The 50,917-nt window shown below is 38.5% G+C and carries 45 protein-coding genes and 1 tRNA gene; 32 read left to right on the top strand and 14 right to left on the bottom strand.

Annotated features, from left to right (window positions below):
* Window positions 1-125: 125 nt before the first annotated feature.
* Window positions 126-464, top strand: a complete 339-nt coding sequence (gene secG, locus ABMQ40_RS13250; RefSeq protein WP_370900375.1) for a preprotein translocase subunit SecG — start codon at window positions 126-128, stop codon at window positions 462-464.
* Window positions 465-519: 55 nt separating this feature from the next.
* Here the strand turns inward: secG and ABMQ40_RS13245 are convergent, their stop codons facing one another.
* Window positions 520-1,362: a glycosyltransferase family 2 protein gene (locus ABMQ40_RS13245; protein ID WP_370900373.1), complete on the bottom strand. Its 843-nt coding sequence runs from the start codon at window positions 1,360-1,362 to the stop codon at window positions 520-522.
* A gap of 1 nt (window position 1,363) precedes the next feature.
* Window positions 1,364-1,975, bottom strand: a complete 612-nt coding sequence (gene recR / locus ABMQ40_RS13240; protein WP_370900367.1) for a recombination mediator RecR — start codon at window positions 1,973-1,975, stop codon at window positions 1,364-1,366.
* A gap of 121 nt (window positions 1,976-2,096) precedes the next feature.
* On the opposite strand from recR, the gene ABMQ40_RS13235 reads away from it, so the two are divergent.
* From ABMQ40_RS13235 to ABMQ40_RS13215, 5 genes are all read left to right on the top strand, one after another.
* Window positions 2,097-2,702 (top strand): LURP-one-related/scramblase family protein, encoded by a 606-nt coding sequence (locus tag ABMQ40_RS13235; protein ID WP_370900365.1) that lies wholly within the window; start codon window positions 2,097-2,099, stop codon window positions 2,700-2,702.
* A 16-nt stretch (window positions 2,703-2,718) separates the two neighbouring features.
* Window positions 2,719-3,210, top strand: coding sequence for a hypothetical protein (locus tag ABMQ40_RS13230; RefSeq protein WP_370900363.1), 492 nt, complete (start codon window positions 2,719-2,721; stop codon window positions 3,208-3,210).
* Window positions 3,211-3,338: 128 nt separating this feature from the next.
* Window positions 3,339-4,781, top strand: a complete 1,443-nt coding sequence (locus tag ABMQ40_RS13225) for an aminoacyl-histidine dipeptidase (RefSeq protein WP_370900361.1) — start codon at window positions 3,339-3,341, stop codon at window positions 4,779-4,781.
* A gap of 66 nt (window positions 4,782-4,847) precedes the next feature.
* Window positions 4,848-5,429: an LOG family protein gene (locus ABMQ40_RS13220; RefSeq protein WP_370900359.1), complete on the top strand. Its 582-nt coding sequence runs from the start codon at window positions 4,848-4,850 to the stop codon at window positions 5,427-5,429.
* 32 nt (window positions 5,430-5,461) lie between these two features.
* Entirely contained in the window at window positions 5,462-7,627 is a 2,166-nt protein-coding gene (locus tag ABMQ40_RS13215; RefSeq protein WP_370900357.1) for a prolyl oligopeptidase family serine peptidase, read from the top strand.
* A gap of 63 nt (window positions 7,628-7,690) precedes the next feature.
* Here the strand turns inward: ABMQ40_RS13215 and ABMQ40_RS13210 are convergent, their stop codons facing one another.
* Together ABMQ40_RS13210 and ABMQ40_RS13205 are read right to left on the bottom strand one after the other, a co-directional pair.
* Window positions 7,691-8,020: a 2Fe-2S iron-sulfur cluster-binding family protein gene (locus ABMQ40_RS13210; protein ID WP_370900355.1), complete on the bottom strand. Its 330-nt coding sequence runs from the start codon at window positions 8,018-8,020 to the stop codon at window positions 7,691-7,693.
* Between the two features lie 12 nt (window positions 8,021-8,032).
* Entirely contained in the window at window positions 8,033-9,088 is a 1,056-nt protein-coding gene (locus ABMQ40_RS13205) for an NAD(P)/FAD-dependent oxidoreductase (protein WP_370900353.1), read from the bottom strand.
* Between the two features lie 156 nt (window positions 9,089-9,244).
* Between ABMQ40_RS13205 and ABMQ40_RS13200 the strand changes: the two genes are divergently transcribed.
* Window positions 9,245-10,015, top strand: coding sequence for a DUF3108 domain-containing protein (locus ABMQ40_RS13200; protein WP_370900351.1), 771 nt, complete (start codon window positions 9,245-9,247; stop codon window positions 10,013-10,015).
* A gap of 56 nt (window positions 10,016-10,071) precedes the next feature.
* Here the strand turns inward: ABMQ40_RS13200 and ABMQ40_RS13195 are convergent, their stop codons facing one another.
* Complete coding sequence (locus ABMQ40_RS13195) at window positions 10,072-11,082, bottom strand: phenylalanine--tRNA ligase subunit alpha (protein WP_370900349.1); 1,011 nt, start codon at window positions 11,080-11,082, stop codon at window positions 10,072-10,074.
* Between the two features lie 120 nt (window positions 11,083-11,202).
* Window positions 11,203-11,862, bottom strand: coding sequence for a YceI family protein (locus ABMQ40_RS13190; RefSeq protein WP_370900347.1), 660 nt, complete (start codon window positions 11,860-11,862; stop codon window positions 11,203-11,205).
* Between the two features lie 79 nt (window positions 11,863-11,941).
* Here ABMQ40_RS13190 and ABMQ40_RS13185 point away from each other — a divergent pair, with 79 nt between their 5' ends.
* Window positions 11,942-12,880, top strand: coding sequence for a sulfate/molybdate ABC transporter ATP-binding protein (locus tag ABMQ40_RS13185; RefSeq protein WP_370900371.1), 939 nt, complete (start codon window positions 11,942-11,944; stop codon window positions 12,878-12,880).
* A gap of 280 nt (window positions 12,881-13,160) precedes the next feature.
* Here ABMQ40_RS13185 and ABMQ40_RS13180 read toward each other — a convergent pair whose 3' ends face one another.
* On the bottom strand, window positions 13,161-13,505 hold the full coding sequence (locus ABMQ40_RS13180) for a zinc ribbon domain-containing protein YjdM (protein ID WP_370900345.1): 345 nt from the start codon (window positions 13,503-13,505) through the stop codon (window positions 13,161-13,163).
* Between the two features lie 141 nt (window positions 13,506-13,646).
* Here ABMQ40_RS13180 and ABMQ40_RS13175 point away from each other — a divergent pair, with 141 nt between their 5' ends.
* From ABMQ40_RS13175 to ABMQ40_RS13090, 18 genes are all read left to right on the top strand, one after another.
* Window positions 13,647-14,852 (top strand): RsmB/NOP family class I SAM-dependent RNA methyltransferase, encoded by a 1,206-nt coding sequence (locus ABMQ40_RS13175; RefSeq protein WP_370900343.1) that lies wholly within the window; start codon window positions 13,647-13,649, stop codon window positions 14,850-14,852.
* A 175-nt stretch (window positions 14,853-15,027) separates the two neighbouring features.
* Window positions 15,028-16,692 carry a GLPGLI family protein gene (locus ABMQ40_RS13170; RefSeq protein WP_370900341.1) on the top strand — a complete coding sequence of 555 codons (1,665 nt, stop codon included), beginning with the start codon at window positions 15,028-15,030 and terminating at the stop codon, window positions 16,690-16,692.
* A gap of 313 nt (window positions 16,693-17,005) precedes the next feature.
* A complete protein-coding gene (asnB, locus tag ABMQ40_RS13165) occupies window positions 17,006-18,685 on the top strand; it encodes an asparagine synthase B (protein WP_370900339.1) in 1,680 nt (559 codons plus the stop codon).
* 138 nt (window positions 18,686-18,823) lie between these two features.
* Complete coding sequence (locus ABMQ40_RS13160; RefSeq protein ID WP_370900337.1) at window positions 18,824-19,636, top strand: hypothetical protein; 813 nt, start codon at window positions 18,824-18,826, stop codon at window positions 19,634-19,636.
* A 167-nt stretch (window positions 19,637-19,803) separates the two neighbouring features.
* Window positions 19,804-21,207 (top strand): MFS transporter, encoded by a 1,404-nt coding sequence (locus tag ABMQ40_RS13155; RefSeq protein WP_370900335.1) that lies wholly within the window; start codon window positions 19,804-19,806, stop codon window positions 21,205-21,207.
* Between the two features lie 108 nt (window positions 21,208-21,315).
* Complete coding sequence (locus ABMQ40_RS13150) at window positions 21,316-22,191, top strand: pirin family protein (protein ID WP_370900333.1); 876 nt, start codon at window positions 21,316-21,318, stop codon at window positions 22,189-22,191.
* A 116-nt stretch (window positions 22,192-22,307) separates the two neighbouring features.
* The gene (locus ABMQ40_RS13145) at window positions 22,308-22,619 is read left to right on the top strand and encodes a GNAT family N-acetyltransferase (RefSeq protein ID WP_370900331.1); all 312 of its coding nucleotides are present in this window, start codon (window positions 22,308-22,310) and stop codon (window positions 22,617-22,619) included.
* 59 nt (window positions 22,620-22,678) lie between these two features.
* The gene (locus ABMQ40_RS13140) at window positions 22,679-23,578 is read left to right on the top strand and encodes a pirin family protein (RefSeq protein ID WP_370900329.1); all 900 of its coding nucleotides are present in this window, start codon (window positions 22,679-22,681) and stop codon (window positions 23,576-23,578) included.
* A gap of 27 nt (window positions 23,579-23,605) precedes the next feature.
* Window positions 23,606-24,142 carry an NADPH-dependent FMN reductase gene (locus ABMQ40_RS13135; protein WP_370900327.1) on the top strand — a complete coding sequence of 179 codons (537 nt, stop codon included), beginning with the start codon at window positions 23,606-23,608 and terminating at the stop codon, window positions 24,140-24,142.
* Complete coding sequence (locus ABMQ40_RS13130) at window positions 24,139-24,717, top strand: TMEM175 family protein (protein WP_370900325.1); 579 nt, start codon at window positions 24,139-24,141, stop codon at window positions 24,715-24,717. The genes ABMQ40_RS13135 and ABMQ40_RS13130 overlap by 4 nt, the downstream gene beginning before the upstream one ends.
* A 1-nt stretch (window position 24,718) precedes the next feature.
* Window positions 24,719-24,937 carry a (4Fe-4S)-binding protein gene (locus ABMQ40_RS13125; protein WP_370900323.1) on the top strand — a complete coding sequence of 73 codons (219 nt, stop codon included), beginning with the start codon at window positions 24,719-24,721 and terminating at the stop codon, window positions 24,935-24,937.
* A complete protein-coding gene (locus ABMQ40_RS13120; RefSeq protein WP_370900321.1) occupies window positions 24,937-25,335 on the top strand; it encodes an OsmC family protein in 399 nt (132 codons plus the stop codon). Before ABMQ40_RS13125 ends, ABMQ40_RS13120 begins: the two co-directional genes overlap by 1 nt.
* 1 nt (window position 25,336) lies before the next feature.
* Window positions 25,337-25,621, top strand: a complete 285-nt coding sequence (locus tag ABMQ40_RS13115; RefSeq protein ID WP_370900319.1) for a GNAT family N-acetyltransferase — start codon at window positions 25,337-25,339, stop codon at window positions 25,619-25,621.
* Between the two features lie 104 nt (window positions 25,622-25,725).
* Window positions 25,726-27,165, top strand: coding sequence for a sodium:solute symporter (locus ABMQ40_RS13110; protein ID WP_370900317.1), 1,440 nt, complete (start codon window positions 25,726-25,728; stop codon window positions 27,163-27,165).
* Between the two features lie 24 nt (window positions 27,166-27,189).
* A complete protein-coding gene (locus ABMQ40_RS13105) occupies window positions 27,190-27,705 on the top strand; it encodes a hypothetical protein (protein ID WP_370900315.1) in 516 nt (171 codons plus the stop codon).
* A gap of 76 nt (window positions 27,706-27,781) precedes the next feature.
* Window positions 27,782-28,666 carry a transketolase gene (locus tag ABMQ40_RS13100; RefSeq protein WP_370900369.1) on the top strand — a complete coding sequence of 295 codons (885 nt, stop codon included), beginning with the start codon at window positions 27,782-27,784 and terminating at the stop codon, window positions 28,664-28,666.
* Window positions 28,667-28,693: 27 nt separating this feature from the next.
* The gene (locus tag ABMQ40_RS13095) at window positions 28,694-29,818 is read left to right on the top strand and encodes a hypothetical protein (protein WP_370900313.1); all 1,125 of its coding nucleotides are present in this window, start codon (window positions 28,694-28,696) and stop codon (window positions 29,816-29,818) included.
* Window positions 29,819-29,827: 9 nt separating this feature from the next.
* Window positions 29,828-30,775, top strand: a complete 948-nt coding sequence (locus ABMQ40_RS13090) for a transketolase family protein (RefSeq protein ID WP_370900311.1) — start codon at window positions 29,828-29,830, stop codon at window positions 30,773-30,775.
* Window positions 30,776-30,839: 64 nt separating this feature from the next.
* On the opposite strand, the gene ABMQ40_RS13085 is transcribed toward ABMQ40_RS13090, so the two are convergent.
* The 3 genes from ABMQ40_RS13085 to ABMQ40_RS13075 form a co-directional block, all read right to left on the bottom strand.
* Entirely contained in the window at window positions 30,840-31,220 is a 381-nt protein-coding gene (locus ABMQ40_RS13085; RefSeq protein WP_370900309.1) for a hypothetical protein, read from the bottom strand.
* Between the two features lie 67 nt (window positions 31,221-31,287).
* A complete protein-coding gene (locus ABMQ40_RS13080; RefSeq protein WP_027379287.1) occupies window positions 31,288-31,758 on the bottom strand; it encodes an Lrp/AsnC family transcriptional regulator in 471 nt (156 codons plus the stop codon).
* Between the two features lie 134 nt (window positions 31,759-31,892).
* Entirely contained in the window at window positions 31,893-36,692 is a 4,800-nt protein-coding gene (locus ABMQ40_RS13075) for a translocation/assembly module TamB domain-containing protein (protein WP_370900307.1), read from the bottom strand.
* Window positions 36,693-36,696: 4 nt separating this feature from the next.
* On the opposite strand from ABMQ40_RS13075, the gene tsaD reads away from it, so the two are divergent.
* Both tsaD and ABMQ40_RS13065 read left to right on the top strand, forming a co-directional pair.
* Window positions 36,697-37,713, top strand: a complete 1,017-nt coding sequence (tsaD, locus tag ABMQ40_RS13070; protein WP_370900305.1) for a tRNA (adenosine(37)-N6)-threonylcarbamoyltransferase complex transferase subunit TsaD — start codon at window positions 36,697-36,699, stop codon at window positions 37,711-37,713.
* A gap of 76 nt (window positions 37,714-37,789) precedes the next feature.
* Complete coding sequence (locus tag ABMQ40_RS13065) at window positions 37,790-38,500, top strand: RsmE family RNA methyltransferase (protein ID WP_370900303.1); 711 nt, start codon at window positions 37,790-37,792, stop codon at window positions 38,498-38,500.
* An 89-nt stretch (window positions 38,501-38,589) separates the two neighbouring features.
* Here ABMQ40_RS13065 and ABMQ40_RS13060 read toward each other — a convergent pair whose 3' ends face one another.
* Window positions 38,590-39,252, bottom strand: coding sequence for a TrmH family RNA methyltransferase (locus ABMQ40_RS13060; protein WP_370900301.1), 663 nt, complete (start codon window positions 39,250-39,252; stop codon window positions 38,590-38,592).
* Between the two features lie 813 nt (window positions 39,253-40,065).
* Here ABMQ40_RS13060 and ABMQ40_RS13055 point away from each other — a divergent pair.
* Genes ABMQ40_RS13055 through ABMQ40_RS13045 form a run of 3 tightly spaced genes read left to right on the top strand, consistent with a single transcriptional unit; the run spans window position 40,066 to window position 45,435 of the window.
* The gene (locus ABMQ40_RS13055; RefSeq protein WP_370900299.1) at window positions 40,066-40,386 is read left to right on the top strand and encodes a helix-turn-helix domain-containing protein; all 321 of its coding nucleotides are present in this window, start codon (window positions 40,066-40,068) and stop codon (window positions 40,384-40,386) included.
* Window positions 40,387-40,388: 2 nt separating this feature from the next.
* Complete coding sequence (locus tag ABMQ40_RS13050) at window positions 40,389-43,001, top strand: Eco57I restriction-modification methylase domain-containing protein (protein ID WP_370900297.1); 2,613 nt, start codon at window positions 40,389-40,391, stop codon at window positions 42,999-43,001.
* Window positions 42,994-45,435, top strand: coding sequence for an Eco57I restriction-modification methylase domain-containing protein (locus tag ABMQ40_RS13045; protein ID WP_370900295.1), 2,442 nt, complete (start codon window positions 42,994-42,996; stop codon window positions 45,433-45,435). Before ABMQ40_RS13050 ends, ABMQ40_RS13045 begins: the two co-directional genes overlap by 8 nt.
* Here ABMQ40_RS13045 and ABMQ40_RS13040 read toward each other — a convergent pair.
* The 3 genes from ABMQ40_RS13040 to ABMQ40_RS13030 all read right to left on the bottom strand — a co-directional run bounded on the left by ABMQ40_RS13040 (window position 45,414) and on the right by ABMQ40_RS13030 (window position 48,105).
* Window positions 45,414-46,646, bottom strand: a complete 1,233-nt coding sequence (locus ABMQ40_RS13040) for a phospholipase D-like domain-containing protein (RefSeq protein ID WP_370900293.1) — start codon at window positions 46,644-46,646, stop codon at window positions 45,414-45,416. The genes ABMQ40_RS13045 and ABMQ40_RS13040 overlap by 22 nt on opposite strands.
* 298 nt (window positions 46,647-46,944) lie before the next feature.
* Window positions 46,945-47,031: transfer RNA gene (locus ABMQ40_RS13035), tRNA-Ser, on the bottom strand.
* A gap of 57 nt (window positions 47,032-47,088) precedes the next feature.
* Complete coding sequence (locus tag ABMQ40_RS13030) at window positions 47,089-48,105, bottom strand: asparaginase (RefSeq protein WP_370900291.1); 1,017 nt, start codon at window positions 48,103-48,105, stop codon at window positions 47,089-47,091.
* A 274-nt stretch (window positions 48,106-48,379) separates the two neighbouring features.
* Between ABMQ40_RS13030 and ABMQ40_RS13025 the strand changes: the two genes are divergently transcribed.
* Entirely contained in the window at window positions 48,380-50,515 is a 2,136-nt protein-coding gene (locus ABMQ40_RS13025) for a hypothetical protein (RefSeq protein ID WP_370900289.1), read from the top strand.
* Window positions 50,516-50,917 lie beyond the last annotated feature (402 nt).

Genomic DNA, 50,917 nt, shown 5'->3' with positions numbered 1-50,917 from the left:
TTTTTGTAAAATATAAAAAAGGCTATCTTACTTTTGAGACAGCCTCTTTTTATTTTTGCTTCAATCTTTTTTTGTCATTCGGTAAAAAAAGATTAAATTTGCCCATTCAAAAGATATCAGAATTAATGGATACTATATTTACACTATTGATGGTTCTTATTATGATCGCCAGCGTATTACTGGTAATCATCATTATGGCTCAAAATCCAAAAGGAGGAGGTCTTTCCAGCACTTTCGGAGGTACATCATCTGCACAATTTGGGGTACAGAGAACCAATGATTTCATGGAAAAGGCAACCTGGACTTTAGGCGGAACGATCATCGTACTTATCCTTTTAAGCGTGGTATTGACCGGTAAGCCTACACAGACGCTACCTCAGCAACAACCGGCCAAGAAAGAAGCACCGGCACAATCTGCACCTGCTTCCCAGTCTGCACCGGCACAGGCCCCTGCAACAAAATAGAATAGATAACAGATCATATAAAACCAAAAAGCAACTCAAAATTGAGTTGCTTTTATTATTTTTTCAGTCTTATCCTTTCAATATGGTGGCGAAGCTTCAGCCCTGCCTTTAAAAACGAATATTGCAACGGCTTTGTCTTTTTATAATATTTATCGATAAAAATATGCATCGCCCCGTAAAACCGGTCAAGATAAACCTCATCCTTAATGGTACTTTCTCCTTTATGATGAAGAATTGAGGCTTCACCGTAATAATAGTTTCTGTAGCCGTTTCTCAACAGGGTATAGCACAGGTCTATATCCTCGCCATACATGAAATAGGTTTCATCCAGGCCGCCTACCTTATCATAAACCTCTTTTTTAATAAGGAGAAAAGCGCCGGTCACCACCTCTACTTCAGCATTTTCATTTTCATCAATATCATTCCTGTAATATGATTTTGAATTGTTTTTTCTGAAATTGGTAAATAATTTTTCAAAAGAATTGAACATATCAGGAACCGAGCGCTTACTTTCCGGTAAAAAATTACCCCTGGCATCGTGCATTCTCACTCCGAGGCATCCAAAATTGGCCTTTGAGCCGGCAAAACTTAAAATATCCCTGAGATAAAACCCTTCCAATTCCGTGTCGGGATTCAAAATCAGGAGATATTCTCCGCTGGCAGTTCTTATAGCTTTATTATTAGCCTTGGAAAAGCCCTCATTGCTCCCCGAAGCTATAAAATGAAAGTGAGGAAATTCAGACATCAAGCTTTTCCATGAAGGATCCGTGGAAGCATTATCAATAACGATCACCTCATACTCTAAGCCAGCAACATACCGTTGAATGGATAAAAGACATCTTCTAAGCAGTTCGGTAACGTTATAATTGACAATGATGATTGACAGCCTGATATCCATTCTAATCCCTTTCGTTATATGGCAACCTGTTGATAATGGATCTTCCCAAAGAGATCTCATCTGCATATTCGAGCTCATCCCCTACTGAAATCCCTCTTGCGATACTGGAAAAGCTTACATTGAATTCTTTAAATTTCTTATAGATATAATACGCTGTAGTATCTCCTTCCATGGTCGCGCTTAAGGCAAAAATAAACTCCTTCACCCTTCCTTCATTCAGCTTCCGCTCAATGCTGGGGATATTGAGCTGGCCCGGCCCTACTCCTTCCATCGGGGAAATTTTTCCGCCCAAAATAAGATATTTTCCTGTGTATTTACCCGTATTTTCAATAGCTATCACATCACGGACGTCTTCAACAATGCATACCAGCTCATCATTCCTTTTGGAATTGCTGCATATCTCACAGATATCAAAATCAGAGAAGTTGTGGCATTCTTTACAGTATTTTATTTCATTGACGAGACTGATCAGTGAATTCCCAAGACTCATCGCCCGGGAATTAGGTTGTTTCAATAAATGCAATGCCAGACGCAAAGCTGTCTTCCTTCCAATTCCGGGTAATCCGGAAATCTCATCCACCGCCTTTGCCAAAACTTTACTAGGGTAATCCATAATTACAAAAATAAGACAAAAAATAATTTATTCATGAAGTCTTAATTTTTTAAATCCTTTATTTTCTGAAAAAACATTTATCTTTGAAAATTAAAATATTAACTGGAAAAAATAAACTAGAATGGTACTTAACAATCTAAATTATCCATTAGATTTCAAATTTAAAATTACAACCTTATCCAGCGATTTCAACATTACGGACAGAAATGGCAATTACGTGGCCTATGTTCGTCAGAAAATGTTCAAATTAAAAGAAGATGTCATCGTTTTTAATGATGAAAGCAAATCAAAGGAGCTGTTCAGAATCCAGGCCAACAAGTGGATTGATTTCAATGCTTCATATTCACTAAATGACCTGATCAACAATAAAAACTTCGGAAGACTGACCAGGAAAGGCATGCGTTCTTTCTGGAAAGCCACTTACAATATTTTAGACTCGAATGACCAGCCAAAATTCATCATTACCGAAGATAACGGATGGGTAAAATTCTTCGACGGAATGGTGGGAGAGCTTCCTATCATCGGAATGTTCACAGGATACTTCCTGAACCCTTCCTACACGGTAAAGGGAATGGATGGAAAAGAATATTTTAAACTGAAAAAAATGCCTTCGTTCTTCGGAAGAAGATTTCAGCTTGACAGATTAATTGATATTGACGACGAAGACGAAAGCCTGGTTGTTCTGTCATTACTGATGATGGTACTTCTCGAAAGAGCGAGGGGATAAAAATAAATTCACGACAATGAAATATCTGATCATTTTCTTCTCAGCGTTCTTGCTGACCGCCTGTAAAAAAGATAAAGAAGCTGCTCAAAGCCCTGCTGCGGCAGATTCCCTGAAGATTACGAAAGACACTGTAAAAGCTAAAGTCCTTTCAGAAAAAATTCTGATTGAAACATTCCCTTTCCCAAAAGAAATCAAAGAATGCTCATGCTATTTTGCCCAAAATAAGGCTGATTTTGAGGCTGAGAAATATATCTATGCAGATGATGCCGGAAAAACCGCCTACATGAAACTGGACGGCAAAAGACAGGTCATGAATCTTATATCCTCAAGCGATATGGAAGTGGATGAAGAGCTGAGCAAGGAAATCGAAAGCGACGGTTATAAGATCTCTGTAAAAGGTAAAAAAATAAAAGGAGAAGAAGCCTTATTGTTTGAAGGTACAATGACTATAGAAAAGCCGGACGGCACTTCCATAACAACCCGTATTTACGGAGAATGCGGCTGTTAAAATGACAAAATGGGAAAAAATAACGGCGAAGGCCGACCTTCTTAATTTTCCAATTTACCGTATAAAAAGACTGCTCCTGTAATTCCGGGAGCATTTTTATTTTGTAATTTTGGGAAAAATAAAATTTCATGGAATTATTTAATATAGAACCGCAAATCATCTGGAAAAATTTCTCCAGACTGAATGCAGTTCCCAGACCATCGAAAAAAGAAGGAAAAGTAATCGCCTTCATCAAGGAATTCGGAGAAAATCTGGGCCTGGAAACCACAGTAGATGAAGTGGGTAATGTTATCATTAAAAAACCGGCCACTCCCGGAATGGAGAACCGCAAATCGGTGATCCTGCAATCACATCTCGATATGGTTTGCCAGAAGAACAATGATATCAATTTTGATTTTGACAATGAAGGGATCAAAATGGAGATTGACGGAGACTGGGTAAAGGCAAAAGGAACAACTTTAGGAGCTGACAACGGGCTGGGAGTAGCTACAATCATGTCAATTCTCGAAAGTTCGGATATTCCGCATCCGGCTTTGGAAGCCCTTTTCACTATAGATGAAGAAACAGGTATGACCGGAGCACTGGGTTTAAAGCCAGGGGCATTGACCGGCGATATCCTGCTGAACCTTGATACGGAAGAAGATGACGAAATCGATATAGGCTGTGCAGGAGGAATTGACGTTACCATCACCCAGAACTACGGATTGGAAGCCTCAAAAGGCCAGATCATAAGAATAGAGGTAAAAGGTCTTCAGGGGGGCCATTCGGGAATGGATATCCACAAAGGTTTGGGGAACTCAAATGTTATCCTCGGAAGATTGCTTTATTCGGGTCTTGAAAAAGAAAATATTCAGCTGATCTCTATTGATGGGGGCGGACTGCGAAATGCCATTCCGAGAGAGGCGATCGCTCTGGTATCGGTAAGAAATGCACACGAATTTATTGAAGAAGCTACAAGACTTAAAAAAGAGATCCTGGAAGAGTTTGCCAGCCTTGAGCCAAGCCTTCAGATTAACATCGAAAACTCTACGACCTCTGAAAAGGCGGTATCCGAAGAGGATACCAAAAAGATCATCCTGGTTTTGAAATCCCTTTATAATGGAGTTTACAGAATGAGCCCGGATGTAAAAGATCTTGTGGAAACCTCAAATAATGTAGCAAGGGTAGAGCTAAAAGCCGGGGAATTAAAGATCCTGAACCTCTCCCGTTCATCGGTGGAGTCTACAAAGTATGCCGTAGCGGAACAATTAAGATCTGTTGCTGAGCTGGCAGGCATGAATGTAGAGTTCAGCGGCTCTTATCCGGGATGGAAGCCGAAACCAGGATCAGAAATCGTTCAGCTGATGGAGAAGATCTATACGGAGAAATTCAATGAAAAGCCTCATGTCGTAGCCTGTCACGCAGGTCTTGAATGCGGAATTATCGGGGCCAATTATCCTGAAATGGAAATGGTGAGCTTCGGCCCGACGATCAGAGGAGCGCACTCTCCGGATGAAAAGGCCAATATCCCGTCTACGCAGAAATTCTGGGGTTACCTCAAAGACATATTGAAAAACATTCCACAAAAATAAATCACAAAAAACTCAATATCCAAAATCACAATGATTTTGGATATTTAATTTTAAAAACGATCAATTATGAAAAGTGTAGCAGTATTCTGCGGCTCCAGTTCCGGTTCGGATAACATTTTCACGGAACAGGCGGTTGCGCTCGGGCAAACTTTAGCAAGACAGGAAATTCAGTTAATTTATGGTGGTGCCGATGTTGGCCTGATGGGAGCTATCGCAGATGCCACACTGGATACCGGAGGAAAAGTGACAGGAGTGCTTCCCCGCTTCTTACGGTCCAAGGAAATAGCCCATAAAAAGCTTACAGAACTTATTTTGGTAGAAACCATGCATGAAAGAAAGATGAAAATGGATGAGCTTTGTGACGGGGTCATAGTGCTTCCCGGCGGTTATGGTACTCTGGAGGAATTTTTTGAGATGATTACCTGGGCTCAGCTTGGTCTTCATAAAAAACCTGTCGCCGTTCTGAATATCAACGGATTCTATGATGATCTGATCAGGTTGGTCCAGACCATGGTTGACAAAGGATTTCTAAAAAAGGCCAATCAGGACATACTTTTAATAAGCAGCAGTATAGATGATCTTCTTCAAAAGATGAAAAATTATCAGCCTCCGCTTGTAGGAAAATGGATTTCCAAAGAAGAAGTTTAATACCTTTGCAATACGTCACAAATATATGATTTATGAAAAATACATTTATACAATACGGCCTTGTATTCGCCGCTCTCCTCTCCGGCCAGTGGGTTCCGGCGCAGTATAACTACCCGGAAACTCCTGAAAAGGCCGTTATGGATGACTACTTCGGAACGAAGATCACTGATAATTACCGTTGGCTTGAAGATCTTAAGAATCCTGAAGTACAGGCGTGGTTCAAGGCCCAGTCTGATTTCAGCCATGATGTCATCAATAAGATCCCCCATCGTGAAGATCTTTTCAAGCGTATGAAGCAGGTACAGGAAATGGTTGGAGATACCTATGGTGATGCCATACAAAGAGGCAACCTGTATTTTTATAAAAAAACAAAAAAAGAAGAGAAGCTTTCCAAACTTTACTCCAGGAACATGGATTCGGGAAAGGAAACACTGATCTTTGATCCGGAAACATATAAGAAAGGAACGCAGCTCACCAATTTTACGGTTGATCAAAAAGGGCAAAAAGCAGCTCTTTTATTTTCCAAAGCAGGAGGAGAGATCTGTGAGCTCAGAATTCTGGACCTCACAACAAAGAAACTGCTTGATGATGTCATCAGCCCTCTTTGGAGCGAATTCAATTTTGAATTCACACCGGACAGCCAGGCTATCATTTACACAAAAATGAGTACAGCGGATCCGGACAGTGACCAGCTGCTCAAAGAGATGAAGGCAATGCTTCATCAGATCGGCACACCTGCGGATAAAGATCACATATTAGCCTCCAGGGAACAGTATCCCGAGCTGGGTATACTGACCGAACAGTTTCCGGAAGTGTATTTATCTGACGACTACCGATACATATTTTTAGGTATAGGATCCGTAAAGTCAGAAAGACCCGTATTTTATGCTCCGCTCAGCGCTATCCATGATAAAAAAATCAAATGGAAGCAGATCGTAAAACCGTCGGATGATATCACCCAGGTTATTATCCATGGTGACAAGCTTTTTTTCCTTACTCATAAGGGTGCACCGAACTATAAAATAGGAGTGACGGATGTATTAAATCCTGATTTTGAAAATGCAAAAATTGTAGTTCCTGAAAGCAATGACGTCATCACCGCTATTCACAGTTCCAAAAATTACCTGTTCTATTCGCTGAGTAACGGCATTACCCAGGATAAATACCAGATTGATGCCGGAACATTGGACATTAAAAAAGTGCCTTTGCCTGCTGGTGTCAACACCTCTAGCCCTCTGAACCCTCATGAAAACGATAATCTTCAATGCTATAACAACAATTGGCTCAGCCCGAATACAATTTACGATTACAATCCGGCAAACGGCGCTGTAACCAAAAATAAATATTTTAACACCGCTAAGGGCTATCCGGACTATGAAAAGCTGTATGATGTAAAGGAAATCGAAATAAAAAGCCATGACGGCACAATGGTCCCTCTATCCATCATTCATCCTAAGAACATCAGAATGGATGGCAGTACACCCGCCTATATTACAGGATACGGAGGCTATGGTATATCCTATACTCCCCGTTTTTCCAACAGGCTGTCTGTATTGCTTGAACAAGGTGTAGTAATTGCCATTGCCCATGTAAGAGGCGGCGGGGAAAAGGGTGAAAATTGGCACAAGGCAGGAATGAAATCTACAAAACCAAATACCTGGAAAGATTTCATAGCCTGTGCGGAATATCTGGTCGCCCAAAAATATACCTCCCCATCAAAACTTATTGGAAATGGGGTAAGTATGGGTGGAGTTCTTATAGGAAGAGCCATTACCGAACGGCCGGACCTGTTTGCAGTTGCAATCGCTGAAGTAGGAATGACCAACGCCTTACGTTCAGAGATCACGGCCAACGGACCTAATCAGATCCCGGAAATCGGAACACTGCAAAATAAAGAGGACGTCAGGTATCTGATAGAAATGGATGCCCAGAGCAAAGTAAAAAAAGGGGTAAAATATCCGGCGGTAATTGTACGTACCGGGATGAATGATTCAAGAATTGTCCCTTGGGAACCGGCCAAATTTGCTGCGGTATTACAAAATGATTCCGCATCAGGGAAACCGGTTTTGCTGTATGTAAATTATGAAAACGGGCATTTTACCAGCGACCTTGATGTTGTTTTCCGGGAGTACGCCGATATCTACGCTTTTGCCTTATGGCAGGCAGGTCATCCGAAATTTCAGCCTGTGAAAAACTGATAAATATAAAAAATAAACCGCCCGAAATCTTCCGGGCGGCTTGTATTTTCAATTGACTTGTTTTTAAGGATAGGGAGCAATTTCCACTTCAAGCCCTTCCATATATGTTGCAATATGCAGCTGGCATCCCAGTCTGCTGTTTTCCTTCACATGAAAAGCTTCCGCCAGCATGGCATCCTCTTCGCCTCCCATGGGTTCAAGGCCCGGATCATTGATTACGTATACCTGACACGAAGCACACATTGCCATTCCACCGCAAACTCCAATAGTTCCTTCTTCCGCCAATTCATAGGAACGGATGATCTCCATCAGGTTCATAGACATATCCGTAGGAGCTACAATATCATGAACCACACCTTCTCTGTCGGTGATTTTAATATTTATATCTGACATAATTCTGCAAAATTAGTCAATTTTTTTCACAACCGCCTTTTCCGCTTCCTTACGGCTTCCGTCGAAACCGTCTACCCCACTCACTGTTGTATACTTCAATACATATTTCTTACCCGGATTCAATCTGTTGTAAACACTCTGACACATCAATGTCGCTTCATGGAACCCGCATAAAATCAGCTTCAGTTTTCCCGGATAAGTATTGATATCCCCGATAGCATATACCCCTTCAATATTAGTCTGGTAATCCAGGGCATTATTTACGACAATGGCATTTTTCTCAATATTCAATCCCCAGTTTCCGATATCTCCCAGTTTTGGAGTCAATCCGAATAAAGGGATAAAATAATCCGTGGCAATATCATAAGCTTCCTGTCCTTCAACTTCCACCGTGATGGCCTCTACTTTCCCGTCACCTTTGATGGCCGTCACCTCAGCAGGTGTGATCAGCCTGATTTTCCCTTGATTTTTCAGATCCTGAACTTTTTCCACAGAGTCCAGAGCTCCTCTGAATTCATTTCTTCTGTGGATCAAAGTAACCTCACTGGCTACATTGGCAAGGAAAATACTCCAATCGAGCGCTGAATCTCCTCCACCTGCAATAACCACTCTTTTATTTCTGAAGTGTTCCGGCTCTTTTACAAAATATTCAAGGCCCTTTTCCTCATAATCAGCAATATTCTCAATGGCTGGCTTTCTCGGCTCAAAAGTTCCCAAGCCTCCCGCAATGGCTACGGCTTTGGCTCTGTGAACGGTTCCTTTGTTGGTAATTACTTCAAACCATTCGTCGTCAATCTTATTTAAAGTAACCGCTGTTTCCCCCAAAGTAAAGCCCGGTTGAAACTGCTTGATCTGTTCCATTAAATTATCGATCAATTCTCCGGCGTTCACCGAAGGATAACCGGGAATATCGAAAATAGGCTTCTTGGGATAAAGTTCGGCTAACTGCCCTCCTGGCTGCGGAAGCGCATCTATGATATGACACTTCATTTTTAACAATCCTGCTTCAAACACTGCGAAAAGTCCAGTAGGTCCTGCCCCTATGATCAATATATCGGTAGTTATCATAATAAGAAGATAATTTAATTATATGTGTAGCCGCAAATTTACTAATTTTAAAGCGAAGCTGATTTAATTGAGTCTAAATAAAAAACTGAGATTTGTCAAATAAAGATAAAAATATGGGCATTCTTATTTTGGCAATGTTTTTGTAAATGTCTTATCATGAAGAAAATACTATTTTTTTTAGCCACCTTCTCATTTTGTCTGGGCTTTGCCCAAATAGACAATATTGCAGATGGTGAATCTTTAACTTACAGGATCCATTACGGAATCTTAAACGCAGGAACAGCTAATCTTACCACAAAAAAAACAACGTACAGGGGCATTCCTCATCTTTATGCCAAAGGCGTCGGCAGAACTACCGGGGCAGTAAAGGCCTTTTTTAAAGTGGAGGATCTATATGAAAGCTTTATTAATATTGATACCCAGCTACCGAGTTTCTACGTCAGGAATGTCCGGGAAGGAGGGTATCGCCAGCATTATGAGACTGTCTTCAATCATGATGACCAGACGCTGATTCTGACTGATAAAAAAAATCCCGCTAACGGCTCGAAGGTTATAAAATCTGTAAAAGGTGTTCAGGATATGCTTTCCTGTTTTTATTATTTAAGGAGTAAAAGCCCCGCTGAGCTCAAAGTAGGAACTGTAATCAATATGAATGTGTGGATTGATGATGAAATGTTCCCTTTCCAGCTCAAAGTAATCGGAACAGAAAATCTGAAAACAAAATTCGGTACTATAAACTGCCTGAAGATTATCCCATCTGTAAAAAGCGGAAGGGTCTTTAAAGAAAAGGAAGGAGTTACCATGTGGGTCTCCAATGATGCCAACCATATTCCGATGCTGCTGAAAGCGGAACTGGCTGTTGGCTCTTTAAAAGCAAGTATCGATGATTATAAAAATGTGAAATATCCTTTGAAATTCACAAATTAATCATATATAACCATTTTTATCTTTACACAAAACCTCCGGGATTCCGGAGGTTTTGCTTATAATGTTTTAAATTGCTGTAAAGTTCTTATATCATTTTCAAAGAACATCCTGATATCGCTCATCTGGTAGAGAAGCATCACAATTCTTTCAATCCCCATTCCGAACGCATAGCCCGAATATTTTTCAGAGTCTATGTTTACATTTTTCAAAACGGCAGGATCTACCATTCCGCATCCCATGATCTCCAGCCAGCCCGTACCTTTCGTAATCCTGTAATCCGTCTCGGAATTTAATCCCCAATATACATCGATCTCTGCACTGGGCTCTGTAAACGGAAAGTAAGAAGGCCTCATTCTTATTTTAGATTTACCGAAAAGTTCTGTTGTAAAGAACTGGATGGTCTGCTTCAGATCCGCAAAGCTTACATTTTCATCGATATATAATCCTTCAATCTGATGGAAAATACAGTGTGAGCGTGAAGAAACCGCCTCATTCCTGAAAACTCTTCCGGGGGATAAAATCCTGATCGGCGGTTGGTTTTGCTCCATATAACGGATCTGCACAGAGGAAGTATGGGTTCTTAAAAGGATGTCCGGGTTCTGCTCAATGAAGAAGGTATCCTGCATATCTCTTGCCGGATGGTATTCCGGAAGGTTAAGCGCTGTGAAATTGTGCCAGTCATCTTCAATTTCCGGCCCGTCAGCTACCGCAAAACCGATAGATTTAAAAATCTCAATGATCCTGTTTTTCACAAGGCTGATAGGATGTCTTGATCCCAGCTCCAATGGGAAAGCAGGCCTGGTAAGATCTTCTTTTTCCGCTACCATAGAAGATGCTGAAGCATTTTTTAAATTCTCCAGTTTTATATTCACAGCCTGCTTCAAAGAATTGATCTTCTGTCCGAATTCTTTTTTCTGGTCATTGGGAACCTCTTTGAATTTTTCAAAAAAATCATTCAGAATCCCTTTTTTACCATTATACTTGATCCGGAAATTTTCAATCTCCTCCTTTGATGTGGCGTTGAAACTGTTTACTTCAACCAGTAATTCATCAATCTTTTCTATCATTGTTTTACCCTTTCAAAATGTTTTGCAAAAATACGTTTTTTCAATTGAATAATTATCATAAAAAATCTGCCTCTTTTTGGGAGGCAGACTTCAATCACTTATTTCACTTAAATAAAAAAATTATTTCTTTTCTAAAGCTTTAACGTTGATCTGAAGTGTTACCTCATTTTTAATGACTCCGTTTTCAACAGGAGCCTGAAACTTCACTCCAAATTCTTCTCTGTCAATATCCTTTGGCTCAGTGGCAATGCTTACTTCTCCTTCTTTTACGGAAACATTAGCTTTGAACTGAACAGGTTTTGTGATCCCTTTGATCGTCAGATTGCCATCTAAAAGCGTATTGTAATCTCCTTCTGAAACAGGGGTAACTTTCGTGATCTCGTAGGAGGCGGTCGGAAATTTCTCCACTTCAAAGAAATCACCGCTTTTCAGATGACCGTTCAGTTTCCCTAACTGATCCGCGTCATCTTTCAGATCAACGGAGGTCAGAGAATTCATGTCGGCAACAAACTTTCCGCTTTCCAGCTTTCCGTCTTTTACCGTAACGTCACCGCTTTCAAACCTGATAGTTCCGAAATGACTCGTATTTTCAGTTTTAAAAATCTTATATCCCTTCCACTCCACTTTACTGTTTAAGGTATCTACGGTATATTGATTACCTTCTTTAGTTGTTGTCACTTCATTGCCTTCGCTTGCAAGAGGCTTCTCTTTTTTGCAGGAAATAACTGCCGCAGCGGCAAAAAAAGCAGGAATAACTAATGTAAACAGTTTTTTTCTCATTTTTGTTTCTGAATTGATTACAAGCGCTAATATAATAAAAAATTTAATTCTTTCCTAAAAACATTACATTTGTAATATGATGCTATTAGAGATAAACAACTTATATTTTTCATATTCAGAGGAAAAACCACTGTTTCAGAATCTTAACCTGAAGTTTGAAGAAGGCCGGATCATTGCCCTGGCTGGAGAAAGCGGATGTGGGAAATCCACATTGTTAAGCCTGATCTATGGACTGCTGGACTGGCAAAGCGGGGAGATTATTTTTAACGGGACAAAGCTTTTGGGCCCTAAAGGAAATCTTGTACCCGGGGAGGCTGAAATGAAATTTGTAGCCCAGAATTTTGACCTTATGCCTTATGCTACCGTGGCGGAAAATGTTGGGAAATTTATTTCGAATATCAATTTGGACAGAAAAAAAGAAACTGTTACAGAGCTCCTGCAAGTGGTAGGTCTGGAGGAATATGCCAATGTCCTGCCCAGATATCTCAGCGGTGGACAGCAGCAAAGGGTTGCCATTGCAAGGGCTCTTTCTGTTTTACCTAAGCTTTTAATTTTAGATGAGCCGTTCAGCAATCTGGATTTCTCCAGGAAAATAGAGCTGCGTGAAAGGCTTTTCAGATATGTGAAACAACATCACATCTCACTGATCATTTCTACCCATGAGCTTCAGGATATCATGCCATGGCTGGATCAGATCATCATTCTTCAGAACGGAAGGCTGATCCAGAACGACAGCCCGGAGGAAACCTACAAGCATCCCTATAATCCTTATGTAGCCAAGCTGTTCGGAGAAGTGAATATTTTTGACAGGCATGAGGCTGATGATTTCCGGATTCCTAAATTCGCCTATTATCCTCACGAAATCAAAATCAGTGATAAGGGTATAGAAGCCGAAGTTTTGGAAAGCCGGTTTGCGGGGAATCATTACTGGAATAAAGTCAGGGCAAAAAACAAGGAGATTGTGGTTTATACAGATCACAGACTGGAAAACCCGGTTACAATTTCATTTGAAGTGTAATATCCACAGCAGTAAAAATTCATCTCTCTGTAATTGTTAGTTTGTGGATAAAAAGTTTCTGAAAACAATTCCTTTTTGAAACTTTTTCTTACATTTGTACTTCACAGCATAAGGAAATTTTTGGTTAATTCTCTTTCTGCCTCTGAGACGAACATTAGCATTTTGCAATCAAGTCTTTTGAAAGATTACACTGTCCAATTTTTTCCTTTTTTTTATGCTGATTCGCCAGCCATATTATAGCAGAAGCGGTCAGCAGATCCCCGAATCCGTACTGTAAATGTTATGCTTTCTTTACAAATTCTGATTTTAAAGCCATGGAACCAAACCCGTCTATCTTACAGTCTATATTATGGTCACTGTCAAAATTGAGGCGGATATTCTTCACTTTTGTTCCCGCCTTCACCGGTTTTGGAGCTCCTTTTACGGGAAGATCCTTGATCACGACAACGGAATCTCCATCCTGCAGCTCATTACCATTAGAGTCCAGTATTTTTCCGGCATTGGACGCATCAGCAGCTATCTCTTCCGGATCCCATTCATAGAAGCATTGGGAACAGACCATCATATTCTCGTCCGGATAGGTAAATTCGGAATCACACTTAGGACAATGTACAGTATCGCTCATATTTTAATTTTTGCAAAGGTAATTTTTTAATACGGAAGATTAAAGCTTTATGAATTTAATTGCATCCGGAGGCTATCCGGAAAAATCGGCAATTCTCAACTATAATTCGTACTTTTGCAGATTCAAAACAGCAGAAGATTTATGGAACTTATTCACAGAAACTTATTAATCGGTATTCACGATGCTTTACAGGAAACGTTTTTTGAAAAAAACAAATATGCTGATAAGGTAATCGAAAGGCTTTTAAAAGCCAACAAAAAATGGGGAAGCCAGGACAGAGCCGTTGTTTCTGAGATCTTCTACAATATCATCCGCTGGAAAAAACGCCTTGAATACTATATGGGTGAAGGTGTGAAACCGGGGAATATCTATAAACTGATCCTCGCTTATCTTCTTTGGAGTGAAACCAAATTTAAAAAGTTTGATGAATTCGACGGCATAAAAACCGCAGATATCATTACCAAACTGAAAAAGAATACGGTTCCCACAAAAGCCATAGAATTTTCCATCCCCGAATGGCTTGCCGAAACTCTGGAAAAAGAACTAGGATCCGGCTGGGAAAAAGAAATGAAGGCTCTGAATGAACAGGCTCCTACCGTTTTAAGAGCCAATTCTCTTAAAACATCAGCCAAAGAGCTTGTTTCAGATCTTTCAGATGAAAATATTGTTTCCCATCCTATAAGCCATTACCCGGATGCCGTACAACTGGAGGAAAAGAAAAATGTCTTCCTTACCACGGCTTTCAAGGATGGTTTATTTGAAGTGCAGGATGCCTCATCCCAAAAAATAGGATATTTTCTTGATGTGAAAGAAGGGCAGAGAGTTGTAGATGCCTGTGCCGGTGCGGGAGGTAAAACCCTTCATCTGGCTGCACTGATGAAAAATAAAGGCCAGATCATCGCCCTGGACATTTTCGATTGGAAATTGGCAGAATTGAAACGCCGCGCCAAAAGAGCCGGGGCCCATAATATTGAAACACGTTTAATTACCGACAATAAAGTTATCAAACGTCTTTATGACAAAGCTGACAGGCTTCTGATCGATGCCCCATGCTCAGGACTGGGAGTTTTGAAAAGAAATCCGGACAGCAAGTGGAAAATAGACCAGGAATTTATAGACAGGATCAAAAAAGAGCAGCAACAGATTCTTCAGGATTATTCAAGAATGCTAAAGAAGGGCGGAAAAATGGTTTATGCCACCTGCTCTATCCTTCCATCCGAAAACAATGAACAGGTGGAAGAGTTCCTGAAAAATAATCCCGGCTTTAAAATGATCAAAGAGGAGAAAATAATGCCCAGCGAAGGCTACGACGGCTTTTATATGGCCCTGATCGAAAGAGTTTCCTGATTATCCTAATTATCCGGAACATAAAAAATTGATAAAGCTACTCTCGTCCGGTAGCTTTTTTACTCTGCTTTCACTTCAAATATTAATTTTTCCGGCTGAATGTAACTTTTACAAAACCATCCTATACCTATCACTAAATGTTAAACTTATTTTAACATCAGCAAAAATCATTATTATGCCCACAAGAATTTTATCAACTTTCTTTATTTTCCTTTTTTGTATGGTTTATGCCCAAACCTATGAGATACAGTATACCAGTTCTTATAACGGAAAAGTCCTTACGGAACAGCCCACCACCCTGGTCTGGGTGAACGGAAAGGAGAACTTCATCCTGAACAGCAAGATCCGGGATCAGAGAAGTGAATATCCTTTTGAAATAACCAAAGTGGAGTTTCCTTCAGAAACGATAGTTTCCTATGCCTTTTTAAAGCCTGATGAAACCATTTCCACCTCTGATACCGAATCGATAGGAAAACAGAGCTTTGAATTTACAAACGAAACCAAGAAAATACTGGGATACCATTGTAAAAAAGCTGTTACCAAGATCAATTCCAATACCATTGAGGTCTGGTACACCAATGATCTTAAGATCAAAGGAGGCCCGTCTACAATTGGTCAGGGGCTGGGTCTGGTGCTGGAAATTGAACGCAATAAAAATTCACTGATCACCGCCAGTGCGATCAAAAAAATTAAAAAATCCGGAATTGACAACATCCTTAAAGGCCCTGTAAACCCCACGGATCAGTTAAGCTACAGGGATTTTCTTTGGAAAAGCAGATTCACCACTTTAAAGATTTTTGAAAATGAAATCATAAATTTCTCTGATGAGTCCAGATCCGATGAGAACATTAAAAGATTCGCCAACGGGACAATTATACTTAAAAAAGTAAAATTTCCACAAATCTCGGAAGGTGAGACCATCTTTGTTGAGCTGAAGCAGCAATCCAACGGTGATGCCTATGACAGAACCGGAACGGTATTTCTGATCCCGCAGGAAAAGGCACAATCCTTTTTTGATGGCCTGGAAAAGGGTGCCAAAACGCTTCCGGTGTATGAGAACGGCAACGGGAAACAGTATTTTGGGGTCATTTCAACCGATCATTACAGCCCGGCCATAGAAATGATGAGATTTTTCACCGCTTTCGGGATCCAAAAGTTCAATCATATTCAATTGAAAGGGAAAAGCTGGCAAACCTTAAGCCCTTACAGACAAGACATTACAGAGCTTAAGCCTGTGATGTCGGGGAAAGAATTATGGATTGGTACGTTTATTGGTAATTATGATAAAGGAGGACATCGGGTGAGCCTTGAGGTCACGATTCACAAAAGCGATCAGGGGATCAATAAGAACAATACCGTAATTCCTTTATTCAATACCCTGAATATTATGGAAATGGCTGGGCAGGATTATTCAACCATGTTTGACCGTGATAAAGGGCTTTTTGTAGAGTTCACGCTGAAGAAAGATTTAAAAAACGCCCAGTTAAGGTACATTACAACGGGGCATGGCGGATGGGAAAACGGCGATGAATTTGTTCCGAAAACCAATTCTGTCTTCATTGATGGAAAAATGATATTCTCATTTGTACCATGGAGAACGGATTGCGGATCTTACCGGTTGTACAACCCTGCATCAGGAAATTTCCAGGACGGGTTATCCTCATCAGATTTAAGCAGGTCTAACTGGTGCCCGGGAACAGTTACTAACCCTGATTTCATTCCTTTGGGCGATCTGAAAGCGGGAAAACATACCGTACAGATAAAAATTCCACAGGGGCCTGTAGAAGGAACAAGCTTCAGTTCATGGAATGTTTCGGGCGTTTTGTTAGGTTCTGAATAAAATAAAAACCTTCTCATAAGAGAATTATGAGAAGGTAAAAACACAAATGATGAAAAAAAATTATTTCGAGCCACAAAGTAATAACTATTTTTTTGATAATTAATTACCATAGATTAATAAATATTTCATTTTTATTTCGTATATGGGCTCATAATATTCTAAATGAAAAAAATCAACTAAATCTACGAATTTATTCAATTTAAATTAAAAATATTCCTAAAAATTAATTATTAAGTTAAAAATTTAAACTTATATTTCTTTTTAATTGCTATTTTTAAACCACAACTTTACTTTTGTTTCAAAAAATAATAAAATGTGTGGAATTGTATGCTTGTTTGATGCCAAACAAAAAACTGAAACATTAAGGCCACGGGTCTTGGAAATGTCAAAAAAGATCCGGCACAGAGGACCGGACTGGAGCGGGGTTTTTCAGGATGAAAAAGTGGTTTTTTCTCATGAAAGGCTTGCCATCGTAGATCCTACTTCCGGAAAACAGCCTTTGTTTACAAAAGACGGAAAAATAGTACTGGCCGTAAATGGTGAGATCTATAATCACAGGCAATTAAGAGAAGAGTTTCCTGATTATGAATTTCAGACCCAGTCTGATTGTGAAATAATTTTAGCACTTTACAGAAAATACGGAAAAAATTTCATAGAAAAACTAAACGGTATTTTTGCTTTTGCATTATACGATATTGAAAATAGCGTATACCTGATCGCCCGTGACCATATGGGGATCTGTCCGCTTTACCAGGGCTGGGATAAGAACGGCAATTATTATGTAGCCTCCGAGCTGAAAGCCCTGGAAGGTGTCTGCAAAAGCATTGAAACCTTTTTACCCGGGCATTTTGTATACAGCAAAGACAGTAACGAGCTTCAGCAATGGTACCGGAGGGACTGGGAAAGCTTTGATAATGTAAAAGACAATAAAACCGATATCGGAAAACTAAGAAAAGGTCTTGAAGAGGCGGTACACAGGCAACTGATGAGCGATGTTCCTTATGGCGTGCTTCTTTCAGGGGGCCTGGACTCTTCCGTAATCTCTGCCATCGCCGCCAAATTTGCAAGGCAGAGAGTAGAAAGCGACGATACGCAGGAAGCCTGGTACCCCAGATTGCATAGCTTTGCCGTAGGTCTGGCTGGCTCTCCGGACCTCGAGGCTGCCAGAAAAGCAGCTGAACATATAGGATCCGTGCATCATGAAATTAATTTTACCATCCAGGAAGGGCTGGATGCCATACGGGATGTGATCTACCATCTGGAAACTTATGATGTGACCACCGTAAGGGCCTCCACTCCTATGTATCTGCTGGCAAGAGTAATCAAATCCATGGGAATAAAAATGGTGCTTTCAGGAGAAGGCTCCGATGAATTGTTTGGCGGATATCTGTACTTCCATAAAGCACCCGACGCTAAAGAGTTTCACGATGAAACGGTAAGAAAGCTTGGAAAGCTTCATCTTTATGACTGCCTGAGAGCCAATAAAGCCTTGATGAGCTGGGGAATAGAAGGACGCGTACCCTTCCTGGACAAGGAATTTATGGATATAGCCATGACTCTTAATCCAAAGGACAAGATGGTAAATGCTTCCGAAGGAAAGATTGAAAAATGGATATTGAGAAAAGCTTTTGAGGACCTTCTTCCCGAATCTATCGTATGGAGACAGAAGGAGCAGTTCTCAGACGGTGTGGGATACTCCTGGATCGATACTTTAAAGGATATCGCTGAACAGGAAGTAACCGACGAAATGATGGCCAATGCCCGGTTCAGGTTTCCGCTGAATACTCCACAGAATAAGGAAGAGTACCGCTACAGAGCAATTTTTGAAGAACATTTCCCAAGCGAAACAGCAGCGGCTACCGTACCTTCGGTACCTTCTGTGGCTTGCTCCACCCCAGTTGCCCTGGAATGGGATGAAGCTTTTAAAAAAATGAATGATCCCAGCGGAAGAGCCGTAAAAGTACATCAGATCTCTTATGAACAGAAATCATAGATCATTTATCAATCCTGTAGCAATACAGGATTTTCTTTTGAACGAACGGTAATAATATTGATATAATTTAACCATTAATAAAAAATAATATCTAATAAATAATTATATTTGGAAAACGAAAATATCAATTATAAAAAAATGAGAAGAAACATTACGATCTTATTTGCTTTATTATCTATAAGTTTTGCTTTCGGACAAGGTAAATACGGCAAATACCTTAACTCAAAGAAGCTTGCCCTGGCTTATAAAAGTGTAAAAGATAATGAAAAAGAAGATTTTTATCAGCAATATTACTGGCTGGTAAAGGCAGAGCAACTTAAAACGTATCCGCACCTTAAAGATGTGAAGCCTGTTGTTCTATATGAGTTCGTAAAAAAAGTAAATCCTCAGAACCCTACCAAAAAACTGGACGAAAGAGGCAAAGAGCTTAGAGAGACCGCGGAGCTTTCTCTAAACCAGTATTTTAAAAATAAAAAATTTGAAAATAATTCTGTCCTGATGTACAACCTGGAAACTTATGTGGATCCTTCTCAGGGCGAATATTTCACCAAAGTTGACCCGGAAAAGATCAAGGAACTGGTTCCAAAAGAATTATTTGCATTCAATTCCCTAAACAGAAAAACCCAGGAAGAAAAAACCTATTACCTCTGGATTGATAAGAAAAAAGATGATTTCCACATTGTAGATATTATTCCTGATGAAAAAGAGAATAAGGAATTTTATACAAGATTGAGGCAATATCTTCCGAACTATAAATTCTCCAAATATGTTCCGTCTGTGAAAAAAGGAAACAAAACGGATAAAACGGATGCTGAGTATTATTACATCATGCCATTTGAGCAAAATACCGATAATATTGAGTATAAGACCAAAGACTTCAAAACTTTTGTGCTAAGCCAGTACAGAAAAGCCGGCGATGAATGGAAAGGGGTTGAAAAGCCCAGAAAATAGATATAAAAGCCCTGTGAAATTCATAGGGCTTTTTCTATGCTTGCCCGCCTGATGCAGCCTATAACAAATCAAAGTTTTTTCCTGCCACAATTTCAAAATTGGCGGAATATTTGTTGAATAAAAATGAGCAACAAATACCTGTAATCTTTAAAAAAGCGCCTCTTACAATGCCAGAAGTAAGCCTGCCCAAAACATCGACAAAGAAAATTCTTCCATTAATCCTCGCAACCGCAATCTTCATGCAAATGCTGGATTCAACTATTCTGAACACTTCCCTCCCGTCGATTGCCAAAGACCTGCATGAATCCCCGCTCAATATGCAAAATGCTATCATCAGCTATGTGTTGACACTTGCTGTCTTTATGCCTGCAAGCGGTTTCCTGGCAGACAGGTTCGGGACAAAAAGGGTTTTTATATTTTCATTGGTTCTTTTCAGTCTGGGGTCATTATTTTGTGCCCTTTCCCAGAATCTTACCCATCTGGTTATTTCCCGGGCTGTTCAGGGTGTGGGAGGAAGCCTGATGACTCCGGTGGGAAAGCTGGCCTTAATCAAAACTTTTGATAAAAATGAGCTTTTAAAAGCAATGAACTTCGCCATTATCCCGGCACTTATCGGGCCTGTGCTTGGGCCACTGGTGGGAGGATATATGGTGGATTATCTTTCATGGCACTGGATCTTCCTGATCAACATCCCTATCGGTATTTTAGGAATTATCCTGGGACTGAAGTTTATGCCGAATTACAAATCGGATGATGTGGATTTTGACCTGAAAGGCTTTTTGATCTTTGCTGCAGCCTCACTCCTTCTTTCGATTTCCCTGGAGCTTTTCGGGGATCTGCAGAATACCACTCCGGTACTTTTGATTTTTATCCTCGGATTCCTGTTCTTATATTATTATTACAAACATGCCCGGAGAAATGAAAGCCCCATTTTTCCTTTAAACTTATTTCAGGTACGAACATTCCGTGTAGGGATTGTCGGTAATCTGGCGACCAGACTGGGGATCAGCTCGGTTCCTCTGCTTCTTCCTCTAATGATCCAGATCGCTTATCAGCAATCAGCGGTAACTTCGGGATGGATCATTGCTCCCATGGCTCTTACAGCCATATTCGGAAAATCATCCGTCATTAAAATTTTAAACCGGTATGGTTACCGCCAGACATTAATGGTCAATACTTTCATTATAGGTACCTTAATTTGCCTTCTTGCCATTCCTGATATCCATACTTCCCTATATTGGTTCATCCCGATCATTTCGGTTCTGGGATTTTTCAATTCCATCCAGTTCACTTCCATGAATACAATATCCATTGCGGATTTAAGGAATTTCCAAACGAGCAGCGGAAACTCACTCTTGTCCGTAAACCAGCAACTGGCCATCGGGTTCGGGATTGCTTTCGGATTGATTGTTTTAAAAATATTCCAGAATTCCGACCTCATCGGAGGGGAAACCCATAATGCTTTCAGATATACCTTTCTTACCGTTGGTATCCTCACCATTCTGTCAGGTCTTGTTTTCAGAAGGCTGCATATTTCCGATGGCAAAAACATGAAATCCAAAGAGGTATAAAAAGCCCGGCAATGCGGATTACTATCCGTGTATTCCGGTCTTACTTACCACAGATCAATGCAATTGATTTCTAACCTGGGTAACTTTGTCATTATAAATAACAATATTATGGCAACTAAACATATAGAAATCATCGCACCTCCAGGTCCTGCACATTTTATAGGTGACGGTTTTAGGGTTCATAATTTTATTCCGGGAGTTCACGGGCTTGGCATGAAAAGGATGGATCCGTTCATCATGCTCGATTATAATTCAAAATTTTATTTTAACGGTTCTGATAAGCCCAGAGGTGTCGGAGTACATCCACACAGGGGCTTTGAAACTGTCACCATAGCTTATAAAGGGAGTGTTGAGCATCATGACAGTGCCGGTGGCGGCGGGGTCATCAGCGAAGGGGATGTGCAATGGATGACTGCCGCCAAAGGCATTCTTCATAAAGAGCATCATGAAACCGAATGGACAAAAAAAGGGGGCATTTTCCAGATGGTTCAGATTTGGGTAAATCTCCCGGCAAAGGATAAAATGAGCAAGCCTAAATACCAGGCCATTAAAAATTCTGAAATGGAGAAAGTGGATCTGGGAAGAAACGGCTATATTGAAATCATTGCCGGAGAATATAACGGTCATAAAGGACCTGCAGCCACCTTCAGCCCCATACATATGATGAATGCGAAACTAACAGCCGGAGGTAAGGCTGAATTTGCATTCCCTTCAGAATTCAATACCGCAGCCCTTGTGATTGAAGGAAGCATAACCGTCAATGGAAAGGACAAGGCCCCTACGGATCATCTGATATTGTTTGAAAACGAAGGGGAAGACTTCGCTATCGAAGCTGATGAGGATTCCATTATATTAATCATCAGCGGAAAACCTTTGAATGAGCCGATATATCCACATGGCCCATTCGTTATGAACTGTAAGGAAGAAATCATGCAGGCCCTTGAAGATTTCAATACCGGCAGGTTTGGCTACCTGGAGGATTAAAAAATCCTGAATTACATAAATTTAAAATTGCATAAATACTTTTTTCTTAACTTTATCTATAGGTAAGGGTAAGTTTTTAACAGTGCCTATATTAACAATCAAATTAAATAAAGATCATGAAACCAGAATTTGAAAATATTCCTCTGAGGAAAACCGATAAGAGATTCGAAATCGAAATAGACGGACATTTTGCCTTTATCGATTACCGTGAAATGGGTCACCAGATCGCCCTGGTGCATACGGAAGCAGACCCGGAACTGGCCGGAACCGGTGCGGCGGCAGCAGTAGTGGAAAAGACCCTGCATTATATTGAAGAAAATCAGAAAAAAGTACTTCCGTTCTGTCCTTACGTTTTTGCCTATATCAAGAAACATCCGGAATGGAAACGTATTGTAGATGAAAGGTTTGAGGGATATAGCCAACTTTAGTTCTCAGCAGCATCAGGAACAACCCGATTAATAATTTAAAATCCACAAAAAATATACTTATGTCAAACATAGGACTTATTATTGAAGAGAAGGCAGCGGATATAGGCAACTTTTTAGTAGGAAGGCTTTTACCTTTCCGCGAGAAAAGAGCCGTTGGACCATTTGTTTTCATTGACCATATGGGACCTTCGGAACTGAAGGATTACCAGAATCTCGACGTTCCACCTCATCCCCATATCGGGCTTTCGACTCTGACCTATCTTCTGGAAGGGTCTATTTTTCACCGGGACAGTATCGGAAGTGCCATTGAGATAAAACCGGGAGCCGTCAACTGGATGACGGCGGGAAAAGGTGTTGTACATTCCGAAAGGACCCCGGAATACCTCAGAACAACAGATAAAAAGCTTCACGGCTTTCAGATCTGGGTAGGATTACCCAAGCATCTGGAACAGAGTGAACCAAGCTTCCACCATATTGAAGCTGATGAGATTCCGGTTTGGGAAGAAAACGGAATCCGGTATAAACTGATCGCGGGAGAAGCATTCGGGAAGAAATCGCCGGTTCCCGTACACAGTAAATTATTTTTCATTGAAATCAAAACCATCGAGCCGAAAAAAATCAGCATCGGTAAGGATTTATATGGTGAGGCTGCCATGTATGTCCTGGACGGGACCGTCAATGCAGAGGGAAACAGCTATGGCTCCAAACAGCTTTTAATAGCCAAAGACACAAGACTCTGTGAGTTTGATATGAGTGAAAATGGTACTGTTTATCTTTTCGGAGGGGAGCCTTTCGATGAAGAACGATTTATATTCTGGAATTTCGTAAATTCAGACAAAGAATTAATTGAGCAGGCTAAAGTCAATTGGAATGATCAGAATCATGATGCTTTTCCTCCGGTACCTGGTGATGAGCATGAATATGTTCCACTTCCCAAGGCTATTTTGAACAGGAAATAATTCGGTCCGGACCTATAAATATTAAGTATGAAAATATTGGCATTTGCAGGAAGTACATCTTCCACTTCCATCAACAGAGAGCTGGTAAAATTTGTTTTAAGGGATTTTCAGAATGAAGAGATCAATCTGATCGACCTCAATAATTACACCATGCCCGTTTTTTCTGTGGATCTTGAAAAGAAAGGATTTCCTGATGCAGCCCACCGCTTTTTAGATGCAATCGAAAATTGCGATGCCATTATATGCTCGCTTGCCGAGCATAACCGCTCTTACAGCGCCGCATTTAAGAATATTTTCGACTGGGCTTCAAGGATTAACGTAAAGGTTTTTCAAAATAAGCCGATGTTTCTCATGAGCACTTCTCCCGGCGGCTATGGCGGTGGAAATGTCATGAATACGGCAAAGACTTTTTTCCCGCAATTCGGGGCTGAGATCAGATACACATTCTCTCTGCCCAGGTTCTATGAAAATTTTGATTTACAGAACGGGGTTACCCATCCCGATATGCTGAAAGAACTTAAGGAAAAAACAGATAACTTTAAACAACAGATTGGAATCTCATGAATAAAGGAAGATTAGAAGCTTTCAGTGATGGTGTTCTGGCCATTATCATTACCATTATGGTACTTGAATTAAAAGTACCCGAAGGCAGTGACTGGTCCAGTCTGAAGCCGCTTCTTCCCAGGTTTCTGGCTTATATATTCAGCTTCGTTTATGTAGGTATCTACTGGAATAACCATCACCATCTTTTCCAGGTGATAAAGAAGGTGAACGGAAAAATGCTTTGGGCCAACCTCCATCTGCTATTCTGGCTATCATTAATGCCTATTACCACCGAATGGATCGGCGAAACGCATTTCGCGAAAAACCCCGTTGCCGCCTATGGCTTTACTTTGATCATGTGCGCGGTTGCATATACCATCATGGAAAATTTAGCCATTAAGAACGAAGGTGAATACTCTAAGCTCAGCGAAGCGATAAACTCTAAATTCAAGGAGTACATTTCCATCGTATTTTATATTGCCGGGGTCGCCACTTCATTTTTTTACCCTTATATTGCCATAGGTTTCTACTATATTGTAGCCTTTATATGGTTCATTCCGGACAGAAGAATCGAAAAATCAATAAAAGAAAGTTAATATGGATACACACGAATACATTAATGGGGATATTACCATAATCTGGCAACCTAAAAAATGTATCCATTCTACGGTTTGCGTAAGAATGTTACCAAAAGTTTACAATCCGAAAGAGAGGCCCTGGATAAAAGCCGGAAATGCCACGGTTCAGGAGCTTAAAAATCAAATAGACCAATGCCCTTCAGGAGCATTAAGTTATAAATCCAATACAGAAAAATAATGGGGGTAACCGTAAAAGCAAGTTTAGGAAAAACAAAATATTACACAGAAGTGATAGCCGGTGAAAACAGGCTTATCACTGATGAGCCGGAAGATAAGGGCGGCCAAAACAAAGGTTTCAACCCTCTTGAAATTCTGGCTACTTCTCTGGCCAGCTGTACGGCAGCCACTTTGAGAATGTATATTGAAAGAAAGGAATGGGATGTTGAGAAAATAAATGTAGAAGTTGAACTGGAAAACTTTCCTCTTACCAGAAGGGCTGTTTTTAAAAGAGATATCAGCTTTGAGGGCTTCAATCTGGATGATGAACAGATGAAAAGGCTTCATACCATTGCCGATGCATGCCCCGTCCATAAAATATTAACCAACGAAATCGAAATACTAACCAAATTCTCATAATATGATTGAAGTAAAGCAAACCAACGGCGAAAAACACGGAGATTTTGAAGCTTTCATACACGGTAACCGCGCAGGTTTAATGACCTATACCTGGGCCGGAAATGAGCGATTCATCATAGATCATACAGAGGTTGATGAAAATTATAACGGCCGAGGTGTCGGTAAGGAAATGGTTTTGGCAGCAGTAGATTTTGCAAGAAAGGAAGGAAAGAAAATCATTGCTCTTTGTCCTTTTGCAAAAGCAACCTTTCAAAAAAACAAGGATATTCAGGATGTTTTAGCATAATCATAAAAGACTATATACCTGCCTTCCGGATCGTGTTCCGGAAGGTTTTTTCTTTTTTATCAGAAGGGAAAAAAGCTATATTTGTAAAATTTTAATCGAAAAACATGTCTCCAATCATATTGCTGTCCATCATTATCATTTATTTTGCGCTGCTGCTTTGGGTAGCCTATAAAACAGGAAAAGGAAGTGATAATGAAAGTTTCTTTATCGGAAACCGTAAAAGTAACTGGATGCTGGTAGCTTTCGGAATGATCGGCACTTCCCTTTCGGGAGTTACATTTGTAAGTGTTCCGGGGGCTGTTGGTAATGATAAATTTGCTTATTTACAGATCACTTTAGGATATCTTATAGGATATATCATTATTGCATACGTCCTGCTTCCCTTATATTATCGTTTGCAGCTAACTTCCATTTATGGTTACCTGCAGCAGAGAATGGGACAACTTTCCTACAAATCCGGGGCATGGATCTTCATTGTTTCCAGACTGGTGGGGGCTACTGCCCGGCTTTATCTGGTGGTCAATATATTACAGGTTTCCATTCTGGACAGCCTGGGAGTTCCGTTTATTGTTACTACCCTGGTCATTCTGGCGATGATCATTCTGTACACTTACGAAGGCGGAGTAAAAACCATTGTCTGGACAGATACTTTGCAGACCTCATGTATGCTGCTGGGGCTGATCATCTGTACGATATATATGCTGAATCATTTAGGTCTGAATATAGGGGAAAGCTTTACCGCTATGCAGGAAAAAGGCTATACCAGGGTTTTTGATTTTGATCCGAATCAGAAAAGCTTCTTTATCAAACAGATTTTAGCAGGCGCCTTTATCACCATCACCATGACAGGGATAGATCAGGAGATGATGCAGAAAAGCCTTTCCGTGACCAAACTGAAAGATTCACAGAAGAATATGGTAACGCTTGGCTTTATTCTGCTTGGAGTGATTTCGCTGTTCCTTTATATGGGTGGGCTTCTGCATCTTTACGGCGCACAGGAAAACGTTACAAGCTCCGGTGACCAGCTCTTCCCGGATATTGCCCTGAATCATATGCCCGCCTTTATTTCAATCATATTCATCATAGCCCTTATTTCCGCTTTATTCCCAAGCGCAGACGGGGCAATGACAGCCCTTACCTCTTCGCTGTGCATTGACATTTTCGGAATGAAGGAAAAGAAAGAATGGGATGACGGAAAGAAGGAAAAATTCAGAAAGAATATTCATCTGACCGTTGCACTTTCCTTTCTGATCATGGTCATCATCTTTAAAGTCATCAATGATAACTCTATGATCGGACTGATTCTGAAGCTTGCCGGCTTTACCTATGGCCCGCTTTTAGGTCTCTTTGCTTTCGGAATTTTCACACAATATAAAGTGAATGACAAGCTGGTTCCATATGTTTGCGTTGCAGCTCCGGTCATCTCCTTCTTTATCGATAAATATCAGGAAAGCATCTGCGGGGATTTTAAAATAGGTCTGGAATTACTGATCATCAACGGATTGCTGACATTCATCGGATTATGGCTGATCAGGAAAAAATAACCCATTCAATCAAATATAAAAACCATGAAAAAAATTATTCTGCTTTTATTATGCCTGTTCACCTTCGGATTGATCTCTGCACAGGATTTTGAAATTTCGACTTTAAGGATAGGGCCTTACCGTATCTTCATGAAAAGTGACGAGACCGATAAACTGGGTCCTAAACTAAAACGGACTGATTATGAATTAAAGAATCTCGTCAAATATAATGGAGAGACCATACTGATCGCCGCTTCCCCGGATTATGACAATCAGGGCAAGGAAACCGGCAAACTGATGATCACAGGTCTTTCTACAACAAGCAGGAAATTTAAAACAAAAAGCGGGATAGGCGTTGGAAATACAAAGGACGACGTTATCAATGCCTATAAAAATTATCCCAGCTATAGTGTATATCCTGGTTGGGATGACAAAGGCAATATACAGAAAAACGTATGCAACTTTATTCTGAATGACTCTGATGCCGGGACTACGCTGACCTTCAAAATAGTTGACAATATTGTTGAGGAAATGTCTGTTTATATCAATGAAGGCTGCTAAAAACAATGATTCAGATCAAATAATTCAGAATCCGGGTCTTAAGCCCGGATTTTACATTTCCGTAAGCCATTAAAAAATTGTAAATTCGCATGCAAATAAATCAGATATAATGAGTAAAAGTATCGAAGAGTTAAAATCTCTTACTACGCAAATCAGAAGAGACATTTTGAGAATGGTTCACGCTGTCAATTCAGGGCATCCGGGCGGAAGTTTAGGCTGTACGGAATACTTTACGGCACTTTACGGTAAAGTAATGAATTATAATCTTCCTTTCACTATGGAAGGTAAGAATGAGGATCATTTCTACCTTTCCAACGGGCACATTTCACCGGTTTACTATTCCACGTTAGCAAGGTTTGGATTTTTCCCTGTAGATGAGCTGAGAACGTTCAGAAAGCTGGATTCAAGGCTTCAGGGTCACCCTACAACTCATGAAGGTCTGCCTGGTGTGAGGATTGCTTCCGGCTCTCTAGGACAGGGCCTTTCCGTGGCGCTTGGTGTCGCTTTAGGCAAAAAACTAGACGGAGATAATGCTCTTGTTTACTCCCTTCACGGAGATGGCGAATTACAGGAAGGCCAGATCTGGGAAGCATTGATGTTTGCAGCAGCCAAAAAAGTGGATAATATCATCTCAACAATTGACTACAACGGGCGTCAGATTGATGGTGATACCGATGATGTATTAAGCCTGGGAAATCTGCATGCCAAGCTTGAAGCATTCGGATGGACCGTTTTGGAAGAGAAAAACGGTAATGATCTTGAAGCGGTGATCGCAATTCTTGAAAAAGCAAAAACTGAAACAGGTAAAGAAAAGCCTGTAGCAATTATTCTTCATACAGAAATGGGGTATGGTGTGGATTATATGATGGGTACTCACGCATGGCATGGAAAAGCCCCTAACGATGAGCAGTTGGAAACAGCTTTCAAGCAATTATATTTAGAAGCTCCTTCTGATTACTAATATCTGTATCACATTATCAAGTTATTCATGAAAAAGATCCTCTTCATCTGCCTTCTTATCAGCTCCCTCTTTGGAATTGCACAGGAAAAGAAAATCTCTTTTACCAAAGAACTGAACTATCAGATGACGAATAAGAATACTTCTTCTGTAATGCTGAAAATTTATGCCAGCAACAATAATGAATTTCTTACCAAGGTAGTTTTCAACGATATTCCTTTGTATTATTATACGGACGGATTGGGCACAAGCGCTGTTTCTCCGGAAATCAGCAGCCGCCTTACAGGTTCGTTCAGGCTCAATTCCTTATTGTATGGATCCGGAGGAAGCTATGATTATGAAGATAAGGATGAATATACCCTTGAAACCCAGAAACTGGATACCAGAGAAACCATCCTGGGTATGCCCTGCTCTCATTATTTGATCACTTACAGATCCAAAGACGGAAATACAAAGGATGACAATCTGAAGCTATGTATTGATGACAAGTCGGTTTACAATAACTTTTCTGTTTTAAACGGTCTTCTCAATCAATATGAGAAAAGAGCCAGGCTTAAAGGTTTCGGTATAAAAGGGCTTATCCTGAAGGCCGGACCAGAGAAAACATATGACCAAGAGTATTTTGCTTTAACTTCCATGAAAGACTCCAAAGACTTTGTCCTGTTTGATCACAAAAAAACGATGACCGAACAGCAGAGGAAGCTGGATTCCATTACGATGGTGTATAGAAATCAGCAGGAAGTGTATGCAGATTCTGCGGTGGCAGTAGTGGATTCTGTAACGGCACCAAGCCTGGACAGTGATTATTACGGCATTCCGGATTATGTATCAGAGTATAAAAGAAGTAAAGAAAGCGAAGGCCTGGCCATCAGCACCCTCTCAAATGATAAATTGTGGAAGGGGCTTCCTAAGCACTGCAGGAATTTTGAAAAGGATCTTCCCGTATTCAATAACCAGGAATTACAAAAGCACCTGAAAAACTATGTAGGACAGATGTGCGACATGTATCTTACCCAGTCTTATGGTAATACCGTAAGTATTAAAATAACTTTGGATGAAATCCGGCGGGAAGTATTATACTTCAATGAAATTCATGATAAACTGAATCAGTCTGATCAAAAGAAATTAACTACTTATTTACAAAACCTCGATTAAAAAATAAAAATGAAATACACCTATACAGAAAAAAAGGATACACGTTCAGGATTCGGAGCCGGATTGGCGGAACTAGCTGACAAAAATCCTAATGTGGTAGCACTTTGTGCAGACCTCATCGGGTCCCTGAAAATGGAAAAATTCATTGAAAAGGCACCTGAAAGATTTTTCCAGGTAGGAATCGCAGAGGCGAACATGATGGGGCTTGCTGCGGGTCTTAGCATTACAGGAAAAATCCCTTTCACCGGAACTTTCGCCAACTTCTCCACTTCCAGGGTTTATGACCAGATCCGCCAGTCAATCGCTTACTCAGGTAAAAATGTGAAGATTTGCGCTTCCCATGCAGGTCTTACTCTGGGTGAAGACGGAGCTACCCACCAGGTACTGGAAGATATCGGGATGATGAAAATGCTTCCGGGAATGACAGTGATCAACCCTTGCGACTACAATCAGACCAAAGCTGCCACTATCGCTATCGCAGACCATGATGGGCCTGTATACCTGAGATTCGGAAGACCTGCCGTACCGGTATTCATTCCGGAAGACATGCCTTTTGAAATCGGAAAAGGGATCATGCTGCAGGAAGGTACCGCTGTAACCATTGTAGCCACAGGACACCTTGTCTGGGAATCTTTGATAGCTGCGGATGAGCTTGAAAAAGAAGGTATTTCCTGCGAAGTGATCAATATCCATACTATCAAGCCTCTTGACGAAGAGATTATCTTAAAATCCGTAGAGAAGACAGGAAAAATCGTAACAGCTGAAGAGCATAATTATCTTGGTGGCTTAGGTGAATCCATTGCCGGAATGCTGGCAAGAAGAAGGCCTACAAGACAGGAATTTGTAGCAGTAAACGATACTTTCGGGGAATCTGCAACACCGGCTGAACTGATGAAGAAATATAAAATAGATGCGGCCGCGGTAAAAGAAGCCGTAAAAAGAGTTTTAGCTAACTAAACTAAAAATTATTCATTAAATAAAAAAGTCCCTTAACCGGGGACTTTTTTATTTTTATATGAAATTATCTGAAAAACTTCCATTTCGGAATGATCGCCAGCATTCCAAATCCTGTGAAAAGAAAAAGGTTGGTGACGTCCGTATATAAGAATGTCGATAAATAATAGTTGTGCATAAAGAAATGCATAACAAGCAAAGCCGGAAATGCAAATATCCCGATCTTCCTGTAAAAAAACATCAGGATTAGGCTGACCACCATTAAGGCATCCATTGCAAAAACCACATAAAAATACCATTCCGGGATGTTAAGGTAATCGTGTTGCAGATATTCATCAACATCAATGCCCGTTCCCATTATTGTAAAAAGTGCCAGGGAGGCCAACGTTAAGATAAATCCCCAACCTTTCTTCGGGTCTTTATCAAAATAACTGTATTCTTCTTCCATAGGTACAAAAATAAAGAACTTATGAGGAATTTCATAAGTTCTTTAATATTTATTTGTTTACTATTTGTTATACAGAAATTGCATTGATCAATCTGTTTTTATCACTTAGGTATTCTTCCATAGAAATCATACTTTCAGTTCTCATAACATCCTGTATATCATCTATCTGATAAATAATTCTTTTCGCGTCATCCGTATTTTTAGCCTTTACCTTACAGAAAATATTATACTTTCCTGAAATAACGCTTGCTTCGATAACGTTCGGAATGGTTGACAGCTCTTTTAGAACCTCCTGTGTGCGGTTGGATTTAGTTAACAGGATTCCTATGAAAGCTGTAAAATGGTAATCTAGTTTACCATAGTCAATATTAAGAGATGATCCCAAAATAATTCCTGCATCCTCCATCTTTTTAACTCTTACGTGAATTGTACCTGCAGAAACATCCATCTGCTTAGCAATTTCAGTAAAAGGCATTCTTGTATTTTCTACCAAGAAATCAAGAATCTTCTTGTCTATTTCGTCCAGTTGATAGTTCATATTAGTTAAATTACAATTTTCTTAAAAAATCAATGTATTTTTTGCAAATTTATAAAAAATAATCTAACTAAAAAAATTATCTTAAATATTAACAATAATTAACACAGATGATAAAAATCATTAAAAATTTTCAATTATTTGTCTGTTGATTTTGTAGAATCTGTTTTTATTTCCGCTTTAGGTTCCGTCTGTTTTTTATCTTTTTTCTTTCTTTTAAATAAAGAATTAAAGCTTTTACTCCAAACAATACCTCCACCATACGCCTGATTAGCAGAACCGTTGGTACCGGCTCCGGCAATCATACCGATATTGGAAGGTTTGGAGTATCCTCTTAAAATCAGACTTCCATCATTCTTTTTGGAGATATCATATTCAACGGTCCCTTCTCCTGACAAATAATTAGCTTCCGTATTCTCGGTTTTGGTTAAGGGGATCCCGAGTCCGGTCTTAACTTTTATTCTTGGGGAAAGGGCAAAGCTTACCCCTGCATTCGCCCGGTCGCCGGTATTGGAATACTGGTCTCCTTTCACATAATTCAGGTCAATCTGGAACTCATTACTCATGGTATTAAGTACTGAGCCCAGCTGCTTTAAAAGCATATTGTAACCGGAAGATTCGGCAACACCTGCCACATCCACATCCACACCTCCTGTATTCGATACGTTAAAGCTGCTTAACAGCAATACAGAACCGAACTGAAGCACCTTTTCACCTTCCTGGCTCATTTTAGCGGCCAGGGTTTCTTTTACCTGGCTGGAAACATCCATAGCGGAGACATTAAGGTCCACTTTCGGGTTTACAAGGGATTGTGTAATATTAGCCTGAAGCAGTATACTGATAGGCTGGAGTTTTCCCATATTAAGATATTCACCGGCATTAGATACCATTCTCACATAGTTGGCTGTAATATCCAGAGCCGGTTTCATGGCATCACCATCCCAACGGATGCTGCTACCTTTCTCAATCTGGAAGGTTTTATTAAGAATCGCCTTGGAGACAAAGGTCCCGTTATCCACCCTATAGGTTCCGCTCATGGCTATGCTTCCCTGTCTGTCCATCTGGAATCTGAGATTTCTCGCTGCTCCTTTCACCGTAATGCTTCCTACATCATCTCCTACCAGCACATTTACCGTAGTTCCTTTGTCAACATCCAGGTTGAAATCTATGTTCATATTCGCCCCGGACTTCTTCTTTTCTTCCAGAGTCACCAGCCCGTCTTTTCCTTCTTTCAGAAACCTCAACATTTTAAATTCTTCCACATTAGAGGTGGAACCTGAATTAAAAGTGAAGGTACTTCCGTTCAGGGCTTTCATATTCGGGGTCGACAGGCTCAATCCTGAAACAGGTCCGTCAACATAGAGGTCTCCCTGGCCATACACCCTTCCCCAGAACAGGTCAAAATCTTTCTGGGTGGTATTCAGCATCAATAAATTATCAGCCCTCATCACAAGGTTTACTCCCATTGAAGAAAGGGTTTCAAATTGGATGGCTCCGGAAATGGTTCCCTTAGAATTGCTTCTTCCATCATGAACTTCTATATTGTTCAGGATCGCCAAACCTTTTGATAAAGGTATCACCGTATCATCAAATGAATAGTCCACACCTGTAAACAGAAGTTTCAGGCCAAATCCTTTCATTGCAATATCTCCACTGTAATCAAGATCGCTTAATTTTCCTGTAATTTTAAGATCCCCTGTTGCCTTTCCCCGCAGGTTCCCGAACACAGACTGTACAAACTGTTGGGCGAAGGCAAGATCAAAATCGCGCATTTCCGCCGTAAAATCAATTGTTGGAGAAGATGTATTGTTGTTTACCGTTCCTGTCAAATGAAGGTTGTTATTCCCCAGAACCCCCGCAGAAGTAACTTTTACGTCAACATCATATACGTTCAATGAAAAACTGTTGGTGGCAGAAATGGTAATGTCTCCCATATTATTGCCATTCATCATGATATCATCAATGGTGACATCCACCAGCGGCTGCAGTGTACTCTTATCCATCCTGATCTTCACGCTGCCGTTAGCCAGCCCTTTGATATTCATTGAGTTTCCTCCGGACTGCATTTCCAATAATTTCTCAATAGCAAAATCATTGATGTCGGCATCTATATAAAAGTCTTTGGCTGATTTAAACTGGGCCTCCTTGATCAGCAAGGCACTGTTTTCAGAATAGACCCTTAGGTTCCTGATGTCAAAGTCACTTGTTTTCTTACGGTAGGTTATGGAATGATCAAACTCCGGGCTTGTATCTATGGCCCAGGTAACATTATTGAATTTCACTTCGGTAGGATCAAACCTGAATACGAAATCTCCTGCCTCATTGGTGGATTGGTTCACATTCACCGCATAATCTTTCAGGTTATCATCCAGTTCATCTTCCGGACTCCCGTGTTTAAACCGGGTAGCTAAATGGAGAACCGCATTATTTTCATTTCTTCCGCTTAATGTAAGATCTTTGATGATATTTTTATTATACTCCACCCTGTTGATCCTGGCATAGATCTGTTCATCAAGGTTGGCCGTATTGATCCTTACCATCACACTATCCACCATTGCGCTATCCTGTGTGATATTGTCCCTTTCATTGATTTTGTATGCGGGATTAGCGGCCGCTAAAGCTTTATCGGCTTCAGTGATCTCAACAGTCCTGGTCATAATATACTTCAAAGAGGTGGCATCCAGATTCAGGATCAGATTATTTGAATTTCCATCATACTGTCCTTCTACTTTTGCTCCTTTTGCCAGCTTCAGCTCCGGCATAAAATAGCTTACCAATCCCTGCTGGACATCAAAATTCATGGCAAAGCTTTGTCCTCTGTACAATTTTCTTGGCGGCGGGCCTACTAAAATCTTACCCAATCCGTTCTCTACCATTCCTGCCAGATCTGCCAGGTTGTATTTTCCTGAGATCTTTCCGTTCACAGCTCCGGGAGCATCCACATCGATCACTCTGTTTCCGCTCTCTATAAATGTTTTTATCTTGGCATTAGGGATGATATATTTTTGGGTGGCTGTTGCAAAGTTTATATTATTTGCTTCAACGTCCAGATTCAGGTCATCTACTGAAGTCATTGACATTTTCCCCGTTACCTGTCCGCTTACTATCTGGTTTCCGGGCTTATCGGTGAAATAATTCATATTCAGATAGTTCACATCGGCATTTACATCCATTGCAATTTTTGACGTACTGAAATCAATCAATCCTTTTATGGTTGCCTTAGCCTGCTCGTCATTTATGGTAATAAGCCCGCTATATTTCTTATGATCCAGCAAACCATCCAGGTAAAGGTTGTTGATCTCCTTATTCATGATCTCAATGCTTGATATCCGGGACTTTGTAGTCAGACGCATGGTATTGACATCAAAACTCTGCCCGTTGACATCAAAATTACCAGAAATCAGACCGACAGATTTATTCTTGGTGATTACTGACGTATTCAGGTCCTTCACTTCAGCATATCCTGCATATTTAGGTAAGGCAGAGCTGTAGTCCGTAAGGGTGAATTTTGTGATCCTAGCCTGGCCAATTCCGGTTATTAAATTTCCGTTCGGGATATAGACCTGACGGGGATCTACCCTTGCTGCGCCATTATATTTGAGTTTTCCGAAGTCATCGGCAAAGTTTTTCATTTTTACAGAGATGAAAGACGGCATCATCGCTTTCAGGTCCTTATAGGTAAAATCTGTGGAAAGGTCATTGGTTTCAATCAAAAAGTTGCCTTTCAGGATATTATTTACCTTCATGGTCCGGGTAGCAATATTTACGTCAGGATTTGAGATCAGGAAATTATCCAGATGAAATTTATTCAATGGCCCGGTCATCTTTCCGGAAATATTGAACGGCACATAGTTATCCCAGTTGGTCACAAAATAGCTGATGTCATAACCACTGAGCTGGCTTCCCTGCCGAATATCCATATCCCAGCGTACCTTATCTGCAAAATCGGCCCATGATCCGTTATGAAGATTGAATTTAATATTGCCTTGCAGCAATGAATGATCCGTATTCAAGGTAAGATCTTTAAGAGACAGGAAATCTTCTGTCATGGAAAGTTCAGTAGAAAAGGTGTCTACAATATGGGATTTTCCCCATCTTTTTGTTACAAAAGAAAAATTATTGATCAACGCAGAAATATTAACTCCATTTATTTTAACGTTCGGAGCTTTTAAATTAACGTTATGGGCAATAAGCCATTTCCCGTTTTCCCCCGGGGAATTCTGATTAACGATAGAAACTTTGGAGTTTATGATCTGTACCCGGGAATTTAACTGGAAAGGTGGTTTATTTGGATCTCTTTTTTTACCACTGTCAAACAATTTTGTAAAGCGGATAAAATTTGAAATACTATCGCCTTTATAGGTAATGACCTTAACATCGGCATTAACAAGGGTAAGCGCATTGAAACTCAAAGAATTGCTATTCCCTGAAATGGCATTTGCAGCAAGAGCCATCCAATCAGAATTGGCCCGGAACTCTTTAGCTTTAATAAATTCAAAGCCTTTATAATCTTTAATTTTTAATCCTTTGATCGTAACATCCCCGAAATAGTCTACTTCCACACTTTCCGTAGACATTTCCGCTTTGAAATCTTTATTGACAATCTGCAAAGCCTGATCTGCCGCCCATTGTTTTGTTGCAGGAAGATTAATGGTAATGAGTACACCTGCAACCAATGCAAGCCCCAGCCAGAAAAGAATCAATAAAAGCTTCGCCCACCAGGAATAGCTTGTAACATCTTTTGCAGCCTGCTTTCCAAACTCCTGGGCCGTTTCCACAGGATGATGAATAGCATCTGAAGCCAGCTCAGATGCTTCTTTTACTGTTTCCTTTACTTTTTCTTCTACATTTTCAACAGTTTTTTGCACCTGATCACCCAAGTTTTCAGCTACTGATTTTTTATTTTCATTCTCGTTATTATTCTCTAACTTTGCCATTATTATGAGCGACTCTATAATTTTAGGTATTGAATCGTCTTGTGACGATACATCAGCAGCGATCATCAGGGGGAATTCTATTTTATCCAATATTGCTGCGAACCAGGCAATCCATAAAGAATATGGAGGAGTAGTTCCGGAACTGGCCTCGCGCGCGCATCAGCAAAATATAATTCCTGTCGTTGAAAAATCTCTGACTAAAGCAAATATACAACAAAATGCAATTTCTGCGATAGGATTTACACGCGGTCCCGGGTTATTAGGCTCCCTTCTTGTGGGAACTTCTTTTGCCAAGTCTCTGGCAATGAGCCTTGACGTTCCCCTGATTGAAGTAAACCATCTCCAGGCCCACATTTTAGCCCATTTCATTGAGGATGCAAATCCTGTGCCGCCAAAATTTCCGTTTTTATGCCTTACAGTAAGCGGAGGCCATACCATGATCGTACTGGTAAAAGATTATTTTGATATGGAAATCATTGGCAAGACCATTGATGATGCAGCCGGTGAAGCCTTTGACAAGATCGGGAAAATTTTTGACCTGGATTATCCTGCCGGCCCTATTATCGACAGGCTGGCCAAAGAGGGCAATCCTGATGCTTTTCAGTTCAGCAAACCCAAGATGGAGCAGTATGATTATTCTTTCAGCGGGATCAAAACTTCCGTGTTGTATTTTATACAGAAAGAAGTAAGAAAGAACCCCGACTTTATCAAGGACAATCTTAATGATCTATGTGCATCTGTCCAGAAGTCAATCATTGATATTTTAATGAATAAGCTGGAGAAGGCAGCGAAAGAGCTCAGCATCAATGAAGTTGCCATTGCTGGTGGGGTTTCGGCCAATTCCGCATTACGAAAGACCATGGAAGAGAATAAACAGAAGCTCGGCTGGAACATTTATATTCCCAAATTCGAATATACTACTGATAATGCTGCGATGATCGCCATGGTAGCCCAGCTGAAATTCGAAAGGGGAGAATTTACGGATTTAAGGACAACGGCTACAGCAAAATATGACTTGTAGAATACGGTTGTAAAAGCAATGGATCGCATTCAGGACCTCGATTCATAAATCAAGCATAAACACAATTTAACAGGAAATGAAGCTATTTTACGGGCAAATAGAAGGTAAGGTTATCATTAATGATGATGAACAGCAGCATATTGTTAAGGTTCTTCGTATGAGAGACGGAGAAGAGATCCATGTAACAGACGGAAAAGGGAATGTCGCCTTCGGAAAATTAGTTTTAGAGGGAAAAAAAGCCGGCTTAGCAGCTTCGGATATAAAAAGAAATATTCCGGACTTTAATCCCAGACTTCATATTGCCATTGCTCCGACAAAAAATATTGACAGGATTGAATTTTTTGTGGAAAAAGCTGTTGAAATGGGAATTTCTGAAATAACCTTTCTACAGACCGAAAAGACGGAACGTAAAAATATCAATATTGATAAGATCAGGAAGCAGGCTATTGCAGCATCCAAGCAGAGCTTAAGATTCCATTTCCCGATTATCAATGATTTAACAAAACTAACGGACTTCTTAAAAAACATACATCCCGAACAGACTTTTGTAGCTCATTGTCATGAAAATCTGAATAGAATTGAGCTGGACAGCGTTCCAGATTTAGCTGGCTATACTTTCCTGATCGGTCCCGAAGGTGATTTCTCTGAAAAGGAGATTCAATATTTGGCTCAGCACGCCGTAAAAGCGGTATCCCTCGGTAACCAAAGACTGAGAACGGAAACAGCCGGAATATTTGTTGCTGCCCGGAATTATATGCTGATAACGGATAAAAGCGGAGTGAGATAAATTGATATCAAAATTCAGCGATACAAAATCCCATAGAATAATAATATAATATACAGATCCTATAAAGAGTTTGTATATTCTCGCCCTTTCTATTCGCTTTCAGATAAATAACGGTCCAGGATTTCCTGTCCGCTTCTGATGGAATTCACAGCCCAACGGATCTTCATTTTCAGAAGCTTATCTTCAGAAAGTTTATAAGCTATGGAGGAATTGAGAAGCTTCTGTTTCAGTTCATACATGCAAATTCCTGCTGCTACAGAAACATTGAAGCTTTTGGTGAATCCATACATGGGTATCGCCAGGGTTTCATCAGCAAAGTCAAGAACTTCTTCGGAAACTCCTTCCAGTTCAGTTCCAAAAACCAGGGCAACAGGCTCTTTGATCTGGTAATCAGGAAGCATCACTGCATTCTTTTCAGGTGAAACGGCAAGTATTCTATACCCCCGGCTTTTAATTTCCTGTAATGAAGCAATATTTTTAGGCATTTTTTCTACCTCCACCCATGTTTCAGCGCCTTTGGTCACGGTAAGGTTCGGATTAAATACATTTTCCTCTTCCATAGCCACCACTTTATGAAAGCCACAGGCTTCCACTGATCTTATAATTGCCGCGGCATTTCGAAACTGATATACGTCTTCCATTACAGGAAGAACAAAATCTGAGCTTTCCCGGGAAAAATATTCGATTTTCCTTAGTCTTTCTTCTGTCAGAAACTGTTTTAGATATTCAAAGGTCTGTGCCAGGCTTTCCATGTATTCTTCAACTTCTTTTTTATCGTTTATAATCCTGTTCTTTTTCCGAAAGAGCTATTCTTTTTTTGTCTTTCTTAGCTGGTCTTTTGTATTTTCTCTTTATTTTGGGATACATACAACCATTTATTCCGGCTTGTCCGGAAAAATTTCGTCTAATTTATAAAAATCAAAGGTAACTTTACAAAGGTCTAGCATTAAACCTGGAATATACCTCATATTCAGGCAGGCTATTGCTGTATATATCACTTCCGGATGGCTCGCCCAGGATGCAAATACCTGAAAATAATATGTTTAAGACAACAACCTGAACATACTAAATTTTATATAAATCCGATTATCTACGACTATCAAATTTATATATCATTTCACAAAATCATTCTCAAAAACATTCCACTTAAGATTCTTATCACTTCCAATTTATGAGGATGCTTTCATAAAAACTAATTTCTCTCTTAAATTTTATAAACATTTTATTCCACAGCTTTTTATCTTGTTGCTTAGATAATACCTTAATTTTTCATATCGACCTTGATAAAATTTTAATTCTTTTTGAGTAAATCTAACAATCAACTTTTTAATCGATACAATTATTAGTCATATCTTTGAGGAATAATTAACTATAATTAAAATACAATTGAAAAGGATAATGGGAATTATAATTTAAGACATTTAAATTTACATTCCCATCTCTAATTGAGCAAATCTGCATTTGCTATTAATTACATCGAATTTTAAATTATTTCAATTTATCTGAATATATTAGGGATAATATTATTATTTTTGTCAAAATTTGACAAGTCAATATTTTGACAAATGAATAATCAGCAGTCAAAGTTAGGTAGGTATCTTAGAGAACTCCGAAAAGGGAGAGAAGAAACACTTTATCAAGTGTCAAAAGGAACTGACATTGACTCTCCTATGCTAAGTAAAATTGAACGTGGCGAAAGGTTACCAACCTCTGAACAGCTAAAGCGACTTGCTAAATTTTACAAAGTATCAGAAGCGAGCCTTAAAGTTCAGCACACAGCTGACAAAATTTTGAAAGTATATGGTTTAACCGAAACAACGTACCAAGCAATACAATTAGTCAACGAACAATTAGTTACATACTTAAAAAAGTCAAAAGAGAAATAACTGTGAAGCAGAAAATAAAAAGTCTTATAACTCAATTCATCGGATGTTTGACTCCTATTGAGAGAGAAATTCCTATCCAGGATTTGAGTATATTTTTCTCAGTTCTGATAGCAACATTGACTCTTCGTAGAAATACAAATATCCAATCAATCTATTCAGATTTCCATTCTCATTTTAGCGATGAAATTCACATCATCAGTCAAAGATTCCCTGACCTTTATAAAACATTTTTAGAAATAGAAAAAAAAATAGATAAAGCATTACTTAGTGTAACTTTTGAAAAACTAAAAGATGCTTTTGAAAATCCTAATATAGATATTGACGATATTATCTCTTGGTCATACCAATTTTTGAAAAGAGATCTAGAGAAAGCAGCCTTTAAAAAACTTGGAAAAGACAAAGCAAAAATTGAAAATGCAGAGTTATTATTTACCACTCAATTTTTCACTGATAAATATATGGTGAAATACTTGGTTGATGAATCGCTTTCAAGTTTTGAAAAAAATGAGATTCAAAATGTAGTTTTAATCGACTGTGCTTCTGGTGGTGGCAATTTCCTGAACTATTCCTTTGAAAGACTTTTTGGTATTTATAAAAAGTCATTTAAAGATTGGTCTAATCAAAAGATTGTTGATACAATTTTAAATTATGCAATTCTCGGTTATGATTTGGATAGTAACCTTTCAAAAATTGCATCCCTTTCATTGTTTGTAAAAGCATCTACCTATGCAATTCCTTCAAAAGAAACACAGATAAGAATTTACGGAGGGGATCCAAATGATAAGTTGGGCTTTTTGAACCAAACTATTACTTCAAACAAAATTGCTAATTCAACTTTCAAATCTCAATTGGATAAAATAAATAGAGAAAAGAAAGTTAAAGTTTTTGTTACAAACCCCCCATTCATGGGAAAAAGGGATATGGATATTTCACTGAAAGACTTTATTCTACAAACTTTTCCTGAAAGCAAGGGCGACTTGTGTGTTTCTTTTCTTCAAAAAATCATTCAGTCTATGAATGAAAATGATGTTTTAGGAATTGTTTCTCAAAATAACTGGATGTATTTGTCATCTTTCAAAGATTTCAGAATTTTTTTTCTATCAAAGCAGACTCTCAAAAAATGTGTTGACTTGGGTAGCAATGCATTTGGAGATATAAACGGAGAAAAGACTAATGTTGCTCTTTGCTTGATTAGTCGCTCCGAGTCAACAAAATTTTTCAACTTAAAGAACTGCAACCTTTCGGAGAAAAGAGATTTGGTTTCAAATAAAAAATTCCCTAGCCAATTAACCTTTGAATTGAACCAAAACCAGTTTCTAAAAAATGAAAATATTGAATTCAATTATCAATTAGAGCATCGTTTTGAAAATATACAGCACTTGAAACATTATGCTGAGTTTGGGAATCCAATGCAGGGAACTTCTACAGGAAGCAACAAAGAGTTTGTAAAGTTTGCATGGGAAGTTAATGGAAGTCCTGACTGGAAATTGGTGAGCAAAGGAGGGGGATTTAGCAAATGGGCAGGTTTGAATTATTACAAAGTGTATTGGGGTAAGAATGCTGAAAAGGTAAAAGCGAATAAAGGAAGCGCATTGAGAAATATCGACAAGATTGCTACAACACAACTTGTCTATAGTGACACAGGAACTTTGGGATTAAATGTGAGAGTACTTAAAGAAACTCAGGTATTCATTGCATCAGGCCCTGGAATCCAGGTATTGAAAGGAGATAAATATGCTCACCTTGCATTTCTTAATTCAAGAGTTGCAACATTTTTGCTAAAACTAATTAATCCAAAGTTTACAATAAGTGCAGGATATATTTCTAAAATTCCCGTTGCCCCGAATATTCTCGATTCTAAATATATTTCAACACGAAGTAAAAAATGTTTAGAGTTAAAGGAAAAATATCTACAGAACAAGTTGCCAAATTTCGAGTTTCAACACTCTAATTACTCTAGTATCAAAGATATTGACAATTATATCGAAACATTGATTTTATCTGATATCCAAAATGATTTCCGGAGATTACAACTTGAATCAGAAATTGAAAAGGAAATTAGAAAGCAGTATCAATTTAATCCAAAGGAATTAAATGAAATAAAAAGTGTTGTAGGAGAATCTCCATTTTTCAACAAAAGGAAATCATTGAAAATAGACGTTGAAAAACTAGATTTTCTTCTGTCAGGAAATATTGATTTGAATTGTCTTTCTAAAAGCCGTGCAATAAATGGCTATTCTGTAGGAAGTGAATCAATATTTGAAGATTTATCCTATAAGCTGGATGTGAACCCAATAACAATTCTTGATTTAATTAAAAACAATGTTACTCAGCTCAAACAAACAAAAGCAAAATACTTCAATGATTTGCTTCACAAGATTATTTTGAATGAGATGGGAATTAAGCAAATTTCAATTTACAAGTCTGACAAAATCAATATTGTAAGTTTAATTAAACAATTAGAAAACAATTATCCGTTTCTAAGAAATCAGGCGAACTTATCAGCAACTGTTTATACAATTTTATCGCAACATCACAAAGCCAGTTTCTTCAACAAACCTTTGGTTTTATTATCGAAGGAATTTTTAACAGTAGGTCAATTACATAATGGATAAAGCACTGGAAATATATACCAATATCTTGAAAGAATATCTTTCAAAATGCTTCTTCAATCAGCAAATAATAAATCCTATTGAACTTAATAAAGAAAGATTTAAAACAAAAGCGATTTTTACCGCTTGTATTTTTTATTTAAAAAATAATCCAAAGAGAGAAGATTGCAAGATTGTAAAAGCAACCAATGACTGGCTGACAAACACTTTTGCAGATAAAAACTTGTTTTCATTAGTTATTTCCCAATGCAATTCATTTCTTACTAAACTGATTGATGAAAAACTATGTAGTTTAATTAATCTTGAGTCAATTGATATACCTACACTATATGAAACCTTGTTAGGAATAGAGTCTGAAAATGAGAATAATGGAACAAAAACCTCTAACGCAAAAAACTATAGAAACAAATTAGGCAGTTACTACACACCTGCCGAATTAGCTAACTCAGTTACTAAAAAAACAATTGACACCTTCTTTCACATCAATTTTGGGATTGAAAAGATGTCGTCTGCCAAAATTGTTAATGAATCTGTGCTTAATAAAATTCCTTCAATCACTTTTGCTGATTTCTCTTCCGGTGGAGGTAATTTCTTAACTGAAATATTGCAATATTTTGAAACGGTTGCCCACAATCTTCAATTACCAATTGATAGAAAAAACCAACTATTAAAATCCATTGCAAAAAATATTTCAGCGTTTGATGTTGATTGTTTGGCTTTGGAAGTTGCAAAATTGAATTTACTTTTACGAATTTCCCAACCTAAAGATTATTCAGAATTCTCAGAAAGGTTTGTCCACGGTAATTTTCTTTTGGTTACTGACTTTCCTACTAATGAAAGTCTAAAAATTGATACTTTCGCAAGTGGGTTTATTTATCATGAGAAACTTTCAATTAGCAAAAACAAACTTAAAAAATATGATATCGTCTTAGGAAATCCTCCTTGGGAAAAAATTCGTTTTGAAGAAAAGAAGTTCTTTGCTCTTTATTCTCCTTCAATTTCAAGCAATCATTTCAAAGCAAGTCGTACAACTGAAATAACAGAAGTAATTGAAAGAAATAAACATTTGGCAGAGTTTTCAAAAGAGTTTCAATTGCAAATTGAAAAAACTAAGAAGGATTTAAAACGAAATTCCTTTTTTGAATTATCAAACAATGGGGAATTGAACACTTACGCTTTGTTTACAAATGCTGCAATTAAACTCAAAACACAACGAGGAGTTGTCGGATTAGTTTTGAAAAGTGCAATTGTAACAAGTCAGGTAAATCAAAAACTGTTTCAGTTCATGACAAAAAATAATCTTGTCATCGCAGTTTATGATTTTATTAACCGCAAAAAGATTTTTAACATTGATAGCAGAGAAAGATTCTGTTTTCTTTTGCTTGGAAACGCTTATAAGAAACAATTTCAAGTTGCAATGAATCTTAGCGTTATAACAGAAATTGAAACTATTGTTCCTAATATTGAACTGTCATATAACAGATTAAAATTGCTCAATCCGTTTACCGGAATGCTCCCAAATCTTTCCACAAAAAGTGAAGCCAACTTTCTTCTTAGAGTTTCTCATGAGTTTTCATTCTTCAAAAATATTTTTGACTCTGTCAGATTTGGAAGAATTGTTCATTTAACTAGTCATTCTGAATTCATTTCAAAGAGAAAGTCAGATGATAACACACCTATCTATGAAGGAAAATTCTTCAATCAATTTGATGGTAAATATTCTGGCTTCAATGGTATTGATGATGAATTGAGATATGGAAGTAAATCTTCTTCAGTGCTATTGGACGAAAACACAAAAAGAGAAAAAAATAGTTTCCCAGAATCCAGATTCTTTATAAATACTGAAAAGTGGTTGCAACTTTCAAAACATCACAAAGAGAAATTTATGTTGGCATGGAGAAGCCTAACATCCGCAACTAATTCAAGAACTTGTATAGCAACTATTTTACCTTTTATTCCTGCATCGCAGTCTGTACAATTTCTAACTACGAATGCAAATAATTTACTGTACCTCTGTGGACTCTTCAATTCCGTAGTCTTTGACTTTATTTTAAAGAAAAAGTTAAGTGGAATTGATTTAACACAATCGGTTATAAACCAAATGCCTGTACCAAACATTGAACAAATTACAAGTATTATAACTTTTAATGGAAGTAAAGCTTCCTTTAAGCAACATATTTCTTTGCTAGTTTTTTCTCTTCTACAAAATGATATTCGATTGAATCCGCTATTTAAAACTTTAGATTTGAAAACACCAATAAACGAAAGTCGTTTTGAACTTATCCGAAAGATTGACTTACTGTTTATGCTTCTTTACAAGTTAAATCATTTAGAAGTAGAACTAGTTCTTTCAGCATTTCAAAAGCAATATTCAAAAGAAGATTTAAAATGGTTTAATCTAGAATTAAAAAAAAATTATTCAGCAATAATTCCATAAGCTCTACCATTTCCACTGCCACCTTTAGCCCAGTCAACTGAGTTTTCAATTAGTCGTGGCATATCATCTTGTTCTAAAATTTCAAGTCGAAAATCATCATTATTTAGTTTTGTGAAAAGTAAAATCTTATTTTGAAATCCACCATTTTGACCCAAACTTGGAATGGAAAAAGTTGTAAGTTTTTTTCCATCTTCTGTTTTACCATTCAAACGAATCCTCCAATTACTATTTCCATCTGTATAAAATATACGATTACTTATATAAGTTTTTCCTCCAAAAATTATATTAATATCTTTAGTTTCATTTCCATTTTCAGGGTCAATCCCAAAATAACTCACACTTCCAAATTTATTTACTCCATCTAACTTCCCCTTTTTGGAAAGATCAAGAATGTTTCTTGAGCCACCTGTCATCAAACCTGTTTCAATCCACATTGCACCAGCTGTCAATTCTGTAGTTTCTTCAACAATTCTCACTTCAGAAGTTACTTCTTCGACCATTTCTTTTTTTACAACTGTTTTTCTAAAACCTTTAGGTGGTCGCTTTGGCTTTACTTTTCCAAATAACTGAAGCAGTCTTGTATTAGCATTTTGCTCTTTCTGTGTAAATTCCCTATTAATTTTATTATTCTTTACTCTGCTTACCATTTCGGGTAAAACAACTTTACTCTCCACAAGAATATCTAAAACTTCTTGTGTAAGAAGTTGACAACTTGGATGCTCTAGATTGATGACAGCATTAAAGTGGTCATATATGTCAGACAAAAATTCATTCCCGTTTTCATCATCACTATCAAAATCTACGCAAACGGACGCTTCTATGTTTTGGAACAAACCACTTTCAGTCAGATTTGATGAACCAATAATAGCACGCTTTTTTTCGTTTCCTTCAAAAGCGTAAATCTTTGGGTGGTAAATAATATTGTTAGGTGAATAAACAACATAAGATTCTATTCCATGTTCAAGCAACTGCTCCAATGCTTCTTTTGAAGTTGCATTTAAATTAACCCCACAATACAATTTTATTTCGCCACCATTTTCTTTAAAAGAATGCAGTTGGTTTATTATATTTCTAAGTCCGCCTGTGCTAACAAAAGCAACAAAGGCATTGAATGAATTATATTTCTCGCTTTCTAATGAGTCTATGATAAAATTCCCTGCGGTCATGTCGCTTTCCGGATTTAAACCTTGTCCTATAAACTTTAATTCCATATTTATTTAATAATCAGCTAAATTTAATCAAGTTTTAATAATCTTAATAAATCATTTTTTTATTTAGGTATAGAATTTTATTCATTAGCTAAAATTCTATAGAAAACGAATAAGACTAAGATTTAAATAATCATCAAAACATTAACGAAAAAAAAAGAATCTATTCAATATACAAGAATAAATTATAACAAAACCACCTATAAAAACTTCCCTAATCACTCCCCTCAAATTCATAAAACAACAAAACCTCATAAAACAACAAAACCAGTTGATTTCAACCGGTTTTGTCTGAATAATGCAGAGAGGAAGGGATTCGAACCCTCGATACAGTTACCCGTATACTACCTTTCCAGGGTAGCTCCTTCAACCACTCGGACACCTCTCTTTTTGAGATTGCAAAAATAAAGTAATTTATTGAATTAACAAATTATTTGTTCAATAATTACTCTGAAATTTCTCCACAAAGGCTTCTGGTGAAATTCTCAGCGAACGTCCCACTGTAATTAGGGTTGTCAATTAAGTGCATCGCTTTTGTAATGGCACTTTCGGCAGTAATATCTTTTCCGCTGATAGCCCCGATCCGTGAAAAAATATTGCTGTTTTCATATTTCCCGAAAGAAATACCTCCCGAAATACATTGGCTTACCACTACGATCTCAGTACCATTATCTCTGATTTCCTGAAGGGTTTCCCGGGTTTTTTCATTGTTGAAAATAGTTCCGGAACCAAAGACCTGGAGAATGAGCACTTTCATTTTTGGAACTTCTTTAAAGTGACTTAAATGCATCCCCGGAAAAATCCTCCAGAACAGAATATTTTCAGAAATATGATCATCCACATGGAATTCAATATCAGAAGTACTCCGGTAAAGATTTTCCTTAATGATATTTAAATGAACCCCGGATTGTCCGAGAATGGGATAGTTTGGACTGGCATAAGCATCAAAATATTCTGCAGAGTATTTCAATGTCCGGTTTCCCCTTAGCAGCTTATATTCAAAATAAATGGCAACTTCCTGAATGACTGCCTCGTCATTTTCATACAGGCTTGCATAATATAAGCTTGTTAAAAGATTTTCTTTGGCATCGGTTCGCAAATCTCCGATAGGAAGTTGAGATCCGGTCAGGATCACCGGCTTTCTGAGCCCTTTTAGCATGAAACTCAGTGCAGAGGCGGTATAAGACATGGTATCTGTTCCGTGGAGGATCAGGAATCCATCATATTGATCATAATTTTTATGGATATAATGGGCTATAATTTTCCATTCTTCCGGCCCCATATCTGAAGAGTCAAGCGGTTCTGCAAAGGGATGTACAAAGACCTCACACTCCATCAACTTCATTTCAGGCATTTTTTCAAAAATATTTCCAAAATCAAATGCGCGCAGGCTTCCGGTTTCATAATCTTTCTCCATACCAATAGTGCCACCGGTATAGATGATAAGAACTTTTCTTTTCATTCGTTTTATCAGATATAGGTTCAAAAATACGTTATTTCTGCTTTCGTAAAGAAAAAAATCAGTATTTATGATCAATTCGAACACCTACTGGAGCTTTTGATCCAATAGCCCTTAGAAATTAATTGCTCATATGAAATATTATTTATAATAATTTTTCTGCAGACATTTTCATTTGTATTACGTCAAGTTATGGCGTAGTTATCATATACTTTTGCTTTGATCAAACAGATATTCTTGCAAGAATTGTAAAATAATAACTTTAACACTAAACAAAATGATTTATACAGAAGACTTTTTTGCTGTGGGAAGTACGTTTCCCAGTGATGACCTCGTACAGTTGGTAGACAGCTATACACTTGAAAATGTAAACTTTAAAAAAATTCAAAGCGGTACTGCCAACCCTGACGGAATTATATACAGATCAAAAGGAAATGACTTGTATGTAGATATTGACTGGCTGACAAACAGAACAGTGTATGCCAGAAGATTCGGTGCAAAAGGAGATGGAGTAACTAATGATGCCCCTGCCATAAGAAGAATGATCAACTTTCTTCCTGCCAGTAATTTTATCATAGTATTTGAAAATGCTACTTATCTGCAGGGAGACAGTACTTATGACAGATATGGTATTGTGAATGGAAAATATTCAGGAGATGAAAATATAGGAACGCCAATTTTTTTCAGCTTCGAAAATAAATCAGATTTCATTATCTATGGAAATGGTGCTCTTGTAAAAGCGCACCAGAATAACGCCCCTATTAATAATGCCAGAGGATTTGAATTTTTAAGGTGTAATAATTTCAGGGTGCAAGATCTTAACTACGATGGTTCCAAAAGTACCAGAATGCCTAACGGAGGGGATGATTATCCTTACAACAATCAATCCGGATTTAAAATCAGCTCAAGTAAAAAGTGGGAATTCATTAATTGCCGATCAAATAATACTTGTATGGATGGCTTTATTATTACTTCTGATGATATATTCCATCCTATCGGATTAAATAATTGGAATGAAGACGGCATACTAAGAAACTGCCATGCGGACAATAGCTATAGACAAGGATGCTCTATTCTTGATACCAGAAGAATGAAAATAATAGGAGGTTCCTATACCAATAGCGGAAAGACATATGGAACAGCCCCTAAAAACGGAATTGATATAGAAGAAGGCGATCTTAGTCCTTATGGTTTTGGAAGAGGGAGCAGCGATACAGTGATTGATGGCGCCCTGTTTGCTGATAATTTAGGTGATGGGCTTGCTTTACACGTAGGCACTCATGATGCCGTAGTAACCAATTGTGTTTTCAAGAATAATCCGTTTTTTGTAGCTCCCGATGAGTTCGCATTAAGTTGTAACAATACTATCTACAATAACAATTTTTACGATTCCAACATCAGATTATGCGGTGGTGGTGAGCATTTTTATGGCAACAGAGTTTATCTGTCTCCTACCTATAGTTTTAATTTTAACCTGGAGAATGAATATCCTCATTACCTCAACAAAAAATGCCGTGAAACGCTTATATATGACAATTATATCTATCGTGACGCTGGCACCGGTTTTATCGGAGATGTAGTAGGGGCTGTTATAATCGGACAATATAAAAATGGTATCCGGTTTTTCAGCAATACTTTTATCAATTTTGCATCAATAGCCAGCTTCCTCTATATATATGGTTCTGAAGACAGATCTGTGGAATTCCATGATAACGTATTTCATAATACTGAAGAGTTTAATACCAATACGAATCTGAATTCTAACAATATTTATTATACCAATGCTGAAGCCTATCTTAAAAAGGCTTACAACAACAAAATAGAGATTACGGGAATGCGGCCAATGGTTTCCGTAGCCGGAAGAACTAAAGGTGATAAGCTGGTTAAAAGTTTCAAACATGAAAGAATCCCCTCAGGAAAATTTATAGATATTACTTTTGATAACATTACTTCTGATTTTGGGGCCAGTGATCTTTATCTGAAAATCACAACAAGTGGCTATTGGTTTCAGGATGATTCCACACAGTTAAAGACTGAGATCATGTCCCTTTCAGATGTTAAGCCAATTACCTATACCGGAACGCTGAATGATTTTAAAAAACTTCCGGTTTCTACAGGACTTTATATTAAAAATAATAAAGCCACCGTTACTTTTGCACAAAGCAATTTTGATAATAATAATCTTTTATGGACTCTGGATATTGTTGTTGAAGTGCTCGGAAGATATACCGATGATTTTACAATAAATATTTCAGATTATTATGACGCGAATAGCCAGCCAATGATCACTGAGACACCTATTACAAAGTCAATCAGCCAGGCCGATTCATCCGCTGTAGACATTGCAACACTCCGTAGTGATTTCAATAATCTCTTATCCAAATTGAAAAATGCCGGAATAATGCAGAGTTAAAAAATATCCCGGCCAAAGGCCGGGATATTCATATAGCCATAATGTTATTTACAAATAGACAGTTTTTGCCCCCAGATATATGTAATTATTCCGTACTTTTTACAGGCTCTAAGTTTGCCGATAAGATTCCTTGCTTTTTTTCTGTAAGTAATGAACTCCGATTCTTATCAACCTTTATAAGGTTTCTTCTTAATAGGCTGGAACACAGTGTTTGTTTTAATTTTTATTCTAATTAGTTTAATATAAAGCATTTCAGAACAGGACAAAATAAGCATATAGATTCCAGGCCAAATACTGATTGGATTAAAATATCAACAAAATTTAATTCAAAAACGTTAAATAAAAATTTTTAAACTACAGCGTGTTAAAATAAACATACAGGTCTACATTACTTGGAATATC

The sequence above is a fragment of the Chryseobacterium gossypii genome (assembly GCF_041361455.1).
Classification (GTDB): Bacteria; Bacteroidota; Bacteroidia; order Flavobacteriales; family Weeksellaceae; genus Chryseobacterium; species Chryseobacterium gossypii.
Note: the sequence above shows the minus strand (reverse complement) of the source record. Positions and strands in the feature narration are given on the sequence as shown.

Bases quoted from the DNA above. Each gene is read 5' to 3' on its own strand.
- ABMQ40_RS13040 (WP_370900293.1), bottom strand. From the start codon at position 46,646: ATGGAATTAAAGTTTATAGGACAAGGTTTAAATCCGGAAAGCGACATG.
- ABMQ40_RS13030 (WP_370900291.1), bottom strand. From the start codon at position 48,105: ATGAAAAGAAAAGTTCTTATCATCTATACCGGTGGCACTATTGGTATG.
- ABMQ40_RS13090 (WP_370900311.1), top strand. From the start codon at position 29,828: ATGAAATACACCTATACAGAAAAAAAGGATACACGTTCAGGATTCGGA.
- ABMQ40_RS13150 (WP_370900333.1), top strand. From the start codon at position 21,316: ATGGCAACTAAACATATAGAAATCATCGCACCTCCAGGTCCTGCACAT.
- ABMQ40_RS13025 (WP_370900289.1), top strand. From the start codon at position 48,380: ATGATTTATACAGAAGACTTTTTTGCTGTGGGAAGTACGTTTCCCAGT.
- ABMQ40_RS13210 (WP_370900355.1), bottom strand. From the start codon at position 8,020: ATGTCAGATATAAATATTAAAATCACCGACAGAGAAGGTGTGGTTCAT.
- ABMQ40_RS13120 (WP_370900321.1), top strand. From the start codon at position 24,937: ATGGGGGTAACCGTAAAAGCAAGTTTAGGAAAAACAAAATATTACACA.
- recR (WP_370900367.1), bottom strand. From the start codon at position 1,975: ATGGATTACCCTAGTAAAGTTTTGGCAAAGGCGGTGGATGAGATTTCC.
- ABMQ40_RS13190 (WP_370900347.1), bottom strand. From the start codon at position 11,862: ATGAGAAAAAAACTGTTTACATTAGTTATTCCTGCTTTTTTTGCCGCT.
- ABMQ40_RS13235 (WP_370900365.1), top strand. From the start codon at position 2,097: ATGGTACTTAACAATCTAAATTATCCATTAGATTTCAAATTTAAAATT.
- ABMQ40_RS13105 (WP_370900315.1), top strand. From the start codon at position 27,190: ATGAAAAAAATTATTCTGCTTTTATTATGCCTGTTCACCTTCGGATTG.
- ABMQ40_RS13085 (WP_370900309.1), bottom strand. From the start codon at position 31,220: ATGGAAGAAGAATACAGTTATTTTGATAAAGACCCGAAGAAAGGTTGG.
- ABMQ40_RS13175 (WP_370900343.1), top strand. From the start codon at position 13,647: ATGGAACTTATTCACAGAAACTTATTAATCGGTATTCACGATGCTTTA.
- ABMQ40_RS13045 (WP_370900295.1), top strand. From the start codon at position 42,994: ATGGATAAAGCACTGGAAATATATACCAATATCTTGAAAGAATATCTT.
- ABMQ40_RS13055 (WP_370900299.1), top strand. From the start codon at position 40,066: ATGAATAATCAGCAGTCAAAGTTAGGTAGGTATCTTAGAGAACTCCGA.
- asnB (WP_370900339.1), top strand. From the start codon at position 17,006: ATGTGTGGAATTGTATGCTTGTTTGATGCCAAACAAAAAACTGAAACA.
- ABMQ40_RS13215 (WP_370900357.1), top strand. From the start codon at position 5,462: ATGAAAAATACATTTATACAATACGGCCTTGTATTCGCCGCTCTCCTC.
- ABMQ40_RS13125 (WP_370900323.1), top strand. From the start codon at position 24,719: ATGGATACACACGAATACATTAATGGGGATATTACCATAATCTGGCAA.
- ABMQ40_RS13130 (WP_370900325.1), top strand. From the start codon at position 24,139: ATGAATAAAGGAAGATTAGAAGCTTTCAGTGATGGTGTTCTGGCCATT.
- ABMQ40_RS13230 (WP_370900363.1), top strand. From the start codon at position 2,719: ATGAAATATCTGATCATTTTCTTCTCAGCGTTCTTGCTGACCGCCTGT.
- secG (WP_370900375.1), top strand. From the start codon at position 126: ATGGATACTATATTTACACTATTGATGGTTCTTATTATGATCGCCAGC.
- ABMQ40_RS13115 (WP_370900319.1), top strand. From the start codon at position 25,337: ATGATTGAAGTAAAGCAAACCAACGGCGAAAAACACGGAGATTTTGAA.
- ABMQ40_RS13060 (WP_370900301.1), bottom strand. From the start codon at position 39,252: ATGGAAAGCCTGGCACAGACCTTTGAATATCTAAAACAGTTTCTGACA.
- ABMQ40_RS13145 (WP_370900331.1), top strand. From the start codon at position 22,308: ATGAAACCAGAATTTGAAAATATTCCTCTGAGGAAAACCGATAAGAGA.
- ABMQ40_RS13135 (WP_370900327.1), top strand. From the start codon at position 23,606: ATGAAAATATTGGCATTTGCAGGAAGTACATCTTCCACTTCCATCAAC.
- ABMQ40_RS13185 (WP_370900371.1), top strand. From the start codon at position 11,942: ATGCTATTAGAGATAAACAACTTATATTTTTCATATTCAGAGGAAAAA.
- tsaD (WP_370900305.1), top strand. From the start codon at position 36,697: ATGAGCGACTCTATAATTTTAGGTATTGAATCGTCTTGTGACGATACA.
- ABMQ40_RS13170 (WP_370900341.1), top strand. From the start codon at position 15,028: ATGCCCACAAGAATTTTATCAACTTTCTTTATTTTCCTTTTTTGTATG.
- ABMQ40_RS13095 (WP_370900313.1), top strand. From the start codon at position 28,694: ATGAAAAAGATCCTCTTCATCTGCCTTCTTATCAGCTCCCTCTTTGGA.
- ABMQ40_RS13075 (WP_370900307.1), bottom strand. From the start codon at position 36,692: ATGGCAAAGTTAGAGAATAATAACGAGAATGAAAATAAAAAATCAGTA.
- ABMQ40_RS13160 (WP_370900337.1), top strand. From the start codon at position 18,824: ATGAGAAGAAACATTACGATCTTATTTGCTTTATTATCTATAAGTTTT.
- ABMQ40_RS13205 (WP_370900353.1), bottom strand. From the start codon at position 9,088: ATGATAACTACCGATATATTGATCATAGGGGCAGGACCTACTGGACTT.
- ABMQ40_RS13245 (WP_370900373.1), bottom strand. From the start codon at position 1,362: ATGGATATCAGGCTGTCAATCATCATTGTCAATTATAACGTTACCGAA.
- ABMQ40_RS13225 (WP_370900361.1), top strand. From the start codon at position 3,339: ATGGAATTATTTAATATAGAACCGCAAATCATCTGGAAAAATTTCTCC.
- ABMQ40_RS13080 (WP_027379287.1), bottom strand. From the start codon at position 31,758: ATGAACTATCAACTGGACGAAATAGACAAGAAGATTCTTGATTTCTTG.
- ABMQ40_RS13110 (WP_370900317.1), top strand. From the start codon at position 25,726: ATGTCTCCAATCATATTGCTGTCCATCATTATCATTTATTTTGCGCTG.
- ABMQ40_RS13180 (WP_370900345.1), bottom strand. From the start codon at position 13,505: ATGAGCGATACTGTACATTGTCCTAAGTGTGATTCCGAATTTACCTAT.
- ABMQ40_RS13155 (WP_370900335.1), top strand. From the start codon at position 19,804: ATGCCAGAAGTAAGCCTGCCCAAAACATCGACAAAGAAAATTCTTCCA.
- ABMQ40_RS13195 (WP_370900349.1), bottom strand. From the start codon at position 11,082: ATGATAGAAAAGATTGATGAATTACTGGTTGAAGTAAACAGTTTCAAC.
- ABMQ40_RS13065 (WP_370900303.1), top strand. From the start codon at position 37,790: ATGAAGCTATTTTACGGGCAAATAGAAGGTAAGGTTATCATTAATGAT.
- ABMQ40_RS13140 (WP_370900329.1), top strand. From the start codon at position 22,679: ATGTCAAACATAGGACTTATTATTGAAGAGAAGGCAGCGGATATAGGC.
- ABMQ40_RS13220 (WP_370900359.1), top strand. From the start codon at position 4,848: ATGAAAAGTGTAGCAGTATTCTGCGGCTCCAGTTCCGGTTCGGATAAC.
- ABMQ40_RS13200 (WP_370900351.1), top strand. From the start codon at position 9,245: ATGAAGAAAATACTATTTTTTTTAGCCACCTTCTCATTTTGTCTGGGC.